This window comes from Bacillus sp. JJ1773, from assembly GCF_036962035.1.
GTDB lineage: Bacteria > Bacillota > Bacilli > Bacillales > Cytobacillaceae > Cytobacillus.
The window spans coordinates 6,464-58,100 of sequence record NZ_JBALNX010000018.1; the positions used below are offsets into that span (position 1 = coordinate 6,464).

55 protein-coding genes and 3 pseudogenes are annotated in these 51,637 nt (G+C 40.0%); 19 read left to right on the top strand and 39 right to left on the bottom strand.

What is annotated here, in order from left to right; all coding sequences use genetic code 11:
- Positions 1-174 precede the first annotated feature (174 nt).
- The 12 genes from V7127_RS03860 to V7127_RS03915 form a co-directional block, all read right to left on the bottom strand.
- On the bottom strand, positions 175-1,032 hold the full coding sequence (locus V7127_RS03860) for an FAD binding domain-containing protein (RefSeq protein ID WP_335483716.1): 858 nt from the start codon (positions 1,030-1,032) through the stop codon (positions 175-177).
- A 1-nt stretch (position 1,033) separates the two neighbouring features.
- The gene (locus tag V7127_RS03865) at positions 1,034-3,379 is read right to left on the bottom strand and encodes a xanthine dehydrogenase family protein molybdopterin-binding subunit (RefSeq protein WP_335345916.1); all 2,346 of its coding nucleotides are present in this window, start codon (positions 3,377-3,379) and stop codon (positions 1,034-1,036) included.
- On the bottom strand, positions 3,379-3,891 hold the full coding sequence (locus V7127_RS03870) for a (2Fe-2S)-binding protein (protein ID WP_335345917.1): 513 nt from the start codon (positions 3,889-3,891) through the stop codon (positions 3,379-3,381). The genes V7127_RS03865 and V7127_RS03870 overlap by 1 nt, the downstream gene beginning before the upstream one ends.
- A 70-nt stretch (positions 3,892-3,961) precedes the next feature.
- Entirely contained in the window at positions 3,962-4,408 is a 447-nt protein-coding gene (locus V7127_RS03875) for a CoxG family protein (protein ID WP_335345918.1), read from the bottom strand.
- Positions 4,409-4,536: 128 nt separating this feature from the next.
- On the bottom strand, positions 4,537-5,301 hold the full coding sequence (locus V7127_RS03880) for a LamB/YcsF family protein (RefSeq protein ID WP_335483719.1): 765 nt from the start codon (positions 5,299-5,301) through the stop codon (positions 4,537-4,539).
- 4 nt (positions 5,302-5,305) lie between these two features.
- Entirely contained in the window at positions 5,306-6,661 is a 1,356-nt protein-coding gene (locus V7127_RS03885; protein ID WP_335483722.1) for an acetyl-CoA carboxylase biotin carboxylase subunit, read from the bottom strand.
- 29 nt (positions 6,662-6,690) lie between these two features.
- The gene (locus tag V7127_RS03890; RefSeq protein WP_335483725.1) at positions 6,691-6,939 is read right to left on the bottom strand and encodes an acetyl-CoA carboxylase; all 249 of its coding nucleotides are present in this window, start codon (positions 6,937-6,939) and stop codon (positions 6,691-6,693) included.
- On the bottom strand, positions 6,932-7,930 hold the full coding sequence (locus tag V7127_RS03895) for a biotin-dependent carboxyltransferase family protein (protein WP_335345922.1): 999 nt from the start codon (positions 7,928-7,930) through the stop codon (positions 6,932-6,934). The genes V7127_RS03890 and V7127_RS03895 overlap by 8 nt, the downstream gene beginning before the upstream one ends.
- Positions 7,927-8,796: a 5-oxoprolinase subunit B family protein gene (locus V7127_RS03900; RefSeq protein ID WP_335353699.1), complete on the bottom strand. Its 870-nt coding sequence runs from the start codon at positions 8,794-8,796 to the stop codon at positions 7,927-7,929. The genes V7127_RS03895 and V7127_RS03900 overlap by 4 nt, the downstream gene beginning before the upstream one ends.
- Positions 8,797-9,321: 525 nt before the next feature.
- Positions 9,322-10,743 (bottom strand): aldehyde dehydrogenase family protein, encoded by a 1,422-nt coding sequence (locus V7127_RS03905; protein WP_335345924.1) that lies wholly within the window; start codon positions 10,741-10,743, stop codon positions 9,322-9,324.
- Positions 10,744-10,810: 67 nt separating this feature from the next.
- Positions 10,811-12,142, bottom strand: coding sequence for an aminotransferase family protein (locus V7127_RS03910; RefSeq protein WP_335345925.1), 1,332 nt, complete (start codon positions 12,140-12,142; stop codon positions 10,811-10,813).
- A 252-nt stretch (positions 12,143-12,394) separates the two neighbouring features.
- The gene (locus tag V7127_RS03915) at positions 12,395-12,526 is read right to left on the bottom strand and encodes a hypothetical protein (protein WP_335483729.1); all 132 of its coding nucleotides are present in this window, start codon (positions 12,524-12,526) and stop codon (positions 12,395-12,397) included.
- Between the two features lie 334 nt (positions 12,527-12,860).
- Here V7127_RS03915 and V7127_RS03920 point away from each other — a divergent pair, with 334 nt between their 5' ends.
- Complete coding sequence (locus V7127_RS03920) at positions 12,861-13,367, top strand: DoxX family protein (protein WP_335353703.1); 507 nt, start codon at positions 12,861-12,863, stop codon at positions 13,365-13,367.
- Positions 13,368-14,052: 685 nt separating this feature from the next.
- Here the strand turns inward: V7127_RS03920 and V7127_RS03925 are convergent.
- The 8 genes and pseudogenes from V7127_RS03925 to V7127_RS03960 form a co-directional block, all read right to left on the bottom strand.
- Positions 14,053-14,721 (bottom strand): 3D domain-containing protein, encoded by a 669-nt coding sequence (locus tag V7127_RS03925; protein WP_335354604.1) that lies wholly within the window; start codon positions 14,719-14,721, stop codon positions 14,053-14,055.
- 467 nt (positions 14,722-15,188) lie between these two features.
- The gene (locus V7127_RS03930) at positions 15,189-15,281 is read right to left on the bottom strand and encodes a putative holin-like toxin (protein WP_335354603.1); all 93 of its coding nucleotides are present in this window, start codon (positions 15,279-15,281) and stop codon (positions 15,189-15,191) included.
- A 197-nt stretch (positions 15,282-15,478) separates the two neighbouring features.
- Entirely contained in the window at positions 15,479-15,829 is a 351-nt protein-coding gene (locus tag V7127_RS03935; protein ID WP_335343801.1) for a hypothetical protein, read from the bottom strand.
- 267 nt (positions 15,830-16,096) lie between these two features.
- A pseudogene (gene ftsZ / locus V7127_RS03940) lies at positions 16,097-17,057 on the bottom strand (cell division protein FtsZ); the annotation flags it as partial.
- Positions 17,058-17,358: 301 nt separating this feature from the next.
- Positions 17,359-17,504, bottom strand: a pseudogene (locus tag V7127_RS03945) (IS5/IS1182 family transposase); the annotation flags it as partial.
- Between the two features lie 125 nt (positions 17,505-17,629).
- Complete coding sequence (locus V7127_RS03950) at positions 17,630-18,589, bottom strand: DUF4097 family beta strand repeat-containing protein (RefSeq protein ID WP_335483732.1); 960 nt, start codon at positions 18,587-18,589, stop codon at positions 17,630-17,632.
- Entirely contained in the window at positions 18,590-19,189 is a 600-nt protein-coding gene (locus V7127_RS03955; protein ID WP_335483735.1) for a DUF1700 domain-containing protein, read from the bottom strand. It lies immediately after the preceding gene.
- On the bottom strand, positions 19,182-19,502 hold the full coding sequence (locus tag V7127_RS03960) for a PadR family transcriptional regulator (protein ID WP_066290971.1): 321 nt from the start codon (positions 19,500-19,502) through the stop codon (positions 19,182-19,184). Before V7127_RS03960 ends, V7127_RS03955 begins: the two co-directional genes overlap by 8 nt.
- Positions 19,503-19,908: 406 nt before the next feature.
- On the opposite strand from V7127_RS03960, the gene V7127_RS03965 reads away from it, so the two are divergent.
- The 8 genes from V7127_RS03965 to V7127_RS04000 all read left to right on the top strand — a co-directional run bounded on the left by V7127_RS03965 (position 19,909) and on the right by V7127_RS04000 (position 25,479).
- Positions 19,909-20,211 (top strand): urease subunit gamma, encoded by a 303-nt coding sequence (locus V7127_RS03965; protein WP_315666234.1) that lies wholly within the window; start codon positions 19,909-19,911, stop codon positions 20,209-20,211.
- Between the two features lie 16 nt (positions 20,212-20,227).
- A complete protein-coding gene (gene ureB / locus V7127_RS03970; protein ID WP_335483738.1) occupies positions 20,228-20,551 on the top strand; it encodes an urease subunit beta in 324 nt (107 codons plus the stop codon).
- On the top strand, positions 20,548-22,260 hold the full coding sequence (gene ureC / locus V7127_RS03975) for an urease subunit alpha (RefSeq protein ID WP_335483741.1): 1,713 nt from the start codon (positions 20,548-20,550) through the stop codon (positions 22,258-22,260). The genes ureB and ureC overlap by 4 nt, the downstream gene beginning before the upstream one ends.
- A gap of 46 nt (positions 22,261-22,306) precedes the next feature.
- Positions 22,307-22,726 carry an urease accessory protein UreE gene (gene ureE, locus V7127_RS03980; RefSeq protein WP_438823967.1) on the top strand — a complete coding sequence of 140 codons (420 nt, stop codon included), beginning with the start codon at positions 22,307-22,309 and terminating at the stop codon, positions 22,724-22,726.
- Positions 22,719-23,405, top strand: a complete 687-nt coding sequence (locus tag V7127_RS03985; RefSeq protein ID WP_335483748.1) for an urease accessory protein UreF — start codon at positions 22,719-22,721, stop codon at positions 23,403-23,405. Before ureE ends, V7127_RS03985 begins: the two co-directional genes overlap by 8 nt.
- 32 nt (positions 23,406-23,437) lie before the next feature.
- The gene (gene ureG, locus V7127_RS03990) at positions 23,438-24,049 is read left to right on the top strand and encodes an urease accessory protein UreG (RefSeq protein WP_335343794.1); all 612 of its coding nucleotides are present in this window, start codon (positions 23,438-23,440) and stop codon (positions 24,047-24,049) included.
- A gap of 1 nt (position 24,050) precedes the next feature.
- A complete protein-coding gene (locus V7127_RS03995) occupies positions 24,051-24,875 on the top strand; it encodes an urease accessory protein UreD (protein WP_335483752.1) in 825 nt (274 codons plus the stop codon).
- Between the two features lie 133 nt (positions 24,876-25,008).
- Positions 25,009-25,479 carry a hypothetical protein gene (locus tag V7127_RS04000; protein WP_335483755.1) on the top strand — a complete coding sequence of 157 codons (471 nt, stop codon included), beginning with the start codon at positions 25,009-25,011 and terminating at the stop codon, positions 25,477-25,479.
- Between the two features lie 51 nt (positions 25,480-25,530).
- Here V7127_RS04000 and V7127_RS04005 read toward each other — a convergent pair whose 3' ends face one another.
- Genes V7127_RS04005 through V7127_RS04020 form a run of 4 tightly spaced genes read right to left on the bottom strand, consistent with a single transcriptional unit; the run spans position 25,531 to position 30,481 of the window.
- Complete coding sequence (locus V7127_RS04005; RefSeq protein WP_335483758.1) at positions 25,531-27,096, bottom strand: ABC transporter substrate-binding protein; 1,566 nt, start codon at positions 27,094-27,096, stop codon at positions 25,531-25,533.
- Positions 27,089-28,687 carry an ABC transporter ATP-binding protein gene (locus V7127_RS04010; protein WP_335483761.1) on the bottom strand — a complete coding sequence of 533 codons (1,599 nt, stop codon included), beginning with the start codon at positions 28,685-28,687 and terminating at the stop codon, positions 27,089-27,091. Before V7127_RS04010 ends, V7127_RS04005 begins: the two co-directional genes overlap by 8 nt.
- Positions 28,680-29,516 (bottom strand): ABC transporter permease, encoded by an 837-nt coding sequence (locus tag V7127_RS04015; protein ID WP_335483764.1) that lies wholly within the window; start codon positions 29,514-29,516, stop codon positions 28,680-28,682. The genes V7127_RS04010 and V7127_RS04015 overlap by 8 nt, the downstream gene beginning before the upstream one ends.
- Positions 29,513-30,481, bottom strand: coding sequence for an ABC transporter permease (locus V7127_RS04020; protein ID WP_335483767.1), 969 nt, complete (start codon positions 30,479-30,481; stop codon positions 29,513-29,515). The genes V7127_RS04015 and V7127_RS04020 overlap by 4 nt, the downstream gene beginning before the upstream one ends.
- Before the next feature lie 322 nt (positions 30,482-30,803).
- Between V7127_RS04020 and V7127_RS04025 the strand changes: the two genes are divergently transcribed.
- Positions 30,804-31,028, top strand: coding sequence for a hypothetical protein (locus V7127_RS04025; RefSeq protein WP_335483771.1), 225 nt, complete (start codon positions 30,804-30,806; stop codon positions 31,026-31,028).
- Between the two features lie 69 nt (positions 31,029-31,097).
- Here V7127_RS04025 and V7127_RS25845 read toward each other — a convergent pair whose 3' ends face one another.
- Both V7127_RS25845 and V7127_RS04030 read right to left on the bottom strand, forming a co-directional pair.
- Positions 31,098-31,211, bottom strand: coding sequence for an HAAS signaling domain-containing protein (locus V7127_RS25845; RefSeq protein WP_438823966.1), 114 nt, complete (start codon positions 31,209-31,211; stop codon positions 31,098-31,100).
- Positions 31,204-31,347 carry a hypothetical protein gene (locus V7127_RS04030; RefSeq protein ID WP_335483774.1) on the bottom strand — a complete coding sequence of 48 codons (144 nt, stop codon included), beginning with the start codon at positions 31,345-31,347 and terminating at the stop codon, positions 31,204-31,206. The genes V7127_RS25845 and V7127_RS04030 overlap by 8 nt, the downstream gene beginning before the upstream one ends.
- 97 nt (positions 31,348-31,444) lie before the next feature.
- Here V7127_RS04030 and V7127_RS04035 point away from each other — a divergent pair, with 97 nt between their 5' ends.
- The 3 genes from V7127_RS04035 (at position 31,445) to V7127_RS04045 (ending at position 32,679) form a co-directional block, all read left to right on the top strand.
- Positions 31,445-32,164, top strand: coding sequence for a DUF421 domain-containing protein (locus V7127_RS04035; protein ID WP_335483777.1), 720 nt, complete (start codon positions 31,445-31,447; stop codon positions 32,162-32,164).
- A 120-nt stretch (positions 32,165-32,284) separates the two neighbouring features.
- Complete coding sequence (locus tag V7127_RS04040; protein WP_335353821.1) at positions 32,285-32,482, top strand: hypothetical protein; 198 nt, start codon at positions 32,285-32,287, stop codon at positions 32,480-32,482.
- Positions 32,482-32,679, top strand: a complete 198-nt coding sequence (locus V7127_RS04045; protein WP_335353820.1) for a YwbE family protein — start codon at positions 32,482-32,484, stop codon at positions 32,677-32,679. Before V7127_RS04040 ends, V7127_RS04045 begins: the two co-directional genes overlap by 1 nt.
- Before the next feature lie 39 nt (positions 32,680-32,718).
- On the opposite strand, the gene V7127_RS04050 is transcribed toward V7127_RS04045, so the two are convergent.
- Genes V7127_RS04050 through V7127_RS04060 form a run of 3 tightly spaced genes read right to left on the bottom strand, consistent with a single transcriptional unit; the run spans position 32,719 to position 34,849 of the window.
- Positions 32,719-33,084, bottom strand: a complete 366-nt coding sequence (locus V7127_RS04050) for a VOC family protein (protein WP_335483780.1) — start codon at positions 33,082-33,084, stop codon at positions 32,719-32,721.
- The gene (locus V7127_RS04055) at positions 33,084-34,118 is read right to left on the bottom strand and encodes an S-adenosylmethionine:tRNA ribosyltransferase-isomerase (RefSeq protein WP_335483783.1); all 1,035 of its coding nucleotides are present in this window, start codon (positions 34,116-34,118) and stop codon (positions 33,084-33,086) included. Before V7127_RS04055 ends, V7127_RS04050 begins: the two co-directional genes overlap by 1 nt.
- Before the next feature lie 14 nt (positions 34,119-34,132).
- Positions 34,133-34,849 carry an SDR family NAD(P)-dependent oxidoreductase gene (locus V7127_RS04060; protein WP_335483786.1) on the bottom strand — a complete coding sequence of 239 codons (717 nt, stop codon included), beginning with the start codon at positions 34,847-34,849 and terminating at the stop codon, positions 34,133-34,135.
- Between the two features lie 201 nt (positions 34,850-35,050).
- Here V7127_RS04060 and V7127_RS04065 point away from each other — a divergent pair.
- Both V7127_RS04065 and V7127_RS04070 read left to right on the top strand, forming a co-directional pair.
- Positions 35,051-36,264 (top strand): annotated as a pseudogene (locus tag V7127_RS04065) (translocation protein TolB).
- A 251-nt stretch (positions 36,265-36,515) separates the two neighbouring features.
- Positions 36,516-36,782, top strand: coding sequence for a Parvovirus coat protein VP1-like protein (locus V7127_RS04070; protein ID WP_335483789.1), 267 nt, complete (start codon positions 36,516-36,518; stop codon positions 36,780-36,782).
- Between the two features lie 309 nt (positions 36,783-37,091).
- Here V7127_RS04070 and V7127_RS04075 read toward each other — a convergent pair whose 3' ends face one another.
- The 6 genes from V7127_RS04075 to V7127_RS04100 all read right to left on the bottom strand — a co-directional run bounded on the left by V7127_RS04075 (position 37,092) and on the right by V7127_RS04100 (position 42,421).
- Positions 37,092-37,556, bottom strand: a complete 465-nt coding sequence (locus tag V7127_RS04075) for a cupin domain-containing protein (protein ID WP_335353816.1) — start codon at positions 37,554-37,556, stop codon at positions 37,092-37,094.
- 182 nt (positions 37,557-37,738) lie between these two features.
- Positions 37,739-38,191: a GNAT family N-acetyltransferase gene (locus V7127_RS04080; protein WP_335344606.1), complete on the bottom strand. Its 453-nt coding sequence runs from the start codon at positions 38,189-38,191 to the stop codon at positions 37,739-37,741.
- Between the two features lie 60 nt (positions 38,192-38,251).
- On the bottom strand, positions 38,252-39,184 hold the full coding sequence (locus V7127_RS04085) for an SDR family NAD(P)-dependent oxidoreductase (RefSeq protein ID WP_335483792.1): 933 nt from the start codon (positions 39,182-39,184) through the stop codon (positions 38,252-38,254).
- Between the two features lie 58 nt (positions 39,185-39,242).
- The gene (locus V7127_RS04090) at positions 39,243-39,821 is read right to left on the bottom strand and encodes a TetR/AcrR family transcriptional regulator (protein ID WP_335483795.1); all 579 of its coding nucleotides are present in this window, start codon (positions 39,819-39,821) and stop codon (positions 39,243-39,245) included.
- Between the two features lie 191 nt (positions 39,822-40,012).
- Complete coding sequence (locus V7127_RS04095; RefSeq protein WP_335483798.1) at positions 40,013-41,344, bottom strand: allantoinase; 1,332 nt, start codon at positions 41,342-41,344, stop codon at positions 40,013-40,015.
- 279 nt (positions 41,345-41,623) lie between these two features.
- Positions 41,624-42,421 carry a hypothetical protein gene (locus V7127_RS04100; RefSeq protein WP_335483800.1) on the bottom strand — a complete coding sequence of 266 codons (798 nt, stop codon included), beginning with the start codon at positions 42,419-42,421 and terminating at the stop codon, positions 41,624-41,626.
- A gap of 209 nt (positions 42,422-42,630) precedes the next feature.
- Between V7127_RS04100 and V7127_RS04105 the strand changes: the two genes are divergently transcribed.
- The gene (locus tag V7127_RS04105) at positions 42,631-43,836 is read left to right on the top strand and encodes a quaternary amine ABC transporter ATP-binding protein (protein ID WP_335483802.1); all 1,206 of its coding nucleotides are present in this window, start codon (positions 42,631-42,633) and stop codon (positions 43,834-43,836) included.
- A gap of 2 nt (positions 43,837-43,838) precedes the next feature.
- On the top strand, positions 43,839-45,560 hold the full coding sequence (locus V7127_RS04110) for a glycine betaine ABC transporter substrate-binding protein (RefSeq protein WP_335483805.1): 1,722 nt from the start codon (positions 43,839-43,841) through the stop codon (positions 45,558-45,560).
- A 249-nt stretch (positions 45,561-45,809) separates the two neighbouring features.
- Here the strand turns inward: V7127_RS04110 and V7127_RS04115 are convergent, their stop codons facing one another.
- The 3 genes from V7127_RS04115 to V7127_RS04125 form a co-directional block, all read right to left on the bottom strand.
- Positions 45,810-47,936: a heavy metal translocating P-type ATPase gene (locus V7127_RS04115; protein WP_335483808.1), complete on the bottom strand. Its 2,127-nt coding sequence runs from the start codon at positions 47,934-47,936 to the stop codon at positions 45,810-45,812.
- Positions 47,911-48,306: an ArsR/SmtB family transcription factor gene (locus V7127_RS04120; protein ID WP_335483811.1), complete on the bottom strand. Its 396-nt coding sequence runs from the start codon at positions 48,304-48,306 to the stop codon at positions 47,911-47,913. The genes V7127_RS04115 and V7127_RS04120 overlap by 26 nt, the downstream gene beginning before the upstream one ends.
- Before the next feature lie 311 nt (positions 48,307-48,617).
- On the bottom strand, positions 48,618-49,619 hold the full coding sequence (locus V7127_RS04125) for a cation diffusion facilitator family transporter (RefSeq protein ID WP_335483814.1): 1,002 nt from the start codon (positions 49,617-49,619) through the stop codon (positions 48,618-48,620).
- A gap of 181 nt (positions 49,620-49,800) precedes the next feature.
- Here V7127_RS04125 and V7127_RS04130 point away from each other — a divergent pair, with 181 nt between their 5' ends.
- Positions 49,801-50,136, top strand: a complete 336-nt coding sequence (locus V7127_RS04130) for a L,D-transpeptidase (RefSeq protein ID WP_335483817.1) — start codon at positions 49,801-49,803, stop codon at positions 50,134-50,136.
- Positions 50,137-50,187: 51 nt separating this feature from the next.
- Positions 50,188-50,718, top strand: a complete 531-nt coding sequence (locus V7127_RS04135; RefSeq protein ID WP_335483820.1) for a GNAT family N-acetyltransferase — start codon at positions 50,188-50,190, stop codon at positions 50,716-50,718.
- 134 nt (positions 50,719-50,852) lie between these two features.
- On the opposite strand, the gene V7127_RS04140 is transcribed toward V7127_RS04135, so the two are convergent.
- On the bottom strand, positions 50,853-51,392 hold the full coding sequence (locus V7127_RS04140) for a DUF1572 domain-containing protein (RefSeq protein ID WP_335483822.1): 540 nt from the start codon (positions 51,390-51,392) through the stop codon (positions 50,853-50,855).
- Between the last annotated feature and the right edge of the window lie 245 nt (positions 51,393-51,637).

Genomic DNA, 51,637 nt, shown 5'->3' on the forward strand with positions numbered 1-51,637 from the left:
GTAGCACTCTTTTGTTACCATTCAACGATGATCTTCTTCATTGCGGTCATCAATAGCACTCTTTGGTTACCGTTCAACGGCGATTTTCTTCATTGCGGGCACCATTAGCCCACTGCGAATTTCTATCAATTTTTATTTGCTTCAAAACAACATTTTTTCTATAAAAATATCCTTTTAATAAAAGACAGAATGCAAAGCTCTTTCCGTATAAACCTTGCACAGGTTTCTTCTATATTCCTCAGAAGTGTATAGATCGCTTGCCATTTCCCCTTCATCGGCTGCCAATTGTGCAGCTTCTTTAATCACAGATTCAGACAAGGTTTGGCCTAGAAGCTTATCTTCTACAGAGGTCGCACGGTATGGAACATCCCCGACACCTGTAATGGCGATTTTAATGTAATCAATAACATCATTTTCCCCAACCCCAGCAACAATGGCGACTCCGATGACAGGATAACCAGATGCCGGGTGGAAAAATTTAAGATAGGTTGATTTCGTATGCTTAGGCGGAATGGCGAATGAAACGCTCGTTAACACACTATTTTCAGGGAGCATCGTTATCAGCGGTCCTACTATAAAGCTATCAATATTCATCTTTTCAGGGCCATCTTCTCCATGAAAAGCAATTTCCGCATCAAGGACGTAAGCGGCGGCCGGTAAATCTGCAGCTGGATCTGCATGGGCGATATTTCCGCCAATCGTTCCTCGGTTGCGCACCTGCAAATCGCCAATTTGACGAACAGTTTCAGATAATACAGGAATATGTTCTTTTACAATTGGATCATTCGCAACTTGGAAATGGGTCGTGAGTGCACCAATAACGATGCGATCTCCATCCTTTTGAACCCCTTTTAGCTCGGCAATGCGGCTAATATCAATCAGAGCGCCTGGCTCCGATAATCTGAATTTCAAAAGTGGAACTAAGCTATGTCCTCCAGCAATCAGCTTTCCTTCACCGTTACATTGCTGTAACTGTTGAATAGCCTCATCAATAGAATTTACGCGCACATAATCAAATTTAGAAGGTATCAACTTACTTGCCCTCACTTTCTGAAATGGCTCTCCACACCTTTTCAGGTGTAAGCGGCATTTCAATATCTTTTATCCCGTATTGCTCTAGCGCATCCATAACTGCGTTCATGATCGCTGGGGTTGATGCGGTCGTTCCTGTTTCTCCGATTCCTTTTGCACCAAGTGGGTTAACTGGGGATAAGGTTTCTGTAAAAGCCGTTTCGATCTTAGGGAAAAAGCGAGCTTTTGGCAGTACATAATCCATGAATGTACCGGTTAATAGCTGACCATCTTCGTTATAAACTGCTCCCTCCCAAAGTGCCTGGCCAATCCCCTGAGCGATACCGCCGTGCACTTGGCCTTCTGCTGTTAATGGGTTGATTACGCGACCAACATCATCAACTGCTATATATCGTTTGATTTCAATTTGTCCAGTAGCCTTATCAATTTCAACAACCGCAATATGTGTGCCAAACGGATACACAAAGTTTTCCGGGTCGAAAAAGGCCTGAGCTTCTAAGGATGGTTCTAATCCTTCCGGCAAATTCCATGCCATATTGGCTGATTTGGCTATTTCCTGGAATGTGCGTACAAAGCCTGGTTGGCCATTCACTGAGAAGATTCCATTTTCAAATGTAATGTCTTCTACAGAAGCTTCAAGCTCATGGGCAGCAATTTTCTTTGCCTTTTCAATGACACGGTCTGTCGCAAAGGAAACTGCAGCGCCCCCTACGGCTACTGAACGGGATCCATATGTTCCCCACCCCATCGAGATTGACTTTGTGTCGCTAAACACGAGTTCAATGTCATCCATCGGAATGCCAAGCTTTTCTGATACTACTTGCCCAAAGGTTGTTGCATGGCCTTGTCCGTGTGGAGAGGTTCCTGAGTAGACCGTCACCTTTCCAGATGGATGGACTCGAACGGTTGAATTTTCCCAAACTCCCCCTTGGAATCCAATAGCGCCTGCGACCTTAGATGGGCCAAATCCGCATAATTCCACATAGGTGGAGAACCCAATGCCAACAAGTTTTCCTTGCTTGCGTAATTCCTTCTGTTCATCCCGGAACTTATTATAATCAAGAATCTCAAGAGCCTTTACCAGCGGCTTTTCATAATCCCCGCTGTCATATACTAAACCTTGTGCATTTGTAAAAGGAAACTCTTCTTTTTGGACAAAATTCTTCCTTCTAAGCTCTAAAGGATCCATCCCGATCTCTTTTGCGAATAACTCAATTGCACGCTCAATTTGATACGTCGATTCCGGCTTACCTGCCCCACGATAGGCATCAGTTGGTGTTGTATTCGTATAAACGCCGAACGTTTCACATGATGCATGAGGGATTTTATAAGCCCCGGTAATCATTAATCCAAAATCAATCGTTGAAACTCCTGGACCCATTGTCGATAAATATGCGCCGACGTTATGGGTATTTTTCACTCGAATGGCACTTAGCGTTCCATCCCTTTTCCCATATAACTCGACATCAAGGACTTCATCACGTCCATAGTTAGAGGCGGTAAAGTGTTCATTTCTTTCCTCAATCCATTTCACCGGCCGCCCTAAATCCCGTGCTGCATAGCCAACAAGCGCTTCATCAGGATAGACGCCGATTTTTCCGCCAAATCCGCCCCCCATATCTGGAGCAATTACTTGTAATTTGGCTTCTGAGATTCCAAGCACTTCGCTTAAAACCATCCGATGAATATGAGGATTTTGGGAAGTGCACCAAAGTGTCAAGTCACCGCTTCCTGGATTATACTGGCCAATAGCTGCACGTGTTTCAATCGGACTCGGCGCTACCCGCTGTACATAAAAGCTTTGCTTAATAGATACCTCGGCATTTTCACAAACCTCTTCAGGCACTGCTCCCGCTTTCCAATGGAACGCAATATTGTTTTCAATATCGTCATGAACAAGTGGAGCATTGTCTTGCATCGATTTCTTCTGCCCTACAGCAGGAGCAAGAGTTTCGTACTCTACATCAATTAAGTACATAGCATCTCTAACAGCATAGCGGCCTTCTCCAATGACCAGTGCAACACCATCCCCAACATATCGAACACGATCGATCGCTAATGGATATTGTGGAGCTTCCTTCAGGTCGCATCCCGGGACTAGCCATGAGGAAGGGATACGGCCAATTTTGCCTTCAAGATCTTTCCCGGTATAAATCGCGACAACCCCTGGTGCCTTTAATGCTTCCTCCACATTAATGCTTTTGATCATGGCATGTGCATGCGGGCTCCGCAAAATAGCGGCATGCAGCATTCCTGGGAGTACAATGTCATCTGAAAAACTACCATTACCTGTAATCAGCTTAGGATCTTCTTTCCTCTTCAGCCGAGCACCAACAACCTTTGTCATTATGAGCGCTCCTCTCCTACTAATTGAACTTCCGATTCTCTCATTAGCTGTGCTGCATGCTTGACTGCCTCAACAATAAATTGATAGCCAGTACAGCGGCAAATAACCCCTTCAAGGCCTTCGCGAATTTCCTCATCAGTTGGATTTGGATTTTGCTTCAGCAAACCAACCGCTGCAATCATAACCCCTGGTGTACAATAGCCGCATTGCAGTCCATGCTTTTCCCAAAAGCTTTGCTGGATTGGATGCAAATTACCTACTTGCCCAAGACCTTCTACCGTTGTAATTTCGGATCCATCCGCTTGAACAGCCAACATCGTACATGATTTCACTACTTCTCCATCCACCATAACCGAACATGCGCCACACTGACTCGTATCACAGCCAATATGTGTCCCAGTTAAACCAAGATCATCACGAATATAGTGAACAAGCAGCGTTCGCGGCTCTACATCCGCGCATTTTTCTTTTCCGTTGATTTTCACCTTTACATTTACATTTTCGATTGCCATCAACTGCACCTCCCAATTTGTACCTTTAATTACATTAACCTTGGCTCGCTTCAGTAATAATAAAGTTACGTTAGACGAGCTGTTTCGCCTCTTTATCTATATCTTTAAAAAATTGACCAATGACGACCTTCGCTACTCCACTCATGACTCTCTGGCCAACCGAAGCGAGAATACCTGTCAATTTCACATCTGCCTTACATTCAAGTACAGTTCCTTCTTCTGTTTCAATCAAAGCCATTTCAGCATCCGCATCAATTTCACCTGGCTTGCCCTTCCCGGTAACAAGCAGACGGTAAAATTCAGGCTCCTTTTGATCAACCTGCCGGACATCCCCTGTAAAAACTCCCTTTACAGGACCAATACTAATGCCTAGCTCAGACTCAAAAACATTGTCCTCCACCTCAACAAATGACTTACATCCTGGTAACGACCTTTTCAACACCTCCTTATCTTGTATCGTTCGCCATAGCACTTCTCTTGGGATACCCTTAAAAGTATATGAATGCTCAATTTTCAAAGCGACCTCTCCTTATAACAGTTTTGACATCTTGATGTTTATTTTTAAAATTCGAATAATTCCGTTTAAAACCTTGCCTATCACAGCCTTATCCCTTCCTATATAGGAAGGGAGCGATGAACACTTATTTAAATTATTTTCCTAATCGGAACAATCTCCACTCCGCTCGCTTTTAAGGCCTCAACAATTTTCTTGGCTAAAATAGGAGCACCCGGTGTATCTCCGTGAATGCAAATGGTTTCAGCTTTAATCGGAGTATCCTTGCCATCATGAGTGATAACCCGTTCCTCTTTCACCATTCGGACAACCCGTTGCGCCATGTCCTCATAATCGGTGATTGCCGACCCTTTCCTCGTCAAAACAATCGAACCGCTTTCAGTATGCTCACGATCCGAATAAGCTTCTTTCGCAACAGGAACGCCCATTTTAATTGCTTCCTCAAACAATTCGGACTGATTAAGAGCGAAAATAATCATTTCCGGATCGATATCGTGAAGCGTCTCTAAAATGGCACGCGCTAATGCCTTATCCTCCGCCGCTTTCATAAATAAAGCTCCATGCGGTTTACAATGTTGGATATTCACTTTTGCTGCAGCACAGAATTCTCTTAAAGCCCCAACCTGGTACATGACATAATCTTTAATTTCTGATGGTGTACAAGTCATGTAGCGTCGGCCAAAGCCCAATAAATCAGGGAATCCTGGATGCGCCCCAATGCCAACATCATATTTCTTCGCCAGCTCTATCGTCTTCCTCATTACATGTGGATCTCCAGCATGAAAGCCGCATGCGATGTTGGCAGAGGTAATATACTGCATCATTTCTTCATCATTGCCTAATTCATAAAGGCCAAAGCTTTCCCCCATATCACAGTTCAAATCTACTTTATACATTGGATCACCTCTCAACTAATTGACCTAAATTTTCTGATAGGAATTGAGTCGTATAGTCTCCATTCATAAATTGGCCGTTTTTCATTACCTTTTGGAGGAGAAGCAGATTTGTTTTTACTCCCTGAATATCCATTTCTTCAAGCACCTTTTGCATTTTGCTAATAGCCTCATCACGTGATGAGCCGTGAACGATGATTTTTCCAAGCATCGGATCATAAAAAGGGGTAACCGTACTTCCGTTAATGAAACCGAAATCATACCTCACATTGTCCTCTGGCAGTTCCATACTCGAAATAACCCCAGGGCTTGGGAAGAAAGTGAACGGATCCTCCGCATAAAGCCTGCATTCAATCGCATGACCTGTTTTCGCGATCTCTTCCTGCGTATAAGGCAATCGTTCTTTAGCGGCAATCTTCAGCTGAAGCTCAACTAAATCCAATCCTGTAATTTCCTCCGTAACTGGATGTTCGACCTGCAAACGGGTATTCATTTCAAGGAAATAGAAGTTTTTATTTTCGTCAAAAATAAACTCCATTGTGCCGACATTTGTGTAGTCGATTTGCTTTACACCACGTATGGCCGCTTCCAACAGCTCTTTTCTAAGGGCTTCATCTAAAAACGGTGAAGGACTTTCCTCGATTACCTTTTGGTTTCGTCGTTGGACGGAACATTCTCTTTCAAATAAATGCAGAACATTTCCAAAAGCATCTGCAACAATTTGCACCTCAATATGACGAGGCTTTGAAATCCACTTCTCTAAAAAGACAGTGCCATCATTAAAAAATGAATTTGCTTTCTGCTTTGTCGAATCAAACACCTTTTGTAACTCGTCTTCATTATGCACGAGCTGCATCCCGATACCGCCGCCGCCCGCACTCGCTTTTAACATAAGCGGATAGCCAAGATCGTCTGCAATCTGAATGGCTTCCTCTATAGATTCAATGCTCTTATCCGTACCCGGAACAACGCTTACGCCTGCTTTTTGCATTTGAATTCGTGCTTCAAGCTTGCTCCCCATAAGGCGAATCGTTTCTGCGGAAGGACCGATAAAAACAATGTTTTCCTCCTCACAGCGGCGAACAAATTCCGGATTTTCCGATAAAAATCCATAGCCTGGATGAATTGCATCCGCTTTCGTTTCTTTTGCTACCTGAATAACTTTTTCTACATTAAGATAGCTTTTTTTCGCTTGGGCCGGACCGATGCAAACAGTCTCAGTAGCCTCACTAACATGAGGCGCCTCTGCATCAGCCTCGGAATAGACTGCAACTGTATCGATGCCAAGCCTCTTACAGGTGCGAATAATTCTCCTCGCAATTTCCCCTCTGTTTGCAATCAGCACCTTTTTAAAATAAGCCATCCGCTTTTTCCCTCCTCTTCAGAAAAAATTTACTGTTCAATGATGACTGCTATTTCCTGGCCTGCATCGAGAAGGTCCTCGTCCTCAACAAAGAATTGCGCTAGAACTCCCTCATTCTCCGCTTTAATTTCATAAAAGTTTTTCATAACTTCCACAAGGCCGATCACATCGCCCACTTTTACAGGGGCTCCTTCTTTTATATACACATCCTTATCTGGAGATGGTTTGCGATAGAAAACTCCTGGGATTGGTGTTAGTACTGTTTTTTGTTCAGCCATTTTTTAACCCTCCTACATGTCCTAATACTTGCTGCTTCATTTGATTGATTTTATCCTGATAATCTTTGCGGATCTCAAGCGCTTCGTGGATATCAACAGCCACAAACCGAACTTTTTCATTTGTTTTGATTTGGGCCATTTTATTTAAATCTGTACTAATAATGGTACAAATCGTTGCGTATCCTCCACCTGTCACGGCATCGTTTAAGAGAGCGATCGGCTCTACCCCATCAGGCACCTGAATGGATCCAATCGGATAGCCTAAATCAACAACATTCGATGGATTGCTTCCAGCTCCAAATGGCTGTTCACGTTCAACGAAATTTAAGCGCTCCCCTTTAAATCGATAGCCCACACGGTTCGCTTCCGGTGTTACTGTCCATTCTATTGAGAAAAACCGTTCTTTACTTTCCTCTGTTAATCGATAACTGCATAATCCTAAAACAACACGGACGTCATTTGTTTTAGAAAAAGCAGGGATCAGTTCATCACTAATACGGGTTCCGGTAGCGATTTCTGTTTCGTTATCGCTGCCAATCTTTAATTCATCACCTGCTTGAAGAGCCCGCCCCTCAAAGCCACCGATGCCACACAGTGTATAGGTAGAGCGTGATTCCATGATCAGAGGCACATCAATTCCTCCAGCTACAGCTAAATACACACGTGCACCTTGTTTAATAAAATCGAATGAAAGCACATCTCCAGCCTTCACTTCAAGCGTTTCCCACATCGAAACAGGCTCACCATTGATTTTCGGCGGCATCTCACCGCCCGTAATGGCAACGGTTGCATTCTGCTGAAATTCTAAGACAGGCCCCATATAAGTGATTTCAAGAACAGCGGCATTTTCCTTGTTTCCAACGAGTAAATTGCTCGCAAAGTAAGAGTATTTATCCATAGCTCCTGATGGAGGCATCCCCACTTCATAATGGCCAATTCTGCCAGAATCTTGAACAGTCGTTTGAAGCCCAGGGTTAATTACTTTAATCATGCATACAACCTCCTTAACACGGAATCTGAAAATGCTTTCGGATTTTCGAGTACCTCTTGAGGCTTAAACGTAATTTCCTTTGTTAAATAGCGGAAATCTCCACTTTCCACTTCTTTTCGAATGTCCTCGTATTCCTCCATCGTAATGCTTCGATATCTGAAAACATCCCCCTGTCTAGGGAAGGTCATAGAATCTTTAAAATCATGCAAACGCTGTTCTTTTTCATAAATTGGTGCGGCAGCCGTCCCAAATAGCTGGTATCCACCCGCTCCTTGTACAGGGTATATAACGGCAAAGGCTCCGCCAAATCCAAATGCTCTCTCTGGTGTATACGTTCTAGGGCGAACATATTTAGGTGCTTCGATTTGCTGTTCTCGAGGCACCATTTGATAGCACCATGGCAATCCCGGAACAAACCCAATCATCGAAACAAGATACGGGCTATCGGTAATCGATTTAATGAGTTCTTCTTTAGATTGAAAGCCATTTGTTCGGGCTACATATTCGAGGTCTGTTGCTGTCGGATCCTGATGCCGGTCCCTGAAACGCATTAACGCCTCATGTGTCCAAGGGTCTTCGAATAAGATTGGAACATCAACTGCACGAGCTGTAATTTCAAAGTTTTCTAATGAAACATTCTGTTCTAGTTCTTTCAATTTTGAAATTAATTTATCAGGGTGAATGATATCAGGATTAAAACGAATCATATAAGATGCATTGGAGGGACAAATATCTAGAATTCCTGGCAGCTTTTCCTCTCTCAACGTCTTTGTAATCGCCATGGCCTGAAAATTTGTTTCCAAACTCATCGCTTCAGATAATTCCACAAAAATAAACTCATCACCGCCATATTCATAACGGGTCAATGGACTTCACCTCACTGAAAGTATTTATCTACTAATATTGCAAATTCCATGCCAAGATAATATTTATCAATTTTTCTGATTATTTGTTTGAAGGTCATGAAAAGCGCAGTTAAATCTTTCAAAATTGAAACATTGTTTTGCGATATTGAAAGATTGTGTTAAGCCAATTTTCGAATAGAGATTAGTGATTGGGAGCTGGCGATATATCCGAAAACTTGCGGGTATCCAATTGAAGGTCGCGGATATATTCGAAAACTGGCGGATATCCAACCCAAAGTCGCGGATATATTCGAAAACTAGCGGATATCCATCGAAAGTCGCGGATATATCCAAAAACCGGCAGACTTATTTGCGAAAGTAGCTTAGTTATTTGCGAAGGCGATTGATTTATTTGCGAAAGTGACCTTAATATTTGCGAAGGCTGCCGATATTTTCTCTTTCCTACCGATAAAATCTAGAAAACTCATTTATCTAAACAAAAAGGACTGCATCATCTTTTATCAAAAAGATTTGCAGTCCTTTTTCTTAATTTCTATTAAAAACGACTAGTTTCTGTTCCGTCATTTCTTCGATTGCATATTTTATACCTTCCCGGCCGACTCCGCTTTCTTTAACCCCGCCGTATGGCATATGATCCACACGGAAAGTTGGGATATCATTGATCATGACTCCTCCAACATGCAGCTGCTGTGCTGCGGTTAAGGCGGTATGGACATTGTCTGTATAGATTCCAGCTTGAAGCCCATATCGAGAATCATTTACAAGCTCAATCGCCTCATCAACAGATTTCACTTTATTTATCAGCACAATTGGGGCAAATACTTCCTGACAGGATATCTTTAGAGAAGGATCGGCATCTAATAGAACGGTCGGCAATAATATATTCCCCTCAGATGTCCCTCCTACAGCCACCTTCGCTCCCTGCTGTTTCGCCTCCTCCAGCCAATCAAGTGTCCGCTGCACATCTTTTGCTGTAATTAAGGCGGAAACATCTGTCGCCGGATCAAGCGGGTCACCGATATTCAGCTGCTTCGTTGCTGCGACAAACTTTTCAACGAAAGCCTCATATAAGTCTTCATGAACATAAACCCGCTGCAATGAGATGCAAACCTGGCCTTGAAAGCCGAATGCACCTGCTACACAACGTGAAATAATTTTATCAATATCAATCCCTTTATCAATAATGACTGCCGCATTCGAACCTAATTCCAGCGTAACACGCTTTAGCCCAGCTTTATTCCGGATTCCAATCCCTACCGCAGGACTTCCTGTAAAAGAAATCTTTTGAACACGATCATCCTTCACAAGCTTTTCACCAATGATGGATCCGCTGCCTGTAACAACATTTAAGGCACCAGCCGGCAATCCAGCTTCCTGGAATAACTCAGCAATGAAAAACGCCGATAACGGTGTTTGACCAGCCGGTTTCAAAACAACTGTATTTCCTGAAGCAATAGCTGGCCCTACTTTGTGTGCGACTAAATTCATCGGAAAATTAAAAGGGGTGATCGCGCCAATCACTCCAATTGGTTCACGCACTGTGTAGGCAAGTCTTCCTTCCCCGCCCGGTGCTGCATCAAGCGGAATCGTTTCCCCATGAATTCGCTTCGCTTCTTCAGCAGCAAATTTATAGGTCTGGATGGTGCGACCTACTTCCGTCCTTGCAGCAGATATTGGCTTAGCAGCCTCAGTAGCAATGATTTCAGCGGCCTCTTCAGCCCTCTTCTCTAATAGAAATACCACTTTTTCTAAGATTTGCGCCCGTTGATGGCTTGGCATAGCCGCCATTATTTTTCTCGCATTAAAGGCTGCCTCTAATCCTGTTTCAACCTCTTCTACCGTTGCTGCTGGGATCTCGGCTATCACCTTTCCACTGTAAGGAGAGCTAAGTGGTACATATTGACTTGCCTCGACCCACTCCCCATTAATGAATAATTTCTTCTTCAATTAGATCTCTCCTTAATCATTTTTCTTATTAGTTTTATATTCTTCTTTACTCGCCCAAAAACCTCTATTACTTTAAAACCTCCGCTTCAATTGCCGCAATCGCATCATGGAGGATTTCAAGCATTCTTGCCATTTCTTCCTTATTGATGATTAACGGCGGAGAAAATACAACAGTGTCTTGGCCATCGAACACGACAGACCTGCAAATGAGTCCCCGTTTTGCCGCTTCCGTTACAACCCTTGGTGCTACTGGAGCTGTAAATTTCTCATTTGTCTGTTTATCCTTAACTATTTCGATGCCGCCCATTAATCCAAGACCTTTGACCTTGCCGACAATTTGCCGCTCGCCTTGAATCCATTTAAACCCTTTTAGCATTTCACTTCCCATGATTTCTGCATTCTCAATTAGGTTTTCCTCTTCAATGATTTCAATATTTTTCAATGCGACTGCACAAGCCATTGGATGCCCGCTATACGTATAGCCATGCAACAAGGTCCCTGTCGACAGCTCAGTAAAATCTTGGTGGATTTTTTCCGATATCATTACTCCGCCTAATTGGGCGTAGCCACTCGTCACACCTTTTGCAAAGCACATCATATCTGGCACGACCCCATAATGCTCAATCCCAAAGTATTTCCCTGTCCGGCCAAATCCTGTAATCACTTCGTCTGTGATAAATAAAATGCCATATTCATCACAAATACTTCTAACTTCCTTAAAATAGTCATCTGGCGCGACATGCAGTCCGCCCGCTCCTTGCACAGGCTCTGCAATAAACGCCGCAATTGACTCTGGCCCTTCCGCTTCAATCACATCTCGCAAATCTTGAGTTGAAAAATGATCTGCATAGCAGAAATCTGGATCAAATGAGTTCGTAAAATCGCGGAACGGCTTCAAGCCAGTTGCATTTGTCGATCCCATCGCTACCCCGTGATAGGACTTCGTTCGAGAAATTATCTTTTTACGATTCGGCTGCCCTTTTAAAATCCAATAATGGCGCGCCAATTTATAAGCTGTATCATTCGCCTCCGAACCTCCGGAAGTAAAGAATGCGGCACTTAAATCCCCAGGTGCAATTTGGGCGAGCTTCGCAGCCAAACGAATAGCGGGCTCATTGCTAAAAGTGGCAAAGCATGAGGAAAACGCTAGCTTGGACATTTGCTCCATCGCCACTTTCCCTAATTCCTCTCTCCCATGCCCAACATTCACATTCCATAGAGAAGACATCCCATCAATGACCGTGTTCCCCGCCATGTCTTGAAGGTAAACCCCTTTCCCTTCAGTAAAAATAAACGATGGCCCCTGATCTTGCTGCTGCTTTATAGGAGAGGTCGGATGCAGAAAATGTTTCTTATCTAAGTCCATTAATTCCTGAATACTATTCATATCTTTTATCATGATTTAATTCCTCCTAGAAAAATATAGTTTCGTTCTTATATAAGTAGTAAATGCAAATTTTATGCCAACTTTTAATTAAATTCTTTCATCCATCCTGACTCTAAGAAATTAAGCGGACATGAAATCCGTTATTTCCATTAAATAACCCTAATTTAAGGGCTAAGCGGACACTCGTACGTTATTCACGAAATAACACAAGAAAATCATTCCTTTTTTACAAAAAATGGAACAAGCGTCCGCAAAGAAACGGAATTACCCCATTCTCGGCCAAATAACTGCCCTGATGTCCGCTAAGATGACAATAGCAAACAAAATAGACCAAATCAGTATTGCGATTTGGTCTGCTAATTCGTATGCACTTAACAATTCTTCTTCACAAAACAAACAAATGACTCCAATTTAAACGTAACTTCCACATCGCCATCATTATTTTGGAACATAGATCTTAATGACGGTGTCAGGGATTTATTAGAATAAGTAGTCTGGAGCATCCTCAAATTAATTATTAACACTGTTAATACCTTTGCAATAATTATAGTTATGACATATCTGTGAAGTCTATTGTACTTTAAATAAAAACGTTGTATATTAAGAGTGTAGAAAGTAAGTGAAAAACTTCACAAACTTTCACCCCAAGCTGACAGCTTAATACAAATATTTTTTTAATACATCTTGTGAAAAGTTTCACAAACTAAAATTAAAGGGGAGATTTCTCATGATGAACTTTTTAAAAGGGCCGAAAATGGCGATAGTATGGACCGTATTAAGAATATGGTTAGGTATTCAATGGATTGAAGCAGGATTTCATAAAATTACTGGTGGATTTGATGCAGGTATCTTCATACAAGGCGCAATTGCAAAAGCTGGTGGAGATCATCCTGCAGTTCAAGGCTGGTACGCAGCATTCCTTGAAGGAATTGCACTACCCAATATAGAATTATTCAACATTCTTATCCCATGGGGAGAGTTCCTAGTTGGCTTAGGTTTAATCATAGGAGCAGCAACTATTCCAGCATTACTTGCGGGTGCGTTCATGAATCTTAACTTCTTAATGGCAGGAACAGTAGGCGTTAACCCAGTTCTTTATACTGCAGCAATCATCCTATTATTCACTGGAGCAGCAGGTTACTTCTACGGAGTTGACAGATTCGCAGTCCCTTATGTTAAGAATTTCTTCAATAAAAAGAAAAACTTACCGAAAGAAATGAAACCTACTGTAGCATAAATATTGCACAAAAAAAGTAAGTGATTCCAAGAGAATCACTTACTTTTTTACTTACTGAATCGAACCTGAAGATTAGGAAAAAACTAATCAGCTTTCGCACCATCAATATCTATAGGAATGAAGATGTGTTAAACGGACTCCCCCTCAATTCATGGATTATGAATAGGTACACGCTCACTTAATATGGACTAAAGATTTCAAGAGGAACATTAATGTTTCATTATTATTAAAAGTTAATAGCATTCATAACCAAATTAACCATTCTGTTAAATGGAGGGGAATAATGTTGAATTTCCCATTTTAAAGTCGTATGATCACATTGCTGAATGGTAAAGTTAATATTCTGTAATTAATAGATTAGAATCTAATCAGAGCAAATTAGTAGTTAGAAGTTGATTTATTGTACTGTTCTGGGGGTGAATACTTTGTCGACTGTGTTATTTGGAACTGTCGAATACTATGAAAGAGAAATATTATGCCTACTTGGTAACGATAGAGTAAGAGGCTCGCATAAGGAAGATGTGACCGTGAGAATCATTTCAATGTTAGAAAATGAAATTTTCAATGCTTATTTACTTGACGAAAACGATAGGATACAATGTTTCCAAAATCTCATAAAGGCATTTTGTAAGATATCTTAAAAAACATTTTAAAAATGGACCACAATACCAGTGGTCCGAAGTTATTAATCTATTATGGTTACATTTACTTGCTTTCTACCCCATTGTAAGGCTGATTCTAATGTGGGAATAAACAGATCAATTTTATTCCCTTTAATTGCACTGCCAATATCTTCAGCTGTTGCATAACCGTAGCCTTCAACAAAAACCTTAGATCCTAACGGAATAACCTTGGGATCAACCGCGATCACTTTTTGATCCGGATTCGCTATTAAATTAATTCCTGTTTTAGTTATACCAGTGCAGCCTTCACAATAAGCTGTATAAGCAGTTGCAGTAACCGAAAGGGTTTTAGATTGAACGGCTGACTGAGCAGCTGAATTTGGAAAAATAATGAGCTTTAATCCTGGTCTAATAAGATCAGAATTTAAGTTATTCCATTCATTTAGATCTTCTAAGGTAACACGATATGTTTGAGCAATATTCCAGAGTGTATCGCCAGATTCAACTATGTAATATTTTTCTGGAGAAACTTCAAGTTTATCATTTGGTTGGATGAGTTCTGTAGATAGCCCATTCCATTTTTTAAGTTCTTGGACTGAAACATTATGTCTATTGGCAATTGCCCAAAGTGTATCTCCTTTCTTTACAACTACTTCCTTCGCTTGGGTGTCAGCACCGATGGAACACCAGAGGGTTATTGCTGCAATCAATGAAAACAAGTATTTTAACACTTCATAACCTCCTATGTCTGATCTAACAATCGATGTCAATCTTAACACAGAATATTCCGAGAAAAAGAACAAGCACTTTATAATTGTGTTACGACCGTTTCAATAAGCTAACAATCATGTGACTCATAAAATTCTCATATTGAAACAAAGTCTTTATCTTCCTAAGCATTAAACCTTATAGAATATAAAAAAACCTTTCGGCAGTGTCGAAAGATTCATAAAGATAAACAAAATAGGCAATCAAGCCTTTCATTCTTTTTGGTTTTCATTGGAATGCTGTCTATTAAAACAGGTTCTAAAATATCTTTAATAAGAATAATCCGTTTCAGGAAGGAGCTTCATGGTTTGACTTGCTTGCTATGATCTTTGAGGATGTTAAAGAAAGTATTGGAAATATGAAAAGAATAAACGTTTCTTTTTATAAAGGTTTAATTATTCACAAAAAAACACGCTTTTTTCAGCGTGTTTCAAGAATTTTTATCCTTATCTTTAAACTGCAGAACGGCGATTACCAACATCCCAAAGCTAATCATCAACGACAACGCTTCAAACGTCTCCATCCATACATCGCCTCCTTACATTCAGCCTTCCCAGATCCCAACTTGTCCTATACAAGCGAAAAAAAGTTGGTTATTTGTACCCAATATCAATATAGATAGGCTAGGCGACTTGTTCTTTTCTGAGGACATATGCATGGACTTGTGAGATGCTTTTGATGGGTTTCGATTCCCTCTCAATGGTCAAAGTGGTAATCTTTTTACTCAAATAACTTTTGCCAAAGCCATTTACTTTTCTTTGTTTCCACGCTTTTTTGCTGCGTAGCTATGATCCATTCTAATTGTGAAGCGACTTTTTCATGTTCCATTTTCTGTTCTGTCATAATTTCCTCAATGGTTTGTCTTAATTCTTGTACTTCATGAATAAGTTGCTGATTTTGTTCTCTAACCTTATTCTGCTGGAGGCGAGATTGCTCATTTTGTTGAACCAAAAAGCTGACTAGTTTCTTCATGTTTGTAAGTTCATTTTTAACCGATACGAGCTCGGATAGTGCATCTTTTAGTTCTTTCATCGTCAAATACTGATTCATTAACGATCCAGCACCTTTCATGATTAATCAACCATCCAACCATTAACATAACAACCATCTTCAAATCCATGATCATCTATAGTTTGTATATGGGGTAAACACTTAATCACCGGTTTCTTCGATTACGTAAAAAGGCAGGAATATCTAGAGATTCGATTGACGGCTGCGGTTGTTTCCTATCATTTTGAGGGTTTCCATCACGCTCAATTCTATGAGCATAGGCATGTTGTGCTTCTAGACGCGCGTCCGAAATCCCTTCTTTTGCAGGGGGAGTCGGTCTGGATGATGACATCTCCTGTTCTGTAAAACCTGTCGCTATTACGGTTACTAAAATATGATCTTTTAAGTTCTCGTTAATCACAGAGCCAAAAATCATGTTTAACTCATCGTCTGAAGCAGAAGCAACGATGCTTGCGGCCTCTTGGACTTCAAATAAACTTAAATCACTGCCGCCTGTAATGTTCATTAATACACCACGGGCGCCTGTGATAGATGTTTCAAGTAAAGGACTTTCAATGGCTGCCTTTGCGGCTTCAATGGCTCTATCTTTTCCTTTGGCTAAACCGATTCCCATTAGGGCTGTTCCTTGATTGGACATAATCGTTTTCACGTCTGCAAAATCAAGGTTGATCAAACCCGGCAAAGCAATTAAATCCGAAATCCCTTGAACCCCTTGGCGAAGAACATTATCTGCTTCACGGAAAGCTTCAACCATAGGTGTTTTTTTATCGACTATCTCCAACAGGCGATCATTGGGAATAATAATTAATGTGTCTACGGCTTCCTTCATGAGCTCAATGCCGCTGGCCGCATTGGCAGAACGCTTGCGCCCTTCGAATTTGAATGGACGCGTGACCACTCCAATCGTCAAGGCACCAAGTTCACGGGCAATTTTTGCAATAGCAGGCGCTGCTCCTGTTCCTGTGCCACCACCCATTCCAGCTGTGACGAAAACCATGTCAGCACCTTTTAATAATTCCTGGATCTGTTTTTTACTTTCTTCAACTGCCTTCCTTCCTACTTCCGGGTTTGCGCCCGCCCCTAAGCCTCTCGTCAATTTAGAGCCAATTTGCATCGTGATCTCTGCCCTCGACTGTTTAAGAGCCTGAGCATCCGTGTTAACGGCAATAAACTCAACGCCCTCTACACCGTCCTCAATCATCCGGTTCACGGCATTGTTTCCCCCGCCGCCAACTCCAATTACCTTAATTTTGGCGTTTTCGTCTATATATCCTTCGAACTCTAACATAATCATGCCTCCCGATTTCTCTTCTATTATTTTCACACTAAATGTTTCGTCTTCATTATTTGTTTTTAGTATTAAAGAATACTAGATTAGCTTGCAAATTTCTATTGGTAGATAGGCGTATTTTATATGCTGCATGGTTGTATTTAAAGATTCTAGAGGACCTGGCTCTATACCTTTTGACTAAAGGCCTAGTTGAAGGTCTTGCTAACAAAAATATTTTAGATTGGTACATAATCATAATCAACGTCCATTAGACCGTAACGAATGGATAGTGAAGGAAGCCTTTTCTGGATTCCTTTAAGGAAAATAGAAAGCCACAATCCAATCGAAACATAAAATCCTTAGTCAGTTGAATAATTTGATCTTTATATGTTGGAATTCTCTCTAGAATACCAGCTGCCAGCGTATAATAATAGCGGGATAATTAAGTTCTGTTGGTGCTCCGTATTCCTGTTCTACAAGTCTAAATGTAAATAATTTATATAACAAGAATAATAAAAGACCAAATCATATGCGATTTGGTCTGCTGATTAAAATGCTATTTACAAATTTTCTACATTCAATGATTCCAATTAAAACGTAACTTCCACATCGCCATCTTTAGCAGTGATATTTAGTCTATGACTTCCATTTCCTTCATTTATAACGTGTTTTTCATAGTCAGTATTATTAACGGTTATATCCCCAAAAGAATTTAGGATGCTATAGTCTATTTCTGACTCCTTATTTAGAAGGTGCACCTGAACATCGCCAAAGTTGGAATGAATAGAGGTGGTTCCAAAGAGTAAACCATGGATAGCGATATCTCCGTCATTGCTTTGAATATTCAACCCTTTGCTGCTAAAGTTTCGGAAAGTGATATCGCCAAATTGATTATTCAAAACGGTCGATGCTGCGTTCAACTTATCAAACTCGGCATCGGCATCATTCAGCACAATGACTAGTTCTTCTGTAGTCACATTTCTTCCATTTATATCTCCATACTGATTAACAATTTTTAGTTTATTTGCTTCCACGTTATTAAAAATAAGATCCCCATCATTTGAATCAATGCTTATTTTATCACTACTTACCCCTTCCAATCGTACATCGCCAAATTGGTTATTTATGAGGATTTCCGAGAATTTCACTTTTTTAGGAACATAGACCTTAATGACGTTGTCCGGGATTCTAGTAAAAGTCAGATTTACAAATAGCAGCGGAACATTTTGCTTACTTTCTTCTATAACAAGCGTATCATTGTCAACTTTGTAGTTGATTTCAATTTCTTCTTGTCTTTCAATCTTTAATCCATACTCATTTGAAGGGATAACTTCAATATCGACATCATTGAGATTGCTAGTAATCTTTGTAAAAGCAGGGAGAGGCAATTCCTCTATTATTTGATCTTCTAGTCCTAATACTTTAAATCCATCCTTCGTATTTGTAATCCCGAATTTAGCTCCAGCAGTGAGGCCAATGACCGCAAGCACGATCCCAATGACAAGCATCCCGCTAGCAATCATTGTTAATACTTTCGTCTTCTTCTTCAATTAAATCGCCTCCTTACGTCTTCTCGTCACTTTATCAAATAACCTCTTTAGCCATTTTGCTAAGGCTAAACTCATACTTTTAGTAACGGATACTAGCGGCGAGAATAATAGAATGCCAATTCCAGAGACAATCAATCCAGTTCCAACGAAGAAAAGAGAAGTCTGCCAATGCTGCCCAATAACTGAGAAGCCAGCTACTATGCTGACAATTCCCGATAAGGTTAAAGCTGCGATCGTTACAAAGAAAGTAAAAATAAATGCTACACACACAATTACTGCGGAAAAAACTAGAGCAAAAACTGAAATGAGCAATGGCAAAGCAATTGGTGAAGCGAGAATTGCTAGAATAATAAACCAAATTGCAGAAAGTCCCTTTTTAGCAGACTCAGATTCAGTATCCAATCCTTTTACTGCATAATCGGCTAAAATTTGTGAGGCTACCTGGGCAGGTGAACCTAATTTTCCAATTACATTTTGAGTATTTTCTTCTCCTGCTTCATCAAAATATTCACTGTAATAATCTAAGGCTGCATTTACTTCCTCATGTGGCAATTTCCTAAGTTTGCGCTGCAATTCCCTTAAATACGACTCTTTATTCACTTTTTAATCCCCCTAGTAAAACCGTATCAATTTTTATTTTATAATCTGTCCAATCCCTGAGCAGTTCTTCATATTTAGCTCGGCCGCTATCTGTAATCCGATAATATCTTCGGTTTCTTCCTTGGAATGGCTGATCATAGGTTGTTAAATACTCACCTTTTTGCAATCTGCGCAGTACAGGGTAAAGGGTTGATTCAGAAATATCCATCACCTCGCGAACCTCCTGGGTCAGTGAATATCCGTAAGCATCCTCCTTCGCTAAGATTGCAAGTACACAGGCATCAAGTAGCGCTGATCCAAGTTGAAAAGACATAGCTGCACCTCCTATTGATCGTATTATATTGCTGCATATATTATATGTCGTATAGTATGTGTGTTAATGATATTATATGGCGTATAATATGATATGTCAACATACATAAATTTAATCTTATTAATGGCCGCCACTAATATCACTCATTAGAAAATCTCCATAATCCTAAATTATCCAACACACTGATTTAATCCATACGTGAATTGGGTATACTTTAGTGGGAAAAGTCCCTTTATTTCCCTTAAAATTTTGTTTTTCATTTATAAAAAGGTTTACCTTCACCTTCAATTTTTTTTATGCTAGAATCCTTCTAGTAGGGGGCTGTACAGCGATTTTTAAATGGAAAACAATTGAGAATTAAGTCCCTTAAATATTAATGATTAACTAATAGAAGGAGGGGTATATGATGCATCTATTGCCACGTGAAATTGACAAGCTCATGATTGTCGTGGCTGCTGATCTTGCCAAACGCCGGAAGGATAGAGGATTAAAATTAAATCATCCAGAGGCTGTTGCTCTCATTACTTATGAAGTAATGGAAGGTGCAAGAGATGGGAAAACAGTCGCCGAACTTATGGAGTATGGAGCAACGATTTTATCAAGAGAAGATGTCATGGACGGAATACCAGAAATGATTAATGATATTCAAGTCGAAGTGACATTTCCAGATGGAACAAAATTAGTCACTGTACACAGTCCAATCAGATAAACAGGAGGTTCGTTACATGCTGCCAGGTGAGTACATCTTAAAAGAGGAAGATATTATCATTAACGAAGGAAAAGAAGTCTTTATTATTTCTGTTACCAATACGGGAGATCGCCCTGTTCAAATAGGCTCGCATTTTCATTTTTACGAAGTGAACGAGGCTCTCCAATTTGACAGGGAAAAAGCTTACGGCAAGCGATTAAATGTCCCTGCTGGAGCAGCCGTTCGTTTTGAACCTGGCGATGAAAAGGAAATCCAGCTTATTCCATTTGCAGGCGAACGCCGTGTATACGGTTTCAATAATAAAGTAGATGGCTCATTAGAAAGTAGGGGTAATGGATGAGTTTTAAAATGTCCAGAAAACAGTATGCTGAAATGTACGGGCCAACAACTGGCGACTCAATCCGTCTAGCAGATACTGACTTATTTATTCAAATTGAGAAAGATCATACAACCTACGGAGAAGAGGTTGTTTTTGGCGGCGGGAAAGTGATTCGTGACGGTATGGGACAGCACCCTTTAGCAACACGCGGTGAAGGTGTAGCAGATACTGTTATTACAAACGTCGTTATTTTTGATTACACAGGTATTTACAAAGCAGATATTGCCATTAAAGACGGCAAGATTTCTGGTATCGGGAAAAGCGGCAATCCGCTCATCATGGATCATGTAGATATCATCATTGGTGCAGCAACAGAAATCATTGCTGGAGAAGGCTTAATCGTAACAGCTGGCGCTATCGATACACATGTGCATTTTATTAATCCTGAACAAGTGCAAACAGCATTAACATCGGGCACAACGACATTAATTGGCGGTGGAACTGGACCAGCAGCCGGATCGCGGGCTACTACCGTTACTCCAGGCGAATGGAATATTCACCGTATGCTGGAAGCTGCCGAAGGGTTGCCGATTAACGTTGGCTTTACAGGCAAAGGCCATGCTGCATCCATCGCGCCTTTAGCAGAGCAAGTGAAAGCTGGCGTTATCGGATTAAAAGTTCACGAAGACTGGGGAGCCACTGGTTCATCCCTTGACTATGCACTGAGAGTTGCGGACGAATATGATATTCAAGTTGCTCTTCACGCAGATACATTGAACGAAAGCGGATTTATGGAAACAACAATGGCTGCTGTGAAAGATCGAGTTCTGCATATGTATCATACAGAAGGAGCTGGCGGAGGACATGCCCCCGATTTAATCAAATCTGCGGGATACCATAACATCCTGCCTTCATCTACCAATCCAACCCTCCCTTATACAGTAAATACAATTGATGAGCATCTTGATATGGTTATGGTTTGCCATCATTTAAACCCATCTGTTCCGGAAGATATTGCGTTTGCAGATTCAAGAATTAGAAGGGAAACGATTGCTGCTGAAGATATTCTTCAGGATATGGGTGTGTTCAGCATGGTCAGTTCCGATGCTCAGGCAATGGGCCGTGTTGGAGAAGTCGTTTTGCGCACTTGGCAAGTAGCCGATAAAATGAAGAAGCAAAGAGGCATTATGTCTGGCGACAGTCAATATGCAGATAATAATCGCGTAAAACGCTATATCGCAAAATATACGATTAACCCTGCGATTACCCATGGAGTTTCTAACCATATCGGGTCGATCGAAATCGGGAAAATAGCAGATTTAGTTCTTTGGTCTCCTAAATTCTTTGGGGTCAAGCCTGAAATGGTCCTTAAAAATGGACTGGCCGTAACTGGATTAATGGGGGATGCCAATGCTTCTATCCCGACACCACAGCCATATATATACAGACCGATGTATGCCCAATTCGGAACTGCCTTATCAAAAAGTTCTATTACCTTTATCTCTCAGGCTGCCTTTGATGACGGGGTTCACGAAAAGCTTGGACTGAAAAAAATCATTCTTCCAGTGGGCGGAATTCGGACTCTATCTAAAAAGGATATGAAATTGAATTCAGAGACACCTGAAATTACGGTCGATCCGCAAACATATGAAGTGAAAGTAAATGGTGAGCTGTTAACTTGTGACCCAGTGGATACGGTGCCAATGGGACAGCGATATTTCTTATTCTGAGGTGAAATGATTGATAATTGAAAAGGTTGTTACAAACTTAGAAAAAATGGACCAAGAAGAAATAAAAAAACGTCATATCGAAAAGGTTTACTTAGAAAGTGCACATTTAGTGAAACGCATTCAGAGAGTCAAAACGGATCATGGAAACGAGCTTGGCATTCGTTTGAAAGAACCGCGAGACCTTATAGCAGGCGATGTGCTATACATGGACGATAAAAATATGATTGTCATTGATGTGCTGTCAGATGATTTGCTTGTCATCAGCCCACGAACCATAAAGGAAATGGGTACAATCGCACATCAACTTGGCAATCGGCATCTTCCAGCACAATTTGAAGAAAATGACATGCTCGTTCAGTATGACTATTTAGTTGAAGAACTGCTGCAAGAGCTTGGCATTCCTTTTACACGGGAAGATCGAAAAGTAAAGCAAGCATTCCGCCATATTGGTCACAGTCATGGATAATCGAGTTCTCTCTCTGTTTCAGCTATGCGACTCCAATTTTCCTACAGGAGCTTTCAGCCACTCCTTCGGCTTAGAGAGCTACATCCAGGAAGACAAAGTGAAAGATTCAGAGACTTTTTACGAATGGCTTCAAGTATATTTGCATGAACAGCTCATTTATACAGATGGGCTTGCCTGCCGGATAACTTATGATGCGCTTCTAACTGAAGATTTTCAAAAAATCTGGAAACTCGATCGTTTAATTACCGTCCAAAACTTGCCAAGGGAAACACGCCAAGGCACGCAAATGATCGGAGCGCGAATGCTAAAGCTTACTGAATCTTTATATGAGATGGAAATCCTCTCGCAATATAAAGAGAGAATTACAAAGAAGCAATCATTCGGTCACCCAGCCATTGTTTTTGCCCTAGTTGCACATGGCCTTGGAGTGACGAAGCAAGATGCCATTCTTTATTATTTGTACTCGGCCATTTCCAGCCAGGTTCAAAACGCGGTACGGGCTATCCCCTTAGGCCAAACAGCAGGACAAGTTATCACACATAAATTTCAATCCGAATTATCTCGGGCAGTTGAAAAAATCCTTCAGCTTCCCGAAGATGACTTCGGCATTGTGTCCCCAGGCCTTGAACTATCTCAAATGAACCATGAACGAGTAAATATTCGTATATTTATGTCTTAATTTTTTATAAAAGCAGTAAAGGAAGTGTTTGAATGGAAGCAATTAGAATCGGAGTTGGAGGACCTGTTGGAGCAGGAAAAACGATGCTCATCGAAAAATTAACCCGTCATCTTGCTGATGAAATAAAAATGGCGGTCGTAACGAATGATATTTACACAAAAGAGGACGCAAAGTTTTTAATTCAGAACGGTGTTTTGCCTGAAGATCGCATTATCGGGGTTGAAACAGGCGGCTGCCCTCATACAGCTATTCGCGAAGATGCTTCAATGAATTTCGCTGCCATTGATGAGTTAGTCGAGCGCCATCCAGATGTCGAGCTTATCTTTGTGGAAAGCGGCGGAGATAACCTTGCAGCCACTTTCAGCCCAGAGCTAGTAGACTTCTCTATTTATATTATTGATGTTGCACAAGGCGAGAAAATTCCGCGCAAAGGCGGACAAGGGATGATTAAATCAGATTTATTCATCATTAACAAAACAGACCTTGCTCCTCATGTCGGTGCCAGCCTTGAAGTAATGGCTCAGGATACGAGAGTTTTCCGCGGAGAAAAGCCATTCTTTTTCACAAATTTGAAAAAGGACGAAGGTCTCCCTGAAGTGATTGACTGGATCAAGAAGCATGCATTATTAAAAGGATTAGAGTAAGATGACAGACTGGACTGGCGTGTTATCTTTAGATCTTGAAGACAGACACGGGAAAACCGTTGCTAAAAATGTGTATTTTCAAGGCGCATTCAAGGTCATGCGGCCGGTTTACCATGATGATTCAGGACAGGTTTGCTATTATCTTTTAAATCCTGGCGGCGGCTATTTAGACGGCGACCGATACCGAATGAAAATATCAATCGATGAAGGCGCCAAAGCTACTTTAACAACGCAGTCGGCAACAAAGGTTTATAAGACGCCAAATGACTATGCCTATCAAGAGACAGAGATTTCCCTAAAGAAAGGCAGTTATTTAGAATATCTTCCTGATCCTTTAATTGCATATCAACATGCTCGTTATAAGCAGAAAACAGTCATTCATATGGAAAAAGGGGCAACGTTTCTTTATACAGATATTTTAACCCCGGGCTGGTCTCCGAACGGGGAAAAGTTCACCTATAATTCTATTCAATTAATGACGGAGATCTATTTGGATGATCAACTCGGTGTGTTTGATCACATTAAGCTGACCCCCGCTCAGCAAAAATTAACTGAGTTAGGGTTTATGGAAGGATATACGCATCTAGGATCGATGATCGTAATCGGCGATCAAACGGATAGCGGTCTTCTGGATGAAATTTATGAAACGATTAATATGGAAGAGTTGAATATTAAATTCGGCATATCTAAACTTGAAGTGCCGGGATTTAGTGTACGAGTTCTTGCAAACTCGACCCAAGTAATAGAACGAATTTTCGCCAATTGCCATCGTCTCATTAACGAAAAATGGTTTAATCATACACCTAGATCTTTAAGAAAATATTGAAACTAAAGTCCCGGATTAGAAAATAGGAATCCGGGCTCTTTTTTTGTGGAATTGCTTTACTTCCCTTGTAATAAATGAATATATAGTTTAAGCTAGGAAAAACTTTAGCTGAGACCTGTAGAGGAGGTTAAGTATGCCCGAGGAAAAAAAGGAAAAACCAGTAATTGAAGATTTTGCGTTTGAAAAACTTTACGAGGACCGTCCACATGAGCGACACGCATTCACATTTAAGGTTCAAGGTGATGAATATAAAGGGCATTACCATGGAGACGAGATTATATGGCTTCATCCACACCCAAAACAAATGATTGGCGAAAGTAAAGTTGACACGATCGAAGCGACTATACAGTCATTAATGAGACAACATGGGATTTCAAGCGGGATTGAGGATTTAGAATTAATGCCAGCATTTGAAGATCGAATGCACGAACGGCAAGCATTTACATTGCAAGTCCATGGCGAAGAATTTAAAGGCTTTGTACACAAAGGAGAGATTCAATGGTTCCATCCGCAGCCAAAGCAAAAGCTTGAAGAGGAACATATTGAAGCGATTGAATCAGAAATCCATGAAAAAATAGCAGAACAAACAAAGAGTGAAGAATAACAAAGGGACGGTTCTCGTGCTTCGGAAGCACAAGAACCGTCCCTTCACTTTTTATTTTTTATCCCACTCTTCAATATTCCATAATACACCGAACCCGTGATGTCCTAACGTGCGGGTGCTAATGCCAGTTACGTCTTTATTAACTCCGTATAGTGCTTCCAGATAAACTAGAAAATTATAAGGAGGATCGATTGCCAGCTCCTCCTGGAAACTTTTATAGTAGGCTTCTCTTTCATCGATATTCGTTGCTGTACGAGCCTCCATTAGAAGTTCATCAACTTTTTCGTTTTGATAGGCTCCAAAATTATATTGCCCATCGCCAATTTCACTGCTATGGAAAAGACGGAATGTGTGATCATCTGGATCAAACTCACTTCCCCAGCCAATAATTAATGCCTCTTCTCCATCATATTTTACCGCATTCCTGTCAACAGGTTTCGGTACCGCCATTATGCCAAGCGGCTTTAACTGTTCAGAAACGACATTCGCAAGTGCGACACGAATTTTATCTTGAATCGGGGAAACGAGTTCAAATTCAAATCGTTTTCCGTCTTTTGTTAAGACCCCATCTGATCCTTTTACCCAGCCGGCTTCAGCTAGAAGCTGCTTCGCTTTTTCTATATTGTACGAATACCATTCTTTTTGCGGAACTCCTGCCCAAGATTTCTGCAAAGGTCCCCATGCAGGCTCTCCCTTCCCAGCTAGTACCCCTTTGACTAATTCTTCCCGATTTACCGCAAGATTCATCGCCTGGCGGACACGCTTATCTTGAAATAACGGCAAACGCATATTATACATCACGGCACGATAATCCGCTGTCGATACTTCATGCACTGCATAAGGATCTGTTTCTTTAACGCCTGCCAGCTGATTCGGCTCCAATAAAGCTAAATCGATTTCTCCCGTTTTCAACTGTAATGCGCGTGTATTGGCATCCGGAACAGCTTTGAAAACCACTTCATCTAGCTTCGGCGCCTGTCCGTAATAATCATCATTCCGTTCTAGCACAATCGTATGATCGTTTTTCCACTCCTTTAGCTTGAATGGGCCATTGCCAATCGGGTGTTGATTAAAATCAGTTTCATTTAAATTCTCATTACGTAAAATATGCGCCGGCACGATGCCGATTTTCAGCTTATCCAAAAGAGGCGGAAAAGGACGATGAAGAGTCATTTTTACTTCAAAATCTCCTATAGCTTCAACTGACTTAATTTCATTAAATTCACCTGAAATAGGTGTATTTGTTGACGGGTCTTTAATTTTATTAAATGTAAAGGCAACATCCTCAGCAGTTACCGGTTCTCCATCCTGCCATTTAGCGTCTTCACGGAGTTTAAACGTATAGATTAGATTGTCCTGAGAAATCTCCCAACTCTCCGCTAAATCAGGTTTTACGTTATTATTCTCATCTGGCTTTGTTAAGCCGCGAAAAAGAAGGGCATCAATTTCCTGACTTTCATCTAGAACAGGATTCACTTTTTCAATTTCTGTTTCCGTACCATAAACGAGCTGCTTCTTTTTGGATGATTGAGCTTGTTCTGGATTGCCTCCGCTGCAGCTCGTTAAAACAATAAGACTAAAAATAGAAACGATCGCTAAAATTAGTTTTTTATACATGAACCTCTTCCCTCTCATTTCTTTCCAACCCTCTTTTAGAAGGATTGAGTATCGGCATATAAGACAAAAGCGCTTGTGTATATTCGTTCTTAGATTGGCAAAGCTTGTCTGAAGGCAATTCTTCAACAATCCTTCCTTCATTCATAACAAAAATACGCTGACAAAGCGCCATCGCTGCGCGGATATCATGTGATATAAAAAAAATAGCCATTTCTTCAAGTTCATTCAATGACTGGATTAGTGAAATCATTCTTGCTTGTGAGCTCATATCGAGATTGGCAAATGGTTCGTCCAACACAATGAGCTCTGGTTCTACTAACAGTGCCCTAGCAAGTGCAACACGCTGCCTCATCCCCCCAGAAAGTTCATAAGGATATAATGACATCGCAAATGAAGGAAGCTCTACTTTCTGTAAAACAGCTGCTACTTCTTCTTTTTTATTTCCTTCGCCTTTTTTCCAGTAGTCAAATCCTTCGCCAACAATTTTCTCTACTGTCCAGCGCGGGTCAAAAGAGGCTATAGGATCCTGATGCACCCATTGAACACCTCTTCGCAGCTCTTTTTGGCCATACCACGAAACCGTTCCCTTGCTGCATGCCTCAAGGCTTAGCATAAGGCGGGCAAGAGTGCTTTTTCCTCCTCCGCTTTCGCCGATTAATCCAACTATTTCTCCAGCATGAATTTGCAATGTCACATCTCGGACAGCCTCGAATTTATCTGATCGAAACCACTTTTTCTTGTGAAATGTTTTAGAGACATTATCTACTCCCATTATTGGTTTTTCTTTTTTGATAGGATAAACCATGGATGGATCCGATAGTAACCGATAATTTTCCAGCAGTTCTTTGGCTTGATCCGACTTAGGATTTGCAAATAATTCTTCAGCTGATGCCTGTTCAATGACTTGTCCATTGCTCATCACAATCACATCATCGGCCATTTCGGCCACCACACCTAAGTCATGTGTAATAAATAGAACCGTTCCGCCTGATTCCTCCTGCCATTGACGTATAAGTGATAGAATTTCAAACTGAATTTTCATGTCAAGGGCAGTCGTTGGTTCATCAGCTATTAACAGTGTTGGATTCAATGCAATAGCTATAGCCATTTGCACACGCTGTCTCATGCCGCCCGATAATTCGTGTGGGTATGAACGGAAAACATGCACAGGGTCCTTCATTTTCACTAGTCGCAAAAGTTTTATCGCTTCTTCTTTTGCCTCCCTTTTCTTCAGGGAAGTGTGGGCCTTGAAGAGCTCCATAAAATGGGATCCAATCGTTCTAATCGGATCGAAGGTTTGCCATGTATCTTGAAATACAAAACCTAGACTTTTGCCGCGATATTCCCGTTTCCGTTTACCACTCATCGTTTGCACATTTTCCCCTGAAAATGTCACAGAACCTGAAGTAACTGTTACTTCCTGAGGCAGCAAGTCAATAACTGCCCTAGCAGTTAAGCTTTTACCAGAGCCACTCTCTCCAATGAGTGCGGTGATCGTTCCTTTCCGGATGCGAAAAGAAGCATTTGCCACTAAATCTATGTCAGGAAGAGAGAGAGTAAGGTTTTCTGCTTCAAGAAGATAATCAGTCATATTTTCCTCCATTTCTGAACTGTGGACCGGTTAAGCGATCTTGCAACTCATCTCCTATAAATGTAATGAAAAGAACGGTAAAGGTTATACAAATTCCTGGAAATAAAGCCATCCACCAAGCACCTCCCAGTAAATAACTTTGTGCACCCATCAGCATATTTCCCCATGATGGTTCATGTGGAGGGATACCAATTCCAAGAAAGCTAAGTGTTGCTTCAGCAAGTACGGCATGGCTAATTCCGCTGACGGCAAGGACAGCGATAGTCGGCCAGCATTGCGGCAGCATATGCCGGTGCAATAATTGCAAAGGTGTAGCGCCGATCACGGTTGAAGCTTGAATAAAGATCTCATTCTTCATCGTCATTATTTCTGTTCGGACTAGACGGGCAATAGTCATCCAGCTTGTCAGGCTAATCACTAGAATGATAGGCATCAATCCTTTAGGCAATAGGAGCTGCAGGATAATCATGAGCAGCAGTGAAGGGAAGCTTAGAGCAGCATCCACAATCCGCATCATGATCCGGTCCATGATACCACCAGCAAAACCGCTTATCGCTCCATAACTAACCCCTATGACGATTGAAACTGTCATAGCGGCGGCACCGACTAAGAGAGAAACACGCCCTCCATACAAAAGACGTGTTAGAACATCCCGTCCAAGTTCATCTGTTCCAAATAAATGTCTTGATCCAGGGGGCTGAAGAACCTGATCCATCCTGATAGACAGCGGGTCATAAGGTGTAAGAAAAGATGCCATCCCGACAGAAAAAATAAGAAGCAAAAAAGAGGAAGTTGCTATAATTAGCTTCCACTGACGTTTCATTCTCATTTCTTTCCCTCCTCAAGCAGCTGAGAACGCAGGCGCGGATCCATCCATGCACAAAGGAGATCAACTAACAGGTTTATCGCAATGACAAAAACCATACTTAATAAAATGACGGCTAATAATACAGGGTAATCATGTGCTAGGGCAGCCTTTAAAGATAGTCTGCCAAGTCCTGGCCACGAAAAAATAGTTTCTATGACTACAGAACCTGCAAGCGCTACAGCAAGTGACATTCCTGTATAGGATAGAAAGGGGATTGAAGCATTTGGCAGCAAATGATTCAACAAAATTCTACGTTCCTCAATCCCCCGAGCTTTTAAAGCAAATATAAATCCATTATCTTTCGTTATGTTTATATGATTTCGAAGGAGCCTGATATAATAACCGGCATGTGATAAAGCGAGGACTAATGAAGGCATAAGTAAATATCGAAGTTGTTCGCCCCATCCTCCTTCCCCCATTCCGGAAGTCGGCAGTACGCCTAAATAAACGGAGAAAAAAAGCATTAGCATAAGTGCGAACCAAAAAGGCGGTATGGACATAAATAGTAAACTTACCCATGTAATCACTTGATCAAAAAAAGATCGTCGAAACAATCCGGATACGACACCAAACACGCCAGCAAGCAGAAAAATAATCAAATGGGATGACATCATAAGAATAAATGTAGGCTGCAGCGCTTGGATCACCAATAAGGTCACATCTTCCCCCGAAATGAAGGACTGCCCCCATTCGCCTTGTAATATTTGGGAAAGCCACTTTCCATATTGGACCGGGAGCGGATCATGAAGTCCAAGGTTTTCAGTGATGCGAAGTCTGTCCGCCTCACTCATTTTTTGGAGCTGTTCCCCATAAAGTGCAGCTGCTGGATCTCCTGGCAGAAACCGAATAAATATAAAGCAAAGCATGCTTCCAATGAGTAAAACTATGAATGATTCAGCAAGCCGCTTCAAAATAAATAGACCCATTTACATCCTGCTTTCTAAAAATAAACCTATAATTGCGGAAACACATGACCAAGTTTTCCTCTTGTATCTTACCATATTTTCATTCATATATTAATATATATAGAAAGCCTAAACTACTATTCTTTCTATTAGACACTTTCCCGTTTGCCCTCAGTATCTCCGCGAATTTTAAATGTACTCAATTTTATGTATAAAAGGTAAATTCAAACAGAAAATACATATAGATTCTAATAAGGAGAAAAGATATGGATTTCAATTTGATTTGGCAAACACTTATAATTTTTTACTTGGTACTCTTATTTTAAAATTGGGTGGAAGAAGATTGATTTCTCAAATGACCATTCCTCAACCCATTATTAAAATCTCAATCGGAACATTGCTTATTCAGCCCGTCACTGGAAAAAGAACTTTGGGCAACCTTGGCATTGGGGTCATATTAATTCTTTGCCTCATAGTAACGGAATACATTCAATTAAAAAATGATAGAGCCGAAACAGCTATCTCAGGAAAAGCAGTACCAGTAATTGAATATGGAACATTAAATTAGAAGAACTTGAATAAGCTCCGGCTACCTGGGCAGGCGAAACTAATTTTCCAATTACATATTGAGTATTTTCTACTCCGCTTCATCAAAATATTCACTGTAATAATCTAAGGCTGCATTCACTTCTTCATCCGGCAATTTTCTAAGTTTGCGCTGCAGTTCCCTTAAATACGACTCTTTATTCACTTTTTAATCCCCCTAGTAAAACCGTATCAATTTTAATTTTATAATCTGTCCAATCCCTGAGCAGTTCTTGATATTTAGCTCGGCCGCTATCTGTAATTCGATAATATCTTCGGTTTCTTAGGTCCAATTGGCGCATGCCTATGATTTTTTTGGAACCAATACAGGTAATTTTCCATGTTATGATACAGTCTTTATTTGGCTAAAATTAATTAAGGAATACTTTATAATAAAGGATGAAAAAATTGGATGTCATCATACATGCTATTTTTCGAACATGTGCTTCTTTCATTATCCTATTGTTTGTATCTTTATGGATTGGAAAATATATAAATTCTCATATTAATCATTATAATTTCGCTCTATCAATCACCATCGGTTCCTTTATTGCCAACATAGGATTCGACACAAACTTAAAATTTATCCCTATGGTGTCCGCCTTTCTTTCACTTATCTCCATATACTTTCTTGTTTCTTTTATTTCATCTAGAAATAGACGTTTAAGAAAGTGGCTGTCAGGACAGCCAACTGTCATTATTGAGAATGGGAAAATTCTTGATGGCAATATGAAAAAAGCAAAATATTCTTTAGATGATTTAAATCAGCAGCTTAGGGAAAAGGCAATATTTGATCTATCTGAGGTTGAATTTGCTATTTTAGAGATAAGCGGCAAATTATCTGTTATGAAAAAAACAAAATTTCAAAATTTAATCAAAAAAGATTTGTACCCAGGCATGACGAATCAAACTGCGAACCTTCCAATAGAGCTTATTATGGATGGAAAGGTGATTGGAAAAAACTTAAACAATAATTACTCAAGTGAGTGGCTTGATCGAGAAATTAAACGGAGGAACTTACAGGTGAAAGATATCCAGTATGCTGTGATTTCCTCCAGCAGTATTCTCTTTATTGATTTATTTGAAGATCAGATCATTTCACCTACAGATGCAGAATAAATTTTAAATGATAAAATTCGAACTTTAATTAAAGTGTAATTGTCTTATTTTTGCTTTCACAAACAACTAAAAATGGATTATACTTGACTAACTACATATTTAAAAAGGAGGAACCTTTCTATGTCTGAAAATCATCAATCCGAAGCACCTAAAAAGAAAATCAGCCTGCAGGAAGCAATGAAACAACAGCTTGAAAAGAAAAAAAATCAGGCTAACGCTTCCGGCAAAGGTGCAACAAATGGAGATTTATCAACGAAAAAGCTGAAGAGCCAGCAATCAAAGAAACCAAGCAATACCCGCAGAAAAATGGGTGTCTAATGGACGGAAAAAATCGGAAAGATGTATTGCCTGGAAAGACTGTCGATATCGTCCTTAAAGCTGATCAAAGAACAGGAAAGCTGACAAGAGGCATCGTAAAGGATCTACTCACAAAATCGAGCACTCACCCCCACGGTATTAAAGTTAGGCTAACGGATGGACAGGTTGGACGTGTCCAAAAGGTACACGTTGAATAAAGAGGTGGAAAAAGCATTCAAGGATGTCCCTGAATGCTTTTATTTATCCCCTTCACCAACTTGAATTAATTCTATTACTTCATCATTAAGACCCTCGTAAAAGACAATATCCCAGCCATTTTTCAGCTTGTAAGGCCCTTCAGCCAAATTAAGTCCCTTTACACTGAGCTTCCAAATCCATTCCTCTACATCCTCCACCTGCCACGATAAATGAATAGAACTTAAAGGTGATGGTTTTTCCTCTGACTCTATTAGTTCGATCCTTATTTCCTCTCTTTTAAGAAAGGCTATTTTCTCACCGGGCAAAGTAAGATATTGTTCGATCTTAAATTCGAAAACACTTTCATAGAATTCAATGGCTTCTTCTAAATTCCGAACTTGAATACCTGCATGATGCCACTTCATTACTGTTTTTCCATCGGCAAAATCAAATTCATATCGCCAAACTCATGCCAAAGGTATCCGTCTGCTAGTGCTTCATTGTAAGCCTTCATCAGAAGTGGCTCTTGAATAAATGCAGTGAGAAGGTCCAAATGACTAGCTTCGGGTTCATGAAAACCGGTTATGAGGCCATCTACAGCTTTTAGCGGGAATCCTTTTTGAATATATAAATTCGTTAGCCCTGCCTGTGCTTCAACATTTCCAGCTTTATTGACAGATGTTTCTAGTGCCCGAACGACAGTTGTACCTACAGCTATGACGCGCCCATTATTTTTTTTCGTTGTGTTTACCAGATCAGCCGTTTCATTTGGCACATTAAATGCTTCAAGATGTTTGCTTGGGTTTGGCCAGCGGTCCTTTCCGTAATAGCTTAAACCCGTATGAAGCTGCAAATAAGCAATATTTACACCCTTTTGCTTCAGATTATTAAGCAGCTTCCAAGTAAAAGCCCTCCCAGCAGAAGGCATTTCCACAGAGCCCGGAACGGAGGCATAAACGGTTTGATACATTTCTAACTGCCAAGGTGTTTCAATATATTCATAGTGAAGCGGCTCTCCAAATTGATAGATTGTATCGTATAGTGCGATTCCACTCTTTGAAAATGCGAGAATAATTAACGGGGCTTCATTTCCCTGCCCAGTAATGGTCGCTGCTAGATCTCCTGGTAAATCAATCTTTTCACCTACCTTCAATATCCCTTCTGTTACAAGTGCCTCCCACTCGAATTCAGATATTTTCCGTGATAAACGAATTTCAATATGTTGCGTTCCCCTTTTCCCTTTTAACACAGCTGGAAGTGTACGGCTATTATTTAAGACAAGCAAATCTCCTTCTTGCAAGTAAGACCCTAGCTCGTAAAAGTGATTATGGAAGCTGTCTCCCGTTTTTGAATCGAGCGCCATTAAACGGACATGATCCCGCGGTATTCCTCTGTATTCAGCCGGCGTATTCGCATTTAAATCTTCATGGACTTGGAATGGACGTGCAGCTAGCATCATAGGAGCGGCCCCCTTTATTTCTCTAAAATTGATTGTGCCTCAAATCTCTTGCCGTTCACTTCTACTGATTCATTTAATGAGAGATAAACAAATGCCTTTGCGACATCATGAGGGTTACCAAGCTCATAATCACAATCAGGAACGGCAATTGCGTGCATCTCTGTATCCATTTCTCCAGGGTCAACCATCCCCATACTCACACCTGTATCCTCTAACTCATCAGCCCAAGTTTGGGTTAATCCTTCCACCGCGAACTTTGAAATCCCATAAGCACCCCATTCAGCAAATCCTGTTTTTCCCGCTTCTGATGTGACATTCAGAATTCTTCCGTTATTTCTAATTAGCATGCCTGGCAATACACGCTTCGTTACAAGAAAAGGATTAACCACATTCATCCGTATCACTTCCGCAAAGTCATGATCCGGATAATCGGCCAGCAGCGTAGGACCCGGTCCAAATACGGATGCATTATTTATTAAAATATCTACCCGTTCGAAAGCTTCTTCTACAATTGAGACGAACCGATTTACATCCCTTACATTCGTAACATCCGCCTCCACTGCAATGATCTCAGCCCCAAGCTCTCTCGCTTCTTGCTCAACCTTGCGCAGCATCCCTTCCCCTCTCGCACAAATCGCAAGCCGTACTCCTTGTTTAGCAAATGCCAATGTCAGTGCTCTTCCAAGACCTTTCGATGCCCCTGTAATCATAACAACCATTTTATTGTTCATCTGAATCTCTCGCTTTCTTTCGTTTTCTTACTTTTATTTTAGAAAAAGAAAGCACTAGTCACATCGGAAGGTTGGAGGAAAGGGGTTTACGCAAATCGTTCGAGAAAGATCTACGACTTTTGGATGAGGAGCATTTTTCCTTTCAGTATTATGGCCATTGTTTTCCCTTGGTAGGACATCCTATGACAAGGAGGGATATTAATGGCAATGAGGATTTTTTTAATAATTCTATTCATTAGTTATCATTTTACAGTGGATGCTTTTGCCGAAGTTCAGCTTAAGGCTGCATTTATACGAGATCATCAGCTATGGGTAAAGGAGGACGATAAAGAAATCCAACTGACAACAGGTCGCTATATAGTCAATCCACAATGGTCCATGGATGGGCGGTTTATAGCCTTTTTGGATGGTGATGAGCAACAAGAAAAAACATATTTGTATATGTATGATTCAAAAAAAAGGAAATCTACCAACCATATGAAACGATTGAAACGGGAAATTTTAAATGGTCGCCTGTATCAAATCAACTAGCTTACAATTCAAGAGGGCTCTTAAATGTGACAAAAACAAAAAATGGACGGCCACAAGGATTTGAGAATGTGTCTCTAGGTGTAAGTGATTTTGCTTGGTTTCCCAATGGAAAAGAGTTTATCGTTTCGTCACAATCTAATTTGCTTCCTACTGGATGGGAACCTATTCATCTTTTTAAAGTGTCAGCTGATGCTAATCTAAACGTAAATAAAATAAAGCCTTTTTATACCATTCAGACAAATGATCAATTATTTGCCATCGACGCTGTATACTTTAAGTGGAGTGCTGATGGGAATTGGGTTAGCTTTCTAGCCATGCCAACTGCGTCATTGTCCAATGACAGCAATACTTTATGCGTCCTTTCATCTAAAGGGGATCACTTTCAAGTGATTGGCAAGATGCTCTGGTATGAAAACTGGATCAAATGGGCCCCCTCAAACAATCAGCTAGCCTTCATTTCCGGGGAAGGAAGATTTCTCGTTGAAAACAAACATACAACCATTGCCGACATTCCTGTCATGACCAAACAAAGGGGATATACCCCGAAAGGATTCGTAGACCTTGATATCGAATGGTTCTCTCCAGATCAAGTCATCGTTGCCCGAGCAAAAGAAAATAAGGAATGGAAAGAGGGACCCGTTCCAACAATGTTTACAGCCCTATATGTCATTAATTTAAAATCAGGTGAACAAAAGCAGATTACTTTTCCAAAGAAAGATGAATTGGATCATGCACCGCAAGTCGTTGGGTCAGCAATTACATGGTATCGCAAGACTGAAAAGGGTCACCAAGGGGATGTATGGGTTAAAGATGGAATGAATGGAATAGAACATTTGTGGTTAAAAAACGTGGATTCTGCTCCGGTATTTTTCAATAAAAAATAGATACTCTTCTTAATAAATTTAGACCTCCCAGTGATGGGAGGTTTTTTGATTTATTTAATGTATTTTCCACTATACAGTTTATGCCAAGTCTTCGTGTATCTCTGGAAAATCCATATAGCACTGTCTGCTCTCTCGAAAAACTCCTCTTTTCCAGCTGCATTCACATATAACAGTTTAAAAGCCTTTCCGTTTAATGCTGAAAATACATACTCTATTGTATCTCAGTGCTTGTCAGGGAAGGAGGAGGATTAATGAGCTATAGACGGTCACCTTTTGGGTTTTGTATACCCGGATATAGGTATTGTGGGCCTGGTTGTTCCGGGCCAGGGTCACCAATTAATGAAGTAGATGCGTGTTGTAAGTTACATGACGAATGTTATTGGAGATATGGCCGAACAAGATGCTGCGACCAGCTATTTCTAAATTGTCTGCGGCCCAAAATCAACTCTCGTAATAATATGGGCAGAGATGCTGCATTAATTTATAGTTTTATGAGGTTGCGTGAAAAATTTCAATAACCCCTTTTCATTTTATATCAAAATTTATTCATTTCTATTTATGAAATGTTAGCTACCTTCTGTACAAGCCTTTAGGTGACTGTTTGGCTACTACGTCCTCACCTAGGGGCTTGCTAAAGAAGCAGTTTGCCCTATTGCCAAAGGATTTGGAAAAACATATTTTATAAGTTTTTTCAAATCCTGTTAATTCACCAATCTCTTTTTTCTGGATTCAATGATTCTTCCCGATGTTTGGTTTCTTACTTTCTTTTGGAATAATAAAAGAGCCGTTCAGAATTTTAGCTAATCTGAACAGCCCATCTTACTCAATTAACCCATTATTCTACTAAAGATTTCATTCCATGTCATTGGGCTATCGCTTTCAATAGGCGGCGTGCCAACCGTGCTCTGGTTTATGGGCATTAGAGGCTCAACAAATGTAGAAACCACATTGGGACTCGAAAAAAAGCCGACCACTTTTAATGTTTCTGAACCAATGTTTCGAATATTATGGGGAACCATGTGAGGAATAAGAGCCATCTCACCTTTCGTTATTTCCCCTTTTTCATGTTCAACAGTGGCTTCCGCTTTTCCCTCTAAAACGAGAATGATTTCTTCCGCACTATCGGTATGAGTACCAAGACTGTCTCCAGGTTTAATTTCAAAGTAAACAACGGAAAGATTTTTTGTTCCTGTACTTTTATAAAGTGGAAATGCCGCCCTTTGTCTTGTCGTTGGATCATTTTCAAACCATCCTTCTAAAAGCTTCAATGAGTTAAGATTTGCTGTAATCATGCCCAACCTCCAGCTCCATATTTTCATTTTATTTTATGAAAAAAGACCTTACTTTCGAACTAGATGTCTCCGACAAAAAATCCGTTTTAAATTAATTGCCATTGTTTATTATTTTAAAAAATAAATAGCCACCACATATGGCAGCTAATTCTAGTTTGGTTCTATAAGTTTTTCTATTTCATCTACAAATTCTGAGATAACCGAACCATATCCCTGCAAAGTATTCCGTTCTCAATAATTTCTTCTGGATAATTCCTAGTAAAAAAGTCTAGATCAATACCGGTCATTCTAAAACCACATTTTTGATAGAGAGCTAATTGTCCAATACTGGAATTTCCAGTACCCACTTCCATTGTTTTGTATCCAGATAATTTAGCTGTCTTTATTGCATGCATGATAAGTTGTTTCCCGATACCGCGGCCATGGCGGGTTTCGATTACTGCAATATTCACCAGCTCCACCGTTTCAGGTCTTGTCGGAAGAAGTACATACACCCCAACAATTTGATCATCCATTTCAGCCACAAAGCATTCTCCTCTTTGTGTATATTCCTCAACTAATTTCAAAGAAGGATCAGCCAATAGCAATAAATCGATCGGTGGTTTTTCATTTATATTTAGTTTACGGATATGCATATATGCTCTCTCCCAGGACTGTTTTTCCACTATTTTACCATATTAAACTAATACATCTCTTTAATTTTCCTTCATCCAAGAAATTGTTTCTTGAATTCCTTGTCTATATGAAGTACTCGGCCATAAATTTATCTCTTTTTGATACTTTTCTCCACTAAGCAAGACTGGATTTTCCGTCAAATACATCATTTCCACCATTTCCTTCATAAAGGGTGAAAAAATTCCTAAGAAACGGATCATGCTTTTCGATACAGTTCTGACTTTTTTCTCGTATCCCGTTATTTCTTGTATAATCGCCATTAACTCATCACCTGTAATAGGATGTGTAGATGGAATGTTCCAATTTTGATTATATGCTCCTTGGCGGAGTGCCAATTCAACCATTGCTATTGCACCATCTTTAGTAAAAAGGAATTCCCTAGCTGCTTTCGTACTCCCAACAAAATTGGCTTTTTTATTTAGTACTGCGTTCTTGAGGGTTTCGTGAAGAATGGTGTTTTCAGCATTGGGTCCGTATAAATCAGGCATATGGACAATTAAGGTTGGCACACCGCTTTCTTTTAACCTGTTTTCCATTTGTAGTCTGAGTTTTCCTTTTTTAGTATGAGGTTCTTTTTTTGCATCTTCTGTCACCAATTGATTAATTTGCCTACCATAAGCATATATATTGTCGACAAAAGCCATTTTTGCTCCTTTTATTTTTGCCACTTCTAACATAATATCAATACATTTGAGGTGCTTCTCAACCCATTCTTGATAAGGAAAACTTACAGAATGAAAAATGACATCTACTCCATCTGCTGCTTCCATCAAATCATCTTGATTTAATGCGTCCCCTGAAAAGATGATTACATTTGACTGGCCTTTGTAAAGTCGTTCAAGCTTTTCTTTTCCTCTGGAAAAGGCAACGACATCAATACCTCTAGAAACTAATTCACAAACTAATGCATATCCCATACCACCCGATGCACCTGCCACTAATGCTTTTTTCATTCTCATCTTCCTCCTTTTATTAACCACCGGTCAACAAAGTTAAAAAATTTACTCTAAATCAGTTCTGTTGATTTAGAGCTTTAAAAATAAATTTGACATGTAAATGAGCAGCTTCTTTCGCTTCCTCAAATCCACTAACATGACCCCGATAATGAGAAACAAAGCCGTGAAGAGCTATAAACGAAGAGTAAATATCACTAATTAATAACTTATTCGTAGCTAAAGATTGAACGGCCTGAGCAAATTTTCCATAGCTAAGATTCGCAGCTTCTTGAGATAAAGCATTTACCTCCGTATTTCTTATCATAAACATCATTTCATACTGACTTTGATGATTTAAGCCAAATTCAATAAAGCCGATCAGAATTTTTTGGAGTTTAATATGAGAATCTTCAGGAGCCTCAACAATTTCTTCGATAAGCCTGTTCAAATTCATAAAATATTCTTCTATAATGGCATAAAATAATTCAGCTTTATTTTTAAAATAATAATAAAGAGCTCCGTGACTGCAATCAAGTTGTTTAGCAATACTTCTCATGGATACTTGATGATAGTCTTTTTCAATAAATTGAGTTCTTGCTACATTTAGAATCATTTCTTGAGTAAGTTCTTGAGAAGATGATTTACGGGGTGACATAGATCCTCCTTTAATTGACCACTGGTTAATTGATATTATAGTTTACCCAAAATCGAATTACAAGGGGTAATCGCAATATCTATTTACTATTGTTAAATTAAACATTATGGCTTACTCCTCCCATAAAATAAATGAAGGGCTAAGATAAAATAAATAACCCCGTTCCAATAAGGGGACGGGGTTATTTTCTTTTATTTCTCCATCACTTCCCCATTTTCAAATACTACTTTCCCACCGACAATCGTTGTTGTGACTTTTCCTTTAAAGGTCATGCCAACGTATGGTGAATGCTGATGACGATAGAATAAATCTTCCTTCTTCAGTTCAAAACTTTCGTCTAAATTCACAAGTGTCAAATCAGCATCGTAATCGGCGGCAATCGTTCCTTTATTTGAAAGTCCGAATACTTTCGCGGGATTTGTTGAAGTTAACTCAACTATTTTTTCTAAAGGAAGTTTTCTTTTAAAATGCCCTTCGGTTAACAAAATATTTAACGTAGATTGCGCTCCTGAGATACCGCCCCATCCTTCAAAAATATTGCCTGTACTTTCCTTCATGGATGCTGGTGCTGGTGAATGGTCGGAACCGATGACATCAATTTCACCAATTGCAACAGCAGCCCAGAGATTTTCTACCTCATCCTCATCTCTTAATGGCGGAGCACACTTCGCTAATACACCTTTTTCTTCTAAATCTTTTACTGTCAGCGATAAATAATGTGGACATGTTTCCACTGTGACATCTAAGCCGCTTTCCTTTGCTTCATTAATAAGCTTCACAACTCTGCGGCTGCTGGCATGAACAATATGCAGCTTACATCCCGTTAGCTCTGCATAAGAAAGGACTCTTCTTACTGCTTCTACTTCAGAAATAATCGGACGGGATTCCACAAAATCTCTTGCCGATACTTTCCCTTTACTTATTTTTTCTTTCGCAAGCTGATCGCACATTACCGTACTTTCCGCATGAACGGCTAAAAGCGAGCCAAGAGAGGCAATCTCCTTCATTCCCTTATATATTGATTCATCATCCACATTATTAAAATCATCAATCCCGCTTGGGGACATGAATGCCTTAAAGCCGATCACGCCATTTTCATGTAAACCTCTTAAATCCTCTATATTTTCTGGGACTAGCCCGCCCCAAAAACGCGGATTAACAACGGACTTTTCAGCGGCAAGGGAACTTTTTATCTCAAAGTTTTCTTTATTAATGGTTGGTGGAGTGCTATTCAATGGCATATCAAAAAAGGTTGTCACCCCGCCGGCAGCTAAGCTTCTGCTTCCTGTCTCCAGTCCTTCCCATTCCGTTCTTCCAGGTTCATTAAAATGGACATGTGTATCAATTAGCCCAGGGAGAATATGAAGTCCTTCTGCATTTATTTCTTTATCTGCTGTCCCCTCAAACGTTTTGCCCGCCGAAACCTCTATGATTTTTCCATCTTTAATGGCAATATCTCCTTTAATAATCGAATCCGCAGTCACGATTTGCCCATTTTTAATAATTAAATCGTAATTCGTCATTTGTCCATTCCTCCATTTGTTATTTTCTTTCAACCTTCCCATAGCTTTTGTAATTAGGGGAAAAATAAAACGAAATAAATCCCCCACAAAAGTGAGGGATCTTCTATTTACGCTACTAATTATGACTTTCCTAAAAGGGACATGAGGCAAAAGATTATCTGGAACCAATTCAAGGAATATCAATGATTTCATCAAAGATAATCCAGTTATATTACAGGATGACGGTGCTAAACGCGGCAAAAAAGAAGAGTTTTTAGAGGAATGATAAATGGATGCTTATTAAATTTTAAATTTTGTTATGAAATAAAATTCACTTTCAAATTTTTCTAGAAGTTCTTGGAAAGAGGAATTTATTAATAATGGAAATAGATTTTCAAGTGCTTCATTGTAATTTTGCCCTAAAGCTTCACGCATCATAATAAATTTATGAAAGAGCAGTGCTTTTTCAAAATCAATACCAAGTTCGTACAAGCCTCTGTACAATTCTTCTTTCGGAATTTGTTTAATTTTATTATAGACTTTTTCATTTTTTTCAATAAATTTCCCCTCTAAATAATGGGTAACATAATCTGTATATACCATTTGACCAATTTCATTTGCTTCTTCTTTTGTATAATTAAATCCAATTACACGATCAACCTTATTTTCACGGATAATAAAAGTTTTATTCCCTTGTAAATGTGTAATAAAACTCTTTACGCTCTTATCAAAAATTTTATTAAATTGAATGATTTGATGCAGTTTAACTGCAAAGTTTGTATGCTCTTCACCAACAACAAATAATCGATCCACAATAGGCAATAGCTTTAAAACCCCTTCGGAAAGTTGACTAGAAGCATCGTAAATAATAATATCGTATTCCTTCTTCATCCTTTTCACTTTTCGCTTTTGCTCTGTTAATAATAATTTGGAGAATTCGTGGATAAACCCATTGGAATTCTCTTCTTTTTCTAAAGCCCCATAGGAAATAAATGCTGCAGATAAAGGCGTATTCATTTTAAGCCACTGATAAATCGATAAAGACAATTCCGTTACACCTGATTTTGCTTTTGGCGAATAGAAGCCAACTAAATACATTATTTAGCTCACCAGCCTTTTATTAAAATAATATTCGAAAAGGAAATGAATGTTTGGGACAAACTCCCACTAAAAATAAATTCACTCCAAAAATTTCCCGCCTACAGAGCTTCAGCCGCCAATGCCCCTGCACAAAACCAACATATTAAGTTAATTAATCGGTAAAACTACATATGATGTTTGGCAACTTGGAAAATGAGGTGTTTAGATTGAAGCCTATTGTAGAAGTTAAAAATGTTTCGAAGATTTTTGGCAAATCGCCTAAAGCTGCCATTGATTTATTAAAGCAAGGAAAAACGAAAAAGGAAATTTTGAAAGCAACTGGGCAAACAGTTGGTGTGAATAAGGTCCATTTCGAAATCTTTCCCGGTGAAATATTTGTCATCATGGGGTTATCTGGAAGCGGGAAATCAACCTTAATCCGTATGTTTAATAGGCTAATTGACCCTACAATCGGGGAAATTCTGATTGAAAATGAAGATATCGTAAAGATGAATGCCGCAAGACTCCGAGAAGTTAGACAAAAGAAGATTAGTATGGTCTTTCAAAAGTTTGCTTTATTTCCGCATAAAACCATTTTAGAAAACACGGAATTTGGGCTCGAAATTAAGAATGTTCCCCCAGAAGAACGCCGAGAAAAAGCAATGAAAGCTCTAGAGGTCGTTGGTTTAAAAGGCTACGAAGACCAGCTCCCATCCCAACTAAGCGGCGGAATGCAGCAAAGGGTCGGGCTTGCGCGGGCTCTCGCAAGCGATACGAAAATATTATTAATGGATGAGGCGTTCAGTGCCTTAGATCCACTCATTCGTAAAGACATGCAGGATGAATTACTCGAAATCCAGGAACTGTACAAGAAAACGATTATTTTTATCACGCATGACTTAGATGAAGCACTCCGAATTGGGGACAGAATTGCTTTAATGAAAGACGGCAGTGTCATTCAATTAGGAACCCCTGAACAAATAATGATGAATCCAGCCAATGAATTTGTTGAGAAATTCGTGGAGGATGTCGATTTATCGAAAGTATTAACGGCATCCCATGTAATGAAACGGCCAGAAAAAATTAGTCCAGACCGCGGTCCGAGGGTGGCTCTGGAAATTATGCGAAAGCAAGGATATTCCAGCATATTTGTCGTTGATCGAAAAAATAAGTTATTGGGTGTGTTAATGGCTGAACAAGCTCGCCAGGCAATCGACCAAAACCAATCCATTTCCGAAGCGATGGCAACCGACCTTCCTACCGTTACAGAAGATGCATTGCTTGCCGATTTTATGGATGATATAGCAACATCCAGTCTGCCATTAGCGGTTATTGATGAAGAAAGAAGATTGAAAGGAATCGTTATTCGTGGTGCCGTAATTGGTGCTCTTGCAGGGAATAAAGATTCTTTGAACGATTTGGAGAGTGATTGAGCATGCCAAAAATCCCATTAGGACAATGGATCGATACGCTCGTTAATTGGATAACCGTCACATTTGCTGGATTATTTTCATTCATAACAAGTGCGGTCGAGGGGCTTTTAAATATTTTAGTGGATGTATTAAGTGCAGGTCCTCCTATCGTATTAATTATCATTTTAGCCCTTTTAGTTACTTATACGAGCAGATGGCCATTAGGAATTTTTACGCTGATTAGCTTACTGTTGATTAATAATCTTGGATATTGGGATTCAAGTATTCAAACACTGGCCATCGTTGTTTTGTCAGGCTTGCTCACAATTGTCATTGGGATACCACTAGGCATTTGGTGTGCTCGGAGTAAAACAGCACAAAGCATTATTACGCCCATTTTAGACTTCATGCAAACAATGCCGGCTTTTGTTTATTTAATTCCATCTATTTTATTTTTCGGAATTGGAGTTGTGCCGGGAATTATTGCTTCCTTTATTTTTGCGATTGCTCCGACCATCCGTATGACCAATCTTGGGATACAGGAAGTGCCAGAAGATTTAATTGAAGCTTCAGATGCTTTCGGTTCTACACCTAGCCAAAAATTGTTCAAAGTCCAATTACCCTTAGCCACTCCAACGATTATGGCGGGAGTAAACCAGAGTATCATGCTTGCCCTATCCATGGTTGTGACGGCTTCATTAGTTGGAGCGCCGGGACTTGGAGCGGACGTTTATCGAGCGGTAAGCCAAATAAATGTGGGACAAGGCTTTGAAGCCGGATTATCCATCGTGATTATTGCCATTATTCTCGACCGGATCTCGCAAAACCTTCGCAAGCCGGCGTATGAAAATATTATTAGCAAAAAGGTGATTTTATCCATTTTAGCGATCCTACTAGTAGGAACTGCACTCGTATTATCGTTTACAAAAAGTACTGCTGAAGATGAAAATGCGAGTGGAATCGGGGCTCAAACCAATTATAAAATTATCGGGATTGAGCCTGGAGCTGGAATAATGGCAACGTCCCACCATATGTTAGAGGAGTACGGATTAGAAAAATGGCAGCTAGTTGAAGGCTCATCAGCCGCAATGGTTGCCGTATTAAAGAAAGCCATTGATAAGAAGGAACCCATCATTGTCACGGGATGGTCTCCACATTGGATGTTCTCATCATTTGATTTAAAGTATCTCGAAGATCCAAAAGGTGCCTTTGGCAAAGCTGAAAATATTAATACAATCGTTAGAAAAGGTCTTGAACAAGATGCCCCTGGTGCTTATAAAATCCTCGATCAATTCTTTTGGGAAACGAGTGATATGGAAAACGTGATGGTCGAAATTGAAAAAGGCGCAGATCCAGCCGATGCTGCTGAAAAATGGATTGCTGCCAATCCAGACAAAGTAGCCAAGTGGACAAACGGTGCCCAAGCAGGGAATAGGGAAAAAATCAAACTTGTTTATGTAGCGTGGGATACTGAAATAGCGAGCACAAATGTCATTGCGAAGGCGCTAGAGATGAATGGCTACGATGTAACGCTAAGTCAGGTTGAAGTCGGCCCGATGTTTGCAGGTATCGCAAACGGCAGTGCCGACGCCATGGTCGCTGCCTGGCTGCCAACAACTCATCTCGAATATTACAATACGTATAAGAAGGATATTGTTGACCTTGGTCCGAACCTAAAAGGGACAAAACTTGGATTAGTTGTCCCAGATTATGTTGAGATTAATTCGATTGAGGATTTGAAATAAGGTATAGCGCCGATGATAAGAATTTGACCCAATAGGTTTATGTTGAAAATGTACCTTGGATAAACGAATAGTCATATTATTAACCTTACGAGTATTCTTTTGATTATTTGGGTAAATGAACAACACTTTCATTAACCGCGTAGCTGCGCTTTTGGTTTTTTCGGTAAAAGAATCACACTTTCATAAAAAATTGAACATGAATAGAGGCTATCCAATTGGATAGCCCCTTTCATTAATTCAATTTCACGGTTACTCCTTTACCCTCAATAACCGCAATGAATTTAACACGACAATGAGTGTCGCCCCCATGTCCGCAAAGATCGCCATCCATAACGTCAACCAGCCTGGAACTATTAAAATTAACGCTAATAATTTGAGTCCTAGGGCGAACGAAATATTTTCCTTAATAATCCTTAAGGCTCTGCGGCTTAGCTGGATAGTGTATGGCAGTTTATTTAAATCATCGGCCATTAAAGCAATATCAGCAGTTTCGATTGCTGTATCGGTCCCTGCCCCGCCCATGGCGATCCCAATCGTGGCTGTTGCTAAGGCTGGTGCATCATTGACTCCATCTCCGACCATAGCCACTTTCCCGTATTGTTCTTTTAAAGATTTAATCGTTTCTAATTTATCTTGAGGCAATAGATCGGCTTTTACATCATTTACCCCAACTTGCCTAGCTATTGCATGACCTGTTGCTTGATTATCCCCCGTCAGCATAATTGTTTTTTGTATGCCGATATTATACAATTTTCGAATGACTTCAGCGCTGCTGTCCCTCACCTGATCGGCAACAGCTATTAGTCCAATAAGCTCTTCTTTTGTACCCACTAACATGACTGTTTTTCCATGAATTTGCAACGCTTTTACTTCATTTTCAACGGCAGCTGGAAGATGATTCATCTCGGCAAAAAGCTTAGGACTTCCAATATAATAGACAACATCCTGAACTCGAGCTTTTGCCCCTTTACCCGTAATGGATTGGAAATCTTCAGCAGTAAAATCATTTGGGGAAACCCCATTTTCTTCAGCTTTTCGAATGATCGCGGATGCTAAAGGATGCTGTGAAAATTTCTCAATAGCCATGGCGATTCCCAATAAATCTTTTACGCAATGTCCTTCTAATGCTTTCATATCAGTCACTTCTGGTGTTCCTTTTGTTAATGTGCCGGTTTTATCAAAGGCAATTACTTTTAAACGTCCCGCTTCTTCTAAGTGAATGCCGCCTTTAATTAATACACCTTTTTTCGCTGCGTTCCCAATGGCTGTGACAATTGCAACTGGAGTAGAAATAACTAAAGCACACGGGCAGCCGACAACTAATACAGCAAGGCCTCGGTAAATCCATTCGGACCAATCTCCAGCCATGAGTAATGGAGGAACAATCGCGATTAAAAAAGCGATAATCATAATGGCGGGAGTATAGTATTTCGCAAATTTATCAATAAATGCTTGCGAAGGAGCGCGCTCTGCCTGCGCCTCTTCCACTAAGTGGATAATTTTCGCAATCGTTGTATCTTCCACCCGTTTCGTGACTTTTACTTCTAATGAACCTTCTTCATTTAATGTGCCGGCAAATACTTCATCACCAGGAATTTTTAAAACAGGGATGGATTCGCCCGTGATGGCTGCTTGATTGATAGAAGATTGCCCTTTTACGACTTCCCCATCCATTGCCAGCTTTTCCCCGGGCTTAATGATTAAAATATCGCCTAATTCGATATCTACAACATCTAATTCCATTTCTTGATTTCCGCGCCTCACTAAAGCGGTTTTTGGAGCAATATCCATTAAAGAGCGAATCGATTCTCGTGCTTTATCCATGGAGTAGCTTTCTAAAGCCTCGCTCAAGGCGAATAAGAAAACCACAACTGCCCCTTCACTCCACTCTCCAATAATGGCCGCACCAATGATCGCGATTGTCATCAGAGTTTTTATATCAAATTGCAGCTTTGTAAGGTTTTTTAACCCGACCTTAAAAAGATCAAACCCGCCAAGTATAATCGATAAAGCAAAAGTGAAGATTGTAGCTATGTGGCTCTCTCCCAATGTATACATTGACGCATATCCTAATATTAGGAAGGAGAGTGAAGCCATCGTATTTTTATTTTCGACCTTCTTCCAAAATGACACCTTTTCTTCTTTTCCTCTTTGGTTCTCAGGAAGTACCTTAATTCCATCGAATGCGCCGGCTTCCTCTAGCTGTTCAATCGTTGCTTCCCCGATGATTGTTAATTTGGATGCACCGAAATTTAATTGAACATCATTCACCGTATCAATTTCACGAATGTTTTTTTCAAATTTTGCTGCACAATTGGCGCAGGAAAGTCCTTGTAACCTGTATATTTCTTTATTGTTCTCCAGCGCTTCCCCCATTGCTTACACCCTCTTTAGAATGAATTAATGCGATCGATACTAATTGATGTACATGATCATCCGCTAAGGAATAAAAAACAAGCTTTCCTTCCTTTCGATGCTTCGCTAACCCCAAATCACGCAATAATCGTAAATGATGGCTAGCTGTAGCCGTTGAAGATCCAATAATATTTGCTACGTCACAAACACATAATTCTTTCTCTATTGTTAGCGCATAGGCAATTTTAATTCGGGTGGCATCAGACAAGGCTTTAAATAATAATTCTACTCCATTCACTTCGTCCACTCTCTGTTGGATCCGATTGACCTTTTCTTCATCAAAGCAAAATGTTTCACAGGAGTCATGTGCAGTTATATTTTTTTGACTCATTCATCCACCTCATTCAAATGAGCATTTGATTATTTACATATTAGTTTATGCTGTTCATCAATAAACTGTCAAAAGATATATTCAAATATTCTTTTTAATAAGGAGAAAAGTTGCAACCAATGGAACTCCATATGACATTGAGCTTAGAAGATCACAAGAAATCATTAGCCCGCTTTATTTTTGAGTAGACCTGCTGGAGAAAATAGCTGGATTTTTTTTGACCAAACAAATAGGGCTGTCGGAAATGATTCGACAGCCTTTTTATTATTGAAACTTTAAGCACCTGCAGTGTTAATAAAGAATATACTTGGTCATGTCAGTCCCTTCAAATTATCAGTGGACCAACTTTTTATATCGTCATCCTCAATAATTCCGAGGGTCACATCGGTAATATCTGGATCATCCATGATCTTATCCTGTACCCTGAACTTTATATCATCAGCAATTGAGAGGGAGAGGCCTTTTCTTAATTCGATGAGTCCCTCGACATGATAGTACCTTCCCTCTTGTAAAATTCGAAGTTTTCTTATATCAGCAACTTCCTTATCACTAAAGATAGCATTTTGAACTCTTTCCACAATTTCCTGTGGGGCGGCTACTCCTATGAGACCGACCATATTATCAAATCCTACCCTAAAAGCAACTCCGACCATCAGTACACCGATCAGAATAGTGGCTATTCCATCTAATGCATTAAAGTTTGTTAAAGAGGTAACAACGATAGCAATAAGAGCTAATAATGCACCTAAACACGCAACAATGTCCTCGTAAAAAACTAAGCGGGTAGGTGGGGCTGCTCTGCCGACATTTTTCAATGCTCCTGATACAATCCCAAATCCATTTATATTTTCAACTCTCGCTTCTTTTAATATCTCTTTCATCGCTTTAACTAGAATAGCACCGTCTATCGCAAGGTTAATGATTAAAACAATGACGCTCAGCCAAAATCCACCTGTTTTGCTTACGGGGTGTTGAAGTAAATGCCAGCCTTCTTTTATTGTTTCATAAGCCATTATAGTCACAACAATAACGGCGATCATACAGAAAATATTGATCACCCTGCCAAAACCAGCAGGAAACCTGCGTGTCGGTTTTTTTTCTGAAAGTACACTGCCGACAAAAACAAACCCTTGATTTACTGCATCAGCGAAGGAATGCATTGTAGAAGCAAACATAGCCCCATTTCCACTTAAGACATAGGCAATTCCTTTGGCCACTGCTATTACTGTATTACCTATAGCTGCTACTGCAGAGGATTTATTTCCCTTCTTGATAAGCGATAATAAATTATCTTGTTTTGCTTCATTTGCCACATTATCTCCTCCAAGAGCCTTTTCTTAATATTGTTCTTAAAAAAGTGGACATTATTCCATCACCATTTTCATGCTTAATGGTTTTAGTGTTTGTAAACTATTTCCTTTTTACTCCTGCAAACCGTCATTAACAAAAGCCTAAGCTGCCTCATACAATAGTCAAAAAACGGAGTTGATCTACATGGTGCGATGGATCGATGTTTCTACATCAAAGCATCAATTAAAATTGTTTGATGGAAACAGATTAATAAAGACATACCCTATTGCTGTTGGAAAAATATTGACACCTACACCTTCTGGGACTTACAAGATTATTAATAAACAACCTAATCCCGGCGGACCATTTGGAGTGCTTTGGATGGGATTGTCAGCACCTCATTATGGGATACACGGTACAAATAACCCCGCTTCGATTGGAAAAAATGTCTCACACGGATGTATTCGCATGTTCAATCATGATGTTCTAGACCTATCATCCAGAGTTCGGGTTGGGACTAGCGTTTATATTCATAAATGAGTTACTTTTGTTTATAATGGGAGGATAAACCTTAGTTGATGGAGATTGCCGATGAAAATCTTAATTGAAAAATTAACCGAAGCAGATTTTGAAAGATTATTGACATTTGAGGCGGAGAACAGAGCTTTTTTCGAAACCATGGTTCCAAGCCGCGGAGATGATTACTATGAATATGATACCTTTAAATTGAAGAATGAAGCCTTGCTAGAAGAACAAGATCTGGGGGTATCTCATTTTTATTTAATTAAAGATGAAAACGGCTCTATTCTAGGAAGAATCAATTTAGTCGATATTGACCCAGTTGAAAGTGTTGGATCTGTTGGTTATAGAATTGGAGAGGCACACACAGGGAAAGGCATTGCTAATCATGCGCTCAAAATGCTGCTAGAGGCAGCTCCCGAACTAGGAGTAAAGTGCATTAAAGCCATGACCACGACATATAATGCAGCTTCCCAAAAGGTTTTGGAAAAGAACGGATTTATTCATAGAGCGGCAAGTGAGGAAGAAGTTAATATGAATGAGGAGAATGAATTTATTTATTATATTTGGAGCAAAGAAGATTCGATTTTGTTGGCCGATTAGAAATCAAGCGTGACAGTATGTAAAAGAAGAGGTTATCCAAAAAGGGCAACTTCATTTTAGCTTTGGGAATCAAAGGGCTAATAAATGAAATTGTACTCCCCATTTAGTTCCACCTAATTCCCAAAGTATTTTTTCTATTTATCTTGATGTTTTTCAAGCATTTGTTGTAAATATTCTTCCGATTTTCCTTTTGGAATACTAAGACTCTCCCATTCTTCACCTTTAACTTGTTTAGCAATATAAACGATTTGACCCACATGATATGCATAATGAGCCATTTGCCTTTCAATAGCTTCTAAAACCAAATGACCTTCTCCACGAATATAGATAATTTTTAATAAGTCTTGTTCACTTAAACCAGTTAATGCATCAATTAGGGTTTTCCAACCTTTTTCCCAAACCATTGTTAGCTCTGATTTTGAAGATATATCATCTATGAATTCTTCATCACGATTTCTATATTCCTTTTCCCCATCTGAAGTTAAAAAGTCAGTCCACCTTGAAACCATATTTCCACTCATGTGCTTTATAATTATGGCAACACTATTTGACTCGTTATTCAATGTCCAATATATTTCTTCCTCAGATAATTGATTTATCGTGTTATCTCCAAGGCTTTTTACACTTTTAAATCGTTCTATAACAACCTTCAAATATTCGCTTCCAATATTCATGATCATCCCCCATAGAATACTTAAATTTTTTCATGGTCCCTTTTTCAAGTCATCAAAGTGAGAGTCTTGTTACCGTAACAGCTATTTTCCTTGGCTAAAGGGCAGCAGAATGGCGGGCCGGTTACCGTGACGGTCCTTTTCCTTGGCTGACGGGCAGCAGAAGGGAGAGCTGGTTACCGCGGCAGCTCTTTTCCTTGGCTAAAGGGCAGCAGAAGGGTGAGCTGGTTACCGTGACAGCTATTTTC

What these genes read in the sequence shown, in the direction of transcription:
- V7127_RS04000 (WP_335483755.1), top strand. Translation starts at nt 25,009, where the DNA reads ATGCCCGAGGAAAAAAAGGAAAAACCAGTAATTGAAGATTTTGCGTTT.
- V7127_RS03965 (WP_315666234.1), top strand. Translation starts at nt 19,909, where the DNA reads ATGCATCTATTGCCACGTGAAATTGACAAGCTCATGATTGTCGTGGCT.
- V7127_RS03910 (WP_335345925.1), bottom strand. Translation starts at nt 12,142, where the DNA reads ATGATAAAAGATATGAATAGTATTCAGGAATTAATGGACTTAGATAAG.
- V7127_RS03985 (WP_335483748.1), top strand. Translation starts at nt 22,719, where the DNA reads ATGGATAATCGAGTTCTCTCTCTGTTTCAGCTATGCGACTCCAATTTT.
- V7127_RS04100 (WP_335483800.1), bottom strand. Translation starts at nt 42,421, where the DNA reads ATGTATTTAGTTGGCTTCTATTCGCCAAAAGCAAAATCAGGTGTAACG.
- V7127_RS03865 (WP_335345916.1), bottom strand. Translation starts at nt 3,379, where the DNA reads ATGACAAAGGTTGTTGGTGCTCGGCTGAAGAGGAAAGAAGATCCTAAG.
- V7127_RS04135 (WP_335483820.1), top strand. Translation starts at nt 50,188, where the DNA reads ATGAAAATCTTAATTGAAAAATTAACCGAAGCAGATTTTGAAAGATTA.
- V7127_RS03890 (WP_335483725.1), bottom strand. Translation starts at nt 6,939, where the DNA reads ATGGCTGAACAAAAAACAGTACTAACACCAATCCCAGGAGTTTTCTAT.
- V7127_RS04070 (WP_335483789.1), top strand. Translation starts at nt 36,516, where the DNA reads ATGAGCTATAGACGGTCACCTTTTGGGTTTTGTATACCCGGATATAGG.
- V7127_RS04090 (WP_335483795.1), bottom strand. Translation starts at nt 39,821, where the DNA reads ATGTCACCCCGTAAATCATCTTCTCAAGAACTTACTCAAGAAATGATT.
- V7127_RS04095 (WP_335483798.1), bottom strand. Translation starts at nt 41,344, where the DNA reads ATGACGAATTACGATTTAATTATTAAAAATGGGCAAATCGTGACTGCG.
- ureE (WP_438823967.1), top strand. Translation starts at nt 22,307, where the DNA reads ATGGACCAAGAAGAAATAAAAAAACGTCATATCGAAAAGGTTTACTTA.
- ureG (WP_335343794.1), top strand. Translation starts at nt 23,438, where the DNA reads ATGGAAGCAATTAGAATCGGAGTTGGAGGACCTGTTGGAGCAGGAAAA.
- V7127_RS04030 (WP_335483774.1), bottom strand. Translation starts at nt 31,347, where the DNA reads ATGCGCCAATTGGACCTAAGAAACCGAAGATATTATCGAATTACAGAT.
- V7127_RS04075 (WP_335353816.1), bottom strand. Translation starts at nt 37,556, where the DNA reads ATGATTACAGCAAATCTTAACTCATTGAAGCTTTTAGAAGGATGGTTT.
- V7127_RS04005 (WP_335483758.1), bottom strand. Translation starts at nt 27,096, where the DNA reads ATGTATAAAAAACTAATTTTAGCGATCGTTTCTATTTTTAGTCTTATT.
- V7127_RS03870 (WP_335345917.1), bottom strand. Translation starts at nt 3,891, where the DNA reads ATGGCAATCGAAAATGTAAATGTAAAGGTGAAAATCAACGGAAAAGAA.
- V7127_RS03885 (WP_335483722.1), bottom strand. Translation starts at nt 6,661, where the DNA reads ATGGCTTATTTTAAAAAGGTGCTGATTGCAAACAGAGGGGAAATTGCG.
- V7127_RS04085 (WP_335483792.1), bottom strand. Translation starts at nt 39,184, where the DNA reads ATGAAAAAAGCATTAGTGGCAGGTGCATCGGGTGGTATGGGATATGCA.
- V7127_RS04120 (WP_335483811.1), bottom strand. Translation starts at nt 48,306, where the DNA reads ATGAGTCAAAAAAATATAACTGCACATGACTCCTGTGAAACATTTTGC.
- V7127_RS04010 (WP_335483761.1), bottom strand. Translation starts at nt 28,687, where the DNA reads ATGACTGATTATCTTCTTGAAGCAGAAAACCTTACTCTCTCTCTTCCT.
- V7127_RS04110 (WP_335483805.1), top strand. Translation starts at nt 43,839, where the DNA reads ATGCCAAAAATCCCATTAGGACAATGGATCGATACGCTCGTTAATTGG.
- V7127_RS04060 (WP_335483786.1), bottom strand. Translation starts at nt 34,849, where the DNA reads ATGAACAATAAAATGGTTGTTATGATTACAGGGGCATCGAAAGGTCTT.
- ureC (WP_335483741.1), top strand. Translation starts at nt 20,548, where the DNA reads ATGAGTTTTAAAATGTCCAGAAAACAGTATGCTGAAATGTACGGGCCA.
- V7127_RS03930 (WP_335354603.1), bottom strand. Translation starts at nt 15,281, where the DNA reads ATGGAGACGTTTGAAGCGTTGTCGTTGATGATTAGCTTTGGGATGTTG.
- V7127_RS04045 (WP_335353820.1), top strand. Translation starts at nt 32,482, where the DNA reads ATGGACGGAAAAAATCGGAAAGATGTATTGCCTGGAAAGACTGTCGAT.
- V7127_RS04130 (WP_335483817.1), top strand. Translation starts at nt 49,801, where the DNA reads ATGGTGCGATGGATCGATGTTTCTACATCAAAGCATCAATTAAAATTG.
- V7127_RS04035 (WP_335483777.1), top strand. Translation starts at nt 31,445, where the DNA reads ATGAAAAAATTGGATGTCATCATACATGCTATTTTTCGAACATGTGCT.
- V7127_RS04055 (WP_335483783.1), bottom strand. Translation starts at nt 34,118, where the DNA reads ATGATGCTAGCTGCACGTCCATTCCAAGTCCATGAAGATTTAAATGCG.
- V7127_RS03935 (WP_335343801.1), bottom strand. Translation starts at nt 15,829, where the DNA reads ATGAAAGGTGCTGGATCGTTAATGAATCAGTATTTGACGATGAAAGAA.
- V7127_RS04140 (WP_335483822.1), bottom strand. Translation starts at nt 51,392, where the DNA reads ATGAATATTGGAAGCGAATATTTGAAGGTTGTTATAGAACGATTTAAA.
- ureB (WP_335483738.1), top strand. Translation starts at nt 20,228, where the DNA reads ATGCTGCCAGGTGAGTACATCTTAAAAGAGGAAGATATTATCATTAAC.
- V7127_RS03920 (WP_335353703.1), top strand. Translation starts at nt 12,861, where the DNA reads ATGAACTTTTTAAAAGGGCCGAAAATGGCGATAGTATGGACCGTATTA.
- V7127_RS03960 (WP_066290971.1), bottom strand. Translation starts at nt 19,502, where the DNA reads ATGTCTTTTCAACTTGGATCAGCGCTACTTGATGCCTGTGTACTTGCA.
- V7127_RS04050 (WP_335483780.1), bottom strand. Translation starts at nt 33,084, where the DNA reads ATGAAGTGGCATCATGCAGGTATTCAAGTTCGGAATTTAGAAGAAGCC.
- V7127_RS03895 (WP_335345922.1), bottom strand. Translation starts at nt 7,930, where the DNA reads ATGATTAAAGTAATTAACCCTGGGCTTCAAACGACTGTTCAAGATTCT.
- V7127_RS04040 (WP_335353821.1), top strand. Translation starts at nt 32,285, where the DNA reads ATGTCTGAAAATCATCAATCCGAAGCACCTAAAAAGAAAATCAGCCTG.
- V7127_RS03995 (WP_335483752.1), top strand. Translation starts at nt 24,051, where the DNA reads ATGACAGACTGGACTGGCGTGTTATCTTTAGATCTTGAAGACAGACAC.
- V7127_RS04020 (WP_335483767.1), bottom strand. Translation starts at nt 30,481, where the DNA reads ATGGGTCTATTTATTTTGAAGCGGCTTGCTGAATCATTCATAGTTTTA.
- V7127_RS04015 (WP_335483764.1), bottom strand. Translation starts at nt 29,516, where the DNA reads ATGAGAATGAAACGTCAGTGGAAGCTAATTATAGCAACTTCCTCTTTT.
- V7127_RS04115 (WP_335483808.1), bottom strand. Translation starts at nt 47,936, where the DNA reads ATGGGGGAAGCGCTGGAGAACAATAAAGAAATATACAGGTTACAAGGA.
- V7127_RS03880 (WP_335483719.1), bottom strand. Translation starts at nt 5,301, where the DNA reads ATGTATAAAGTAGATTTGAACTGTGATATGGGGGAAAGCTTTGGCCTT.
- V7127_RS04080 (WP_335344606.1), bottom strand. Translation starts at nt 38,191, where the DNA reads ATGCATATCCGTAAACTAAATATAAATGAAAAACCACCGATCGATTTA.